The organism is Micromonospora sp. NPDC003241 (assembly GCF_053589795.1).
The window spans coordinates 1-55,969 of sequence record NZ_JBSFSO010000016.1; the positions used below are offsets into that span (position 1 = coordinate 1).

Here is a 55,969-nt window from a genome sequence, read left to right on the forward strand (position 1 = left end):
ATCGGACCACCGATCTCAAACCGGCCCGTCGGATTCACCAACAACCGATACCCCTCGACATCCAACCCCAGACTCTCCAACTCCGGCCCGATCACATGCTCCCGCACATCCGGAGTGAGCAACGACTCCAACGAGATGTCGGCAGCGTGCTGACTCGACACCACCACCGTGTTCAACCGCACCGGACGCAGACCCTCGTACTCGATGGTGACCTGCGTCTTACCGTCCGGACGCAGATACGGCACCGTCCCGTCCTTACGCACCGCCGACAACCGACGCGCCAACCGATGCGCCAACGCGATCGGCAACGGCATCAACTCCGGCGTCTCCGAACACGCAAAACCAAACATCATCCCCTGATCACCGGCACCCTGCGCATCCAACGCGGACTCCGACGAACCCGTCCGCAACTCGAAGGCGTTATCCACACCCTGCGCGATATCCGGCGACTGCGCCCCAATCGACACACTCACCCCACACGACGCCCCGTCGAAGCCCTTCTTCGACGAGTCGTAGCCGATCCCCAGAATCGTCTCGCGGACGATCGACGGAATGTCGGCGTACGCCTTCGTCGTCACCTCACCCGCCACGTGCACCTGACCAGTCGTGATCAGGGTCTCCACCGCCACACGACTGTGCGGATCCTGAGTGAGCAGGGCATCGAGAATGCCGTCACTGATCTGGTCAGCGATCTTGTCCGGGTGGCCTTCCGTGACCGATTCGGACGTAAAGAGGCGGCGTGACACGCTTGTCCTTCCCAGAGCGAGACGGGGTCAGTGGATAGGGCGTTCCGTGGAATCACCCCTTCATGGCAGCCTGCCATGCGGCAACCGTTGGCGGCGAGTCCATGTGTTCGGGAACGCGGCTGCGGACACCACGAGGGAGTGTGGCAGTCGGCCGACCCCCTTGACGAAAGGTCGAGGTCGTTCTAAGCCTCGGCGGCGGTGCGCGGGATCGGCCCGTCGCCTACCGGTCCGTCGCGGCCAGGTCCAGCAGCGTACGCACGACGGCGTTGCGGGCCAGCGGCACCTTGAAGGCGTTCTCCGGCAGCGGTCGCGCGTCGGCGAGCTCGGCCTCCGCGGCTCGGCGCAGTCTGTCCTGGGTGGGCGGTCCGCCGCGCAGCAGGTCCTCGGCGCGGGTGGCCCGCCACGGCCGGTGCGCGACGCCGCCCAGCGCGATCCGGACGTCGCGGATGCGTCCGTCGGACAGGTCGAGTGCGGCGGCGACGGAGACCAGGGCGAACGCGTACGAGGCCCGGTCGCGGATCTTGCGGTAGTAGGAGCGGGCGGCGAAGGGCAGCGGAGGCAGGTCGACGGCGGTGATCAGTTCCCCGTGGGCCAGCACCGTGTCCGTCTGGGGCGTCGATCCGGGCAGTCGGTGCAGCTCGGTCAGCGGGATGGTGCGGCTGCCGTCCGGCCCGGTGGTCTGCACCAGGGCGTCCATCGCGGCCAGCGCCACGGCCAGGTCCGACGGGTGGGTGGCGATGCACTCCGGGGAGACGCCCAGGATCGCCAGGTCGCGGTGGTGTCCCTCGACAGCGGAGCAGCCGGTGCCCGGGGTGCGCTTGTTGCACGCCGTGGTGACGTCCTGGAAGTAGGGGCAGCGGGTGCGTTGCAACAGGTTCCCGCCCACCGTGGCGAGGTTGCGCAACTGGGTCGAGGCGCCGTTGAGCAGCGCCTGCGCGACGACCGGGTAGCGACGCCGGATCAGCGGGTCGGCGGCCAGGTCGCTGTTGGAGACGCCGGCACCGATGCGGACGCCGCCGTCGGGCAGCTCCGTGACGCTCCGGGAGGTGACGTCCCGCAGGTCGACCAGGAGATCGGGGCGGGCCACGTCGAGCTTCATCAGGTCCACCAGGTTGGTGCCGCCGCCGAGGAAGGCCGCCTGTGGTGAGCGGGCCAGCAGGGCGACCGCGCCGGCCAGGTCGGTGGCGCGCGCGTACCGGAAGGGCCTCATGACCGGGCCACCTCCTGGATCGCCGGGATCATGTTCGCGTACGCGGCGCAGCGGCAGAGGTTGCCGCTCATCCGTTCCCGGATCTCGTCGGGGTCGGCGGTGAGGTCGACCGGTCCGTGCGCGGCCGGGTCGGTGCGGTCCGGGTCGCGTACGGTGACCGCGCTGGGCCACCCGGATGCCGCCTCGGCGAGCATGGCGACCGCCGAGACGATCTGTCCCGGGGTGCAGTAGCCGCACTGGAAGGCGTCATGGTCGATGAAGCTCTGCTGCACGGGGTGCAGTCGACCGTCGCGGGCGAGTCCGGCGGCGGTGGTCACCTCGGCGCCGTCGTGGGCCACCGCCAGCGCGAGGCAGCTGTTGGCGCGTCGGCCGTCGAGCAGCACGGTGCAGGCGCCGCACTGGCCGTGGTCGCAGCCCTTCTTGGGGCTGGTGTTGCCGAGTCGTTCGCGCAGCGCGTCGAGCAGGGTGGTGCGGGTGTCGACGGTGAGCCGATGGTCGGCGCCGTCCACGCGGAGTGTGATCTCGGTGTCCATGCGGTCGTTCCCCGGAGGATCGTGGGCCGGCGAGTTAACGCTATTAAACGGATCCGTAACGTCCAAAGTCGTTGAAAGCGATAAAAAGGTACGCAACGACGTCTGGGAGGTGTCGGCGGATGTTGGCGGAGGTGTGGCCGTTCGTCGAGCGGCGGTACGCGGCCGGGCAGCGGGTCGTGCTGGCCCGGCTGGTACGGCGGACCGGCCCCGGCTCCCGGCCGCTGGGCGCCACCATGGCGGTCGCCGCCGACGGCGGTTGGGCCGGCTCGGTCTCCGGTGGCTGCGTGGAGGGGGCCCTGCTGGCGGAGGCCCGCGCGGTGCTCGACGGTGCCCGCCCCCGCCTGGCGGCGGTCACCCCCGGCGCGGAGTTGATGCCCTGGGAGGCCGCGCCCGCCTGCGTCGCCGAGTTGGGGGTGCTGATCGCGCCGGCGCCCTCCGGCGCGGTGTACGCGACCATCGGTGCCGCGTTGGCCGCGCGCCGTCCGCTGGCGGTGGCCGTCGCGTTGCGGGAGCCGTTCGACTGGTCGGTCGCGGCGAGCCGGGACGGGCTGCCCGCCGACGAGGAGTACTTCGTCGAGCAGTGGCGTCCCGGCCCGCTCCTGGTGCTGGTCGGTGCGACGGATCTGGCCGCCGCGGTGGCCGCGCTGGCCGTACCGATGGGCTACCGGGTGACGGTGGTCGACCCGCGACCCGCGTACGCCCATCGGGAGCGGGTGCCGGCGGCCGACGACGTGGTCTGCGACTGGCCCGACCGGTGGCTGTCCGCTACCCCGGTCGGGCCTCGCGACGCGGTGCTGGTGCTGACCCACGACCCGCGCATCGACGACCGCGCAATCCGGGCCGCGTTGTCCGGCCGGGCCGGTCACGTGGGGGTGCTGGGGAGCCGGGAGACGCATGCCCGACGGTTGGCCCGGTTGGGTGGTCTCGCCGGTCTCGACCGGCTCGCCGGGCCGGCGGGCCTGGATCTCGGCGGGGACTCGCTGGCCCAGACCGCGCTGTCCATGCTGGCCGAGGTGGTGGCGGTGGTCAACCGGCGTACGGGCGGCCGGTTGCGGGACGCGTACGGTCCCATCCGCGTCGGTGGCGCGTTGCCGGTGCCTGGCTGAGCCGGTCCGTCAGGGGCTCGGGCCGACGGATGCGGCATACGTCCGACGCGCACCGAAGGATGAGCGTGTTACCTAATTTATCCGATTTGCCCCGCCACTCTCCTCCGTCCGTGGTCGTTGCAAACGATGTGCGTCGGACGGGACGGACAGCGCCACGGTGCTCACCCGGTCCCACACTGGAGGGAGCGCGGTTCTGAACCGGATCGCAGGAATGATCATCGCGGCGGGAGGTGGCCGCCGCATCGGTGGCCCCGAAGCCCTGCTGCACCAGGGCGACAAACCTCTGGTCGACCAGATGATCGACACGCTGACGGAGGCGGGCTGCGGACAGATCGTCGTCGTCCTCGGGGCCGCCGCCGACCAGGTCCGCGACACCGCGCACCTGGACCATGCCACGGTGGTGGTCAACCGGGCGTGGGGCACCGGTGTCGGCTCGTCCATCCGCGCCGGCCTGGCCGGCATCGACGACGACCGGGTGGAGGCGGCGGTGGTGGTCCCGGTCGACATGCCCGGCCTGACCGCCGAGGCGATCCGCCGGGTCACCGCGCTGCCCTTCCCCGACGTGCTCGTCTGCGCCACCTACAACGGGTTGCGCGGCTACCCGATGCTGTTCGGCCGCCGGCACTGGCCGGGCATCGCCACCCTGGCCAGTGCCGACGTCGGTGCCCGGCCCTACCTGCTGGCGCACAAGGACCAGATCGTCGACATCGCCTGCGACTCGGTGGCCGACGGCAGTCGGGTGGACACCCCCGAGCTGATGGCGCTGTACGGCCTGACCGTGCCCGAGCAGCGCGTCGGCGTCTGATCGGCCCGTTGGCTGTGTCGGCCGGGACAGGTTACCGCTGGTACGGGTCGACGATCTCCTTGGGGCGTAGTGCCGGTGCGGCCAAGTCCCGGAGCGTCGTCGAGGCGACGTAGTGCCTCCCACGCGTCTGGCCACGCTGTTCGAGTAGACCCACCTTGACCAGCGCCCGAAGGTCACGGATGGCCTGGTCGTCCGTGAGACCCTCGTCGTGTTGGTACACCGTTCGGCGGACCCGGCCGCCGGTCGCCGCCAGTTGCAGGGCGCTGACGACCCGCTCGGGCAGCGCGTGTCGACCGACCCAGCCGTCGAGCAGATCCCACAGGCGGGCGGCCTGGTCGATTCGTTGCCGAACCAGTTGGGCCTGCTGATGGTGGGCGCTGAGGCAGAACCGGATCCACGGCCCGGTGTCGGTGTCCGGCTGCCAGGTCGCGCCGCCGATCTCGGCGAGTACATCGTAGTAGGCGTAGGTGTTCCGCCCGGCGCCCAGCCACTCCTCGATCGAGGAGAACTCCGGCGCCAGCACGCCGTCCCTGGCGAGGACCAGGGTGTGCAGGCACCGTGACATCCGTCCGTTTCCGTCCCGCCACGGATGGATCTTCACCAGGTTGAGGTGGGCCATCGATGCGCGCACGAGCAGCGGGACCTCCGGCTCCCCGTTCGCCAGCCAAGCCATCAACTCGGAGATCAGGGCGGGAACGTGGTCCGGGTCAGGGCCGGTGTAGACCCGCCGGCCGGTGTGGGCCTCATCGACGTAGATGTCGCCGGGCCGGTACCGGCCCGGCCATTTGGTGAGGTCGTGCCGCATCATCATGAAGTGCAGCGCGTCGAGAAGCATGTGTTGCCAGGCGAACTCCCGGGAGCGTCCGAGCTGCTGCACGTAGGTGAGGGCGTCCCGGTATCCGGTGATCACGTCCCACGTGTTCGGACTCGTGTCCATCGGTTCCTCGCCCGCGACGGCCGCCACCGCGTCGTCGAGGCCGACCTGATACCCCTCGATCGAGTTCGACCCCTGGATGGCGTGGGCGATCAGGGTCCTGCGGAGCTGGCCGCTCCACCCCCTCGGCTCGGCGACCTGGTAACGAAGAGCCTCACGCATCGTCTCCAGCTCGCCGAGAACGCGTTTGTCGTCCTGGGTCAGTTCCGGCGTCGGGTACAGCATGACGCAATCATAGGATAATCCCCAGCCAATGCCGAAATGATTTGAGCATTTAGGGGTTTTGGTCCAGCCGGTCCGTCGCCGCCAGCCGCTGGTACCAGTGGGCGCTGTCCTTCCAGAGGCGCTCCTGGGTGTCGTAGTCGACGCGGATGATCCCGAACCGGCGGTCGTAGCCGTACGCCCACTCGAAGTTGTCCAGCAGCGACCAGACGAAGTAGCCCCGCACGTCCGCGCCCGCCGCCATCGCGTCGTGGGTGGCGGCGATGTGCCGGCGCAGGTAGTCGACGCGGCGGTCGTCGTGCACCGCGCCGTCGGGCGAGACCACGTCGTCGAAGGCGGCGCCGTTCTCGGTGATCATCAGCGGCAGGTCGGGGTACTCGCGGTGCAGCCGCAGCAGCAACTCGGTCAGGCCGGCCGGCTCGATGTTCCAGCCCATCGCCGTGTACGGGCCCGGCTGGGGCAGGAAGTCGACCCGGTCGGCGCCGACCCAGGCGGAGTGCGCCGACCGGCCGTGCCCGTCGGCGCTCGACCGGGCCGAGACCCCGTCCCAGGCGCGGACCAGGGTGGTCGAGTAGTAGTTGACGCCGAGCACGTCGAGCGGGACGGCCGCGGTGCGCTCGTCGCCGTCGCGCACGAACGACCAGTCGGTGACCGCCGTCGTGTCGGCGAGCAGGTCGGCCGGGTACGTGCCGTCGAGCATCGGGCCGAGGAAGGCCCGGTTGGCCAGCGCGTCGGTGCGGCGTACCGCGTCGACGTCGGCCGCCGAGTCCGAGGCCGGGCGGATCACGTGCAGGTTCAGCGTGACCGACAGCCGCGCCGCCGGGGCCAGGTCGCGGATCACCCGGCCGGCCAGGCCGTGCGCCAGGTTCAGGTGGTGTACGGCGCGCAGCGCCGCCTCCGGTTCGGTGCGTCCCGGCGCGTGCACGCCGGAGGCGTACCCGAGGTACGCCGAGCACCACGGCTCGTTGAACGTGGTCCAGGTGTGCACCCGGTCGCCGAGCGCCCCGACGATCGCCGAGGCGTAGTCGGCGAAGCGCAGCGCGGTGTCGCGCTCCGGCCAGCCGCCGGCGTCCTCCAACTCCTGCGGCAGGTCCCAGTGGTAGAGCGTGGCGACCGGCTGGACACCGCGCTCCAGCAGCCCGTCCACCAGGCGGGAGTAGAAGTCCACGCCGGCCTGGTTGACCGGGCCGGAACCGCCGGGCTGCACCCGGGGCCAGGCGATGGAGAAGCGGTACGCGTCCAGCCCGAGTGCGGCGATGTGGTCCAGGTCGGACTCCCACCGGTGGTAGTGGTCGGCGGCGACGTCACCGGTGTCCCCGTTCAGGGTGCGTCCCGGGGTGTGGCTGTAGGTGTCCCAGATCGACGGTCCACGGCCGTCGAGCCGGGCCGCGCCCTCGATCTGGTACGCCGCCGTGGCCGACCCCCAGACAAAGCCCTCGGGGAACACGACATCACTCACTTCGCCACCTCCGTGACCTCGCAGCGGTACCCCGACGAGTCGCCCGCCACCACCTCGGCGGTGGCCGTCCCGTCGCGGTGGTGCACCTCGAACTCCGTACCGGACCCGCCGTCGGGCGCCGGCACCCGCACCCGCACCCGCTGGCCCGGTGCCGGAGCGTACAGACGCAGGGTGACGTCGTCCGCCCAGCGGTAGTCGGGCCGGTCGGTGACCGTCCCGAACGGGATGACCGATCCGGGCCGGGCCAGCACCGGGACGCTGTCGAAGCCGTGCTTCTCGGTGACCCAGCCCGGGCCGGTGACCTGCGCGTCGCTGGTCAGATGGGTCCAGGTGCCGGCCGGTACGTAGTAGGTGACCTGCCCGTCGGCGCTCATCACCGGGGCGACCAGCAGGTCCGGGCCGAGCATGTACTGCCGGTCCAGGTATGCGGCGGTCGGGTCGTCCGGGAACTCCAGGATCATCGGCCGCATCACCGGTACGCCCTCGCGGTGCGCCTCGTCGGCCGCCGCCGCCAGGTATGGCATCAGCGACATCTTGAGCCGCGTGAACCGGCGCAGCACGTCGACGGCCTCGGCGTCGTACGCCCACGGCACCCGGTACGAGCCGGAGCCGTGCAGCCGCGAGTGCGAGGAGAGCAGCCCGAAGGCGATCCACCGCTTGAACACCGCCGGGTCGGGCGTGCCCTCGAAGCCGCCGATGTCGTGGCTCCAGTAGCCGAAGCCCGAGGCGGCCAGCGACAGGCCGCCGCGCAGCGACTCGGCCATCGCCACGAAGGTGGACTCGCAGTCGCCACCCCAGTGCACCGGGAACTGCTGGCCCCCGGCGGTGGCGGAGCGGGCGAAGACGACCGCCTCGCCCTCGCCGCGTTCGGCGGTCAACAGCTCGAAGACGGTCTTGTTGTAGAGGTGGGAGTAGTAGTTGTGCATCCGCTGCGGGTCGGCCCCGTCGTGCCAGACCACGTCGGTCGGGATGCGCTCGCCGAAGTCGGTCTTGAAGCAGTCGACACCCATGTCCAGCAGCACCTTGAGCTTGTCGGCGTACCAGCGGGCCGCGTCCGGGTTGGTGAAGTCGACCAGCGCCATCCCGGCCTGCCACTTGTCCCACTGCCAGACCGACCCGTCCGGGTTGCGGACCAGGTAGCCGGCCTGCCGGCCCTCCTCGAACAGGTAGGACCGCTGGGCGATGTACGGGTTGATCCAGACGCACACCTTCAGGCCGCGTTCGTGCAGTCGGCGCAGCATCCCCTCGGGGTCGGGGAAGGTCGCCGGGTCCCAGATGAAGTCGACCCAGTGGAACTGCCGCATCCAGAAGCAGTCGAAGTGGAACACCGACAGCGGCAGGTCCCGCTCGGCCATCCCGTCGATGAACTCGGTGACCGTCTTCTCGTCGTACGAGGTGGTGAACGAGGTGGACAGCCACAGCCCGTACGACCAGGCCGGCACCCGGGCCGGGCGGCCGGTCAGCGCGGTGTAGCGGCGCAGCACGTCCTTCGGGGTGGGGCCGTCGATCACGTGGTATGTCAGCGACTGCCCCGGCACGCTGAACTGGGTCTGCGACACCACCTCGGAGCCCACCTCGAACGACACGTGCTCGGGGTGGTCCACGAACACGCCGTACCCGGCACTGCTGAGATAGAACGGCACGTTCTTGTACGCCTGCTCGCTGGCGGTGCCGCCGTCGGCGTTCCAGATGTCGACGGTCTGACCGTTCTTGACGTACGCGCCGAAGCGCTCGCCCAGGCCGTAGATCGTCTCGCCGACGCCGAGCGAGAGCCGGTCGTGGACGTACTTGTGGCCCTCGGCGTCGGTGACGACGCCGATGCTGCGTTCGGTGGACGAGGTGACCAGCTTGTCGCCGCGCAGGAAGTCGACCTTCCACGGGCCGGTCAGCGCCACCCGCACGGTCAGCTCGCCGGTGGTCAGCCGCGCGCTGAGCCCGGTGACCTCCACCTGCACCGGGTGCGAGGCGCTGTCGGCGAGGGCGAAGCGGGGCTGTTTGGGCAGCCCGCCGGAGTGGTGCCCGACGGTCACCCCGACCACGCCGGGGGCGGGGGAGAAGAAGCGTACGGTGACCACCGGGCGGTTCAGGGTGTCGCCGCGTCCGGTGATCCTGCCGATCGGGGCGAAGACGGTGAAGGACCGCTCGTCCGGCTCCACCGACTCGACCGTGCCGGGGCGCAGCACGCTCACCCCGGGACGCAGTTGCCAGTATCCGTCGGTGAACTTCACTTGTCGGCTCCTGCCGTGATGCCGCGCGCGAGGGTGCGCTGGAAGACGAGGAAGAACAGGATCGCCGGGAGGAGACTGAGCAGCGCGCCGGCGTTGGTGGTGGGAGCGTCCATCAGCCGGTCACCCTGCAACGAGGCGAGCGCGACCGGGATGGTCTGGGTCTGGTTGTCGATCAGCATCACCAGGGGGATGAGGAACTCGTTCCAGGTCCAGATGAAGAAGAAGACCAGCAGCACCGAGATGGTGGGCCGGACGTTGGGCAGCACCACGCGCCACAGGATCCGCCACTTGCCGGCCCCGTCGAGCGCGGCGGCCTCCAGCAGCGGGCGCGGGAAGGTGCTGAGCACGGAGGCGAGCAGGTACGTGCCGAAGGCGGCCTGGATGACGGTGAAGATGATGATCACCGCCAGGCGGGTGTTGTAGAGCCCGGCCTCCTTGGCGAAGTGGTAGAGCGGGTAGATCAGGGCCTCCTGCGGCAGCATGTTGGCCAGTAGGAACAGCCCGATGATCCAGAGCCGGCCGCGGACCCGGCCGATGCCGAGCGCGTACGCGCTGAGCAGGGAGACGACCACGGCGAGGACCGCGACCGATCCCGAGATGAGGATCGAGTTCCACAGCTTGACCGGGAAGTCGACCTGCTCCCAGTAGGTGCGCAGCCCGGTGGTGTAGAACTCGGTCGGCCAGCTCAGCGGCCCGTTGGTCGAGTAGTCGCCGGGCGACTTGAACGCGTTGAGCAGCATGAACGCGAACGGCACCAGCATGACCAGCGCGGCGACGGTGACCAGGGCCAGCACGATCCAGCGGGTGACGCCCCGGTGGTGCCGGTCGGGCACCCGGCGGGTACGGCCGCCTGCGCGGGGTGGGGTGAGCGTGACGGCCATCAGAGCCCTCCGTCGCGGCGTTCGGCGCGGTTCTGTGCCCGGATGAACAGCACCGCCACCACGACGATGATCAGTGTCAGCACCATCGAGATCGCCGAGCCGTAGCCGACGTTGAGCCGCTTGAAGAAGGTGAAGTAGGCGAAGTAGGAGGGCACGTTGGTGGCGTTCTCGGGCCCGCCCCGGGTCAGCGCATAGATCGGGCCGAACACCTTCATCGCGGCGATGGTGCAGGTCAGGCCGACCACGAAGGTCTCCGGCCGGATCTGCGGGAGGGTGATCGCGCGGAACCGTCGCCACCAGCCGGCGCCGTCGATCTCCGCCGCCTCGTACAGTTCGGGGTTGACCCGTTCCAGCGCCGCCATGAAGACGACCACCGGGTAGCCGAGCTGCACCCAGATCATCACGGCCATGACCATCGGCAGGGCGGTGTCCGGGTCGCCGAGCCAGTCGTGGCTCAGCGTGCCGAGCCCGATGGCGTCGAGCAGCCCGTTGAGCGCGCCGTCGGGTCGCAGGATCCAGCCCCAGACGATGCCGGCCACCACGACCGGCAGCACCTGCGGCAGATAGAAGGCGGCCCGCAGGGCGGCGGCGGTACGCGGCCGGAACCGGCGTCCGATGGTGTCGAAGAGAACGGCCGCCAGGACCAGGCCGATCAGGGTGGGCAGCACCACCATCGCGACGATCATCGCGATGGTGTTCTTGAACGAGGTCCAGAAGACGTCGTCGGTGAGCAGGGTGCGGTAGTTGTCCAGGCCGATGAAGCTGGGGTCGCCGACGCCGGACCACTTGGTCAGGGAGAGGTAGCCGGTGTAGACCAGCGGGCCGCCGATGACGAGCAGGAACAGCACGGCGCCGGGCAGCAGGTAGAGCCAGTAGCCGACGTCGGGGCGTCGGGGGCGGCGTGGGGTCTTGCCCGTCGGGGGAGACGTGGTCGCCCCCGGGCGGGCGGCGACGGTGTCGGGCACTGCCATGGGAGGTCCTTCCACGGTGGGGCGGGCGTCACCGGGTGACGCCGACGGGTACGCCCGCCCCGGCCGCCGCTCAGTCGCGCGTGATCTCCGCGACGCCGTCCTGGTAGGGCTTGGCGATCGCGTCGAGGACCTGCTCGGGCGACCTGGACTGGTTGATCAGGCCCTGGAAGCCGGAGACCAGCACGTCGTAGTAGCCGGGTACCGGCCAGTCCGGATAGAAGGACAGGCCGTCCTGGCCGCTGATGGTGTTGAAGTTCTCGATCAGCTTGCGGTCCTTCTCGTCGCTGATCGCGGCCGGGTCACCGGCCACGGGCACGCCGCCGTTGTTGCCGATCAGCGCCTGGATCTCCGGGCGCATGGTGATGTCGATGAAGTCGTACGCCAGATTCTTGGCCTTGCTGGTCTCCGGGACCACCCAGAGGTTGCCGGAGGAGCCGGCGTGCATCGTGTTGCCGGGGAAGAGGAAGCTGTCCCAGTCGTAGGAGATCTCGCTCTTGAAGCGGCCGTACCACCAGCTGCCGGAGACGATCATCGGGACCTTGCCGGAGATGAACGAGGTGCCCATGTCCTCGGCCTTGAGGCTGGCGGAGTCCTTGGCGATGTAGCCCTTGCGGACCCACTCGGCGAAGGTCTCCGCGCCGTACCTGAGCGGGTCGGCCTTGAAGTCCACCGGGTTGGCGTAGAGCTGGTAGTTGTTCACGAAGTTACGGTCCGCGCGGGAGAGCGCGAGCTGGTAGAAGAGCTGACCGGCCGGGTACTCGGCGCCGGACATGCCCAGCGGCGTGACGCCCTTGGCGACGAAGGTGTCCATCGCGGCGGTCATCTCGGCCAGCGTCGTCGGCACGGTGACGCCGTGCTCGGTGAAGAGTTCCTTGTTGTAGTAGACCATCACGTATTCGCCGTAATTGGGCACGCCATACCAGTTGCCCGAGCCCATCACGCCCTTGTCGTACCGGGCGGTGGTCTGCAGGCTGGGGCTCAGCGCCTTGTCCCAGCCGCGCTCGGTGGCCTCGGCGGTCAGGTCGCTGAGCAGGCCCTGCGAGGAGAGCAGCCCGGCGGTGGCGTTGCCCTTGTTGTACTCCATGATGTCGGGGCCCTCGGCCGAGTTGATGATCATGCCGGCGTTCTGCTGGATCTGCTCGAACGCCTTGCGCTCGAAGCGCACCTCGACCCCGGGGTGTTCGTCCTTGAAGATCTCGATCGCCCGGTCCCAGGCGATGCCCATCGCGCTGTTGGCGCTCTCGTAGTGCCAGAGCTTGAGGACGTTCGCCCCGCTGTCGTCCCCGTCGCCGCCGCAGGCGGCCAGGCTCGTCGCCGTGAGCGCGGCCACCGTGGCCGCCACGGCTACGCTGCGGAATCGTCGCATTGCTAGTCTCCCTGTTGAGTATCGAGCCGGTACTCCTCAAGCCCGTCGTCGCGTGGCAGCGCGACGGCGGGCTGCTTCGTTGCCCGGAGCCGGCTGGTCGCCGCCGGCCCCCGTGTCACTCGTGTCGGCCGTGCGCGGCGGAGCGCTGGAACCCCGGACCTCCAGCGCGCACGGCAACAGTTGCTGGTGGATCTCGCCTCGACCGCCGTCGACGTGGCGCAGCAGCGTCTCGATGGCGATCCGGCCCACCGCGGAGCCGGGCGAGCTCATCGCGGTCAGCGCGGGCGTCGCCAGCTCGGCGACCTGAGGTGAGGTGACCATCGAGACGACCGAGACGTCGTCGGGGACCGAGTGGCCCCGGGTGGCCAGCTCGCCGAGCAGGCCGAACACGGCGTTCTCGTTCATGGCCAGGATCGCGGTCAGGTCGGGTGCCTGTCGCAGCGCGGTGTCCAGTGCGGCCCGGCCCCCGGCGGCGCTGTCCTCGGCGGGGATCATCAGTGGTTCCAGGCCGTGTCCGGTCATCGCGGCGGTGAACGCGTCCCGGGTCCGCAGCGCCGGACCGTAGCCCTCGGCGAGGGTGTCGGCGGAGTGGTTGACGTAGACGATCCGGCGGTGCCCGAGGTCGACCAGGTGAGCGACGGCGTCCTGGACGGTCTGCTCGAAGTCGATGTCCACGTAGGACAGGCCGGTGGTGTCCGCGGTGCGGCCGATGAGCACCAGCGGTACGCCGACCTCCCGCAGCACGTCCACCCGGGGGTCGTGCAGCTGCACCTCCATCAGCAGCGCGCCGTCGAGCATCCGCTGGCTGGCCAGCCGACGCAGCTCGTCGAGGTCGCCGACGCCGATGGGGGAGAGCACCAGGTGGTAGCCGGCCGCACCGGCGGCGGCCGCCGCGCCGGTGACGAAGGCGGTCTCGGTGGCGCCCAGACCGCGCTCGTCCATCGGCAGCAGCAGGCCGAGGATCCGGCTGCGTCGGCTGGCCAGCCCGCGGGCCATCGCGTTGGGCTGGTAGTCGAGCGTGGCCATCGCCGCGAGGACCTTGTCCCGGGTGGCCTGGGAGATCGGGCGGGTGCCGGTGAGCACGTACGACACGGTGCTGACCGAGACCCGGGCGAGGCGCGCCACGTCCTGCATGGTGGCCACGGGCACCTCCCTCGCGGGCTCGTCGAAACGCTTCGACTAAGCGGTTCGACAGAAGGTAGGTCACGTGTTACAGCCACGTCAATAGCCAATGACGAACCGGCGTCCAGGCCCCGAGTGGACCCTTCGGGCCCAGGCGGTCAGATGTCGAGGTGGAACTTCTCCAGCACCGACGGGGCGACCAGGCCCAGCGCGGCCAGTGTCGAGACGACCATGAGTCCGGTGCGTACGAAGACGGTCTCGGTCCGTCCGCCGGCCCGCATCGCGATCTTGTCGGGCAGGCTGATCGGTGTCCACATCCGCCGTTTGATCGGAATCGGCCACAGGATCGGTACGCCGGCTCGGGTGATCATGTCGCCGAGGATGTGCACGAACGAGCCCACCCCGACCGCCAGCCCGATCATCGGATAGCCGCGGTCACCGGGCAGGTTGACGGCGGTGAACACGGCGGCGCCGGCCGAGACCAGCGTGACGATGACCCAGCCGGCGCGTGCGGCCCACTTGTCGAACAGGCCGCGCAGCGCCAGACCGATCATGAAGAACAGGATGCCGATGACCGCCCACTTGCCGTACTGGACGCACAACGTGGTGGTGCCCCATCCGACCAGCACCGTGAACGGGATGGTGTGGGTCAGCGTCCGGTGGCCGTTGTTGCGCTTCGGGTCCCGGCTGAGTTTGGTGGCGTAGTAGACGCCCAGCGAGATCTTCTCCACCACCTCGGCGACGAACAGCGAGAAGACACCGAAGGTGCGGGCCACGGTCGCGCCGCCCCGGTTGCGGGTCACCTTGCCGGACAGGTCGATGTCCGGCAGCAGCGCGGCACCGGCGCAGACGGCGGTACCGACGGCCAACGCCAGCGGCGACTGCTCGTAGTCGTAGAAGTGCTGGAGCGCCCAGGACCCGCTCAGCCATACCGCCGCGCCCGACAGCGCGTGCGACGGACCCATCATCTCGGCTCGCCCTCCCCAGGGATCTTGAGCGCCAAAACTACGTCACTGTAGTTCTCCGCCACGCCGCAGGGGGACCGCCGTTGGCCTCCACAAGGGACAGCGCCGTGGCGCTGCCCGGGGAACGGCCCGACCACCAGGGAGTATGGCAGCGCCGAAGGGCTCACCGAACCGCTTGTGTCGGCCATGGGACGCGGCGTACCGCCGACCTGTCGTAGCCCGGCGGTACGGTCTCCGGGACGTCGTCGCCGCACATCGGCGCTTCCGGATGGGGTGCCCGCATGCCCACAGAGATCACTTTCGACAGGATCGCCCCGGTGGTGCCGGTGCGTGACCTGGACGCCGCGCTGGACCGCTACCGGCGGCTCGGCTTCACCGTGCGTGCCCACACCGGGCCCGAGCGGTACGGATTCGTCGAGCGGGACTCGGTCTCGTGGCACCTGACCGAGTGGGCCGAACACGACCCGACCCGCACGGCGTCGGCGCTCTACCTGTACGTCTCCGATGCCGACGCGCTGCATGCCGCCTGGGCCGCCTCGGGTGTCGACGGCCGGTTGGGCGAGCCTCACGACACCCCGTACGGGCTGCGCGAGTTCGCCTATGTCGACCCGGACGGCACGCTGCACCGCATCGGCTCACCCGTTCCCGCGCTGGGTTGACCGGACGGGCGGGCCAGCCACCGTCGCACGCCGCGCCGCGCCGAGCCGGCTACGCCCGGTGCGTCGGTGTCACGTGGGCGTGCTCTCCCTGCGGACCGAAGAGCGTGAGCAGTTCCGCGGGCCGCTCGTCGGCGCTGCCGATCCAGTGCGGGATGCGGGTGTCGAACTCGGCCGCCTCGCCGACGCCGAGCCGGAACTCCTGATCGCCGAGGACGAACCGGACGGTGCCGTTGAGCACGTAGAACCACTCGTATCCCTCGTGGGTCTGCGGTTTCGTCGTCGGCGACCGCCCCGCCGGCGGATAGATCACCTTGTACGCCTGGACGCCGCCGGCCCGCCGGGTCAGCGGCACCAGCACCAACCCGGCGCGCCGGATCGGCCGGAGGTGGATGCGCGGATCGCCGGTGGGCGGCGCCGCGACCAGATCATCCAGCGGTACGCCGTACGCCCGCGCCAGCGGCAGCAGTTGCTCCAGTGTCGGGCGCAGCTTGCCGTTCTCGAGGCGGGACAGGGTGCTCGCCGTCAGGCCGGTCTCGCTCGCCAGCGCCGCCAGCGTGGTCTGACGCGCTCGGCGCAGCGCCCGCAGTCGCGGCCCGACACCGGCCAACACGTCCCCGGCAGAGTCGTCCATGCCCCGATGATTGCGGATCCGCAAGAGAAATTGCTACCGGGCAAAGGTGCTGGTGATGCTGGCGGCACCGCAGCGCGCGATCGGCCTGCCGGACGCCGGTGCGCCGACCTGACGAAAGGGCACCAATGGACGCCACCGGAGCACGCACCGCTCACGAAGCATCGGACCCGAACGGGCCGGACGACGCCGTTCGGTTCTGGGAGCGGCACTACCGCTCCCGGCGTACCTGGGGCGGACGGGCCAACCCGCTGCTCGCCGAGACCGCCACGCCACTGCATTGCGGCGACGCCCTCGACTTGGGCTGCGGTGCCGGCGGCGACACCCTGTGGCTGGCTCGCCACGGGTGGCACGTCACCGCCGTGGACATCTCCGCCACCGCCGTCGACCGGGTCCGGGCCCGCGCCCGCGAGCTCGGCCTCGGCGACCGGGTCGTCACCGAACGGCACGACCTGACCAGCGGCTTCCCGGCCGGCCGGTTCGACCTCGTCTCCGCCCAGTACCTCCACACGCCGTTCGCGATGCTGCGCAGCCGGATCCTGCGTACCGCCGCACGGGCCCTGCGCCCCGGTGGACACCTGCTGATCGTCGACCACGGCTCCACCGCCCCCTGGTCCTGGAACCAGGACCCCGACGTCCACCACGCGACCCCGCACGAGGTCGCCGCCGACCTCGAACTGGACCCCGCGCACTGGACGGTGCTGCGCGCCGATACGCCCCATCGTCGCGCGACCGGACCGGCCGGTCAGGTCGCGACCGTCATCGACCACGTCCTGCTCATCCGACGTGCCACCGGAACGGAGTGACGACGTGCCGACCGACCGCCCACGACGAACCCGCACCCGGGACACCGGACCGGCCTGGACCGGCGCCGACGAGAAGGCCACCCTGCGAGGATTCCTCGACTACCTGCGTACCTCGATAGCGGACAAGGTCGCCGGCGTCGACGAACCGCAGGTCCGTACGGCCGGGGTGCCCTCGGGGACCAACCTCCTCGGGTTGATCACGCATCTCACGCACGTCGAACGCTTCTACTTCCTCGGCGAGACCGTCGACAACTGGCGGGCGACCATGCGGCCGTCCGCCGACGACACCGTCGAGGGCGTACTCGCCGAATACCGGGCCACCGTCGAGCGGGCCAACCAGGTCATCGACGCCTGCTCGGACCTGTCCCATCCCGCCCCGCGACCGCCTCGACGCGGACCGGCGCCGTCGATGCGGTGGGTGCTGGTGCACATGATCGAGGAGACCGGCCGGCACGCCGGCCACGCCGACATCCTCCGCGAACGGATCGACGGATCCACCGGCCGCTGACCGACCCGTCACCATCGACCCCAACCATCGGTGTGCCCTCTGACGTTCTAGAGCGGTGAGGGGGTGGGCATGGTCCAGTCGTTCCACGAGTTCGTGGTGCATCGTTCGCCGGGGTTGTCGCGGACGGCGTATCTGCTGACCGGGGACCACCAACTTGCCGAGGATCTGTTGCAGGTGGCGTTGGCGCGGACGTATCGGCATTGGCGGCGGGTTGCCGATGGTGACCCGGAGGCGTACGTGCGTCGGGTGATGTATCACCAGCAGGTGTCGTGGTGGCGGCGGCGTCGGTTGGTGGAGCGGTTGGAGGCGCAGCCGCCGGAGCGGTCGGCCGGTGACGCTGCTGAGGCCAGCGCGCTGCGTATCACTCTCGCCGCTGCGTTGCGGCGGCTGACTCCGCGTCAGCGGGTGGTGATCGTGTTGCGGTTCTACGAGGACCTGACGGAGGCGCGGGTCGCCGAGGTGTTGGGTTGCTCGGTCGGCACGGTCAAACGCCACGGGCATGACGCGTTGCGGCGGCTGCGGGAGATCGCCCCCGACCTGGTCGACGACACGGCCGAGAGGAGTGCACGGTGACCAGCCGACTGCGCGAGGCGTTGCGGGACACGGCGGAGGACGCGCCGGTCTACCCGGTGTACGAGCGGGCGCTGGCCACCGCACGACGCACCCGACGCCGGAACCGGGGCGCGGCAGCGCTGGTCCTGGCCCTGGTCGCGCTCGCCGTGACAGTGGCGCCGGTGGGGCGCGCCCCGAGCGTGGACCCGGCCGACGGGGTCGCCGGTACGCTGCCCGACCGGATCGGCCTCCCGCCGATCGGTGCGCTGCACGTCACCGACCGACCGCGCCTCGGCCCAGCCGCCGTCCTGTTCAGTGGGCACCGGAGTGACGAGGACGAGACCATCGGCGTGGTCGGTGCCGACTCCGATCGCTATCGGATCCTGCGGATGGGAGCCGATTCGCCGGTCGGCGAGACGGTGCTGCTGTCCCCGGACGGCCGGTACATCGCCCGGTCCGCCGACGATCCGGAGCGGCCGGGTGTCGACGTCATCGACCTGGTCACCGGTCGCACCCGGCACGTGGAGAGCACCTCGGAGCACGTGACGTTCGCGTACCCGGCGGGGTGGGCACCGGACGGCCGGCACATCGCCGTGGTGGACCTCGTGTTCGTCGACGCGCAACGGTCGAGCCTGCGGTCGGTGCTCAGCATCGTCTCGGTCGACGGGCGCCAGCGGACCCGAGTGCAGGAGGCAGCCCAACAACCGATCTTCGCTCACCCGGTCGCGTTCACGCCGGCCGGCGACCGGCTCGCCTACCAGGTCGGCAACACGGTCTGGGTGGCCGCGCGGGACGGTACGCGGTTGTCGTCGTTCGCACTGCCCTACGAATCCACGTTGGCCGGCAAGGGAGCGTGGACGCCGGACGGTCGGTGGCTGACCCTGGCCACCCGTCGCGTGGACAGCACTGAATGGCACCTGCGGCGGGTGGACCCGCTGACCGGCCGCGACGCCGCAGCGCTGGACCTGCCGGCCGTCTCCGACGTGACCACCATCCGCCTGCTCGGCTGGGGACCGGACGGGTCCGCGCTGGTCGTGGGCTTTACCCCGCACCCGCTGTCCGAGGACCGGTTCGACCAGCCGTTGGAGATCGATCAGCGCACCTCGTACGGGAGTGTGAGGGGCGTGCGGGTGCTCGCGCTGACGCCGGGTGCTGCCGAGCCGCGTACCGTGCTGACCGCTCCGGATCAGATTCTCGCGATCGACGTGGCCGACGGTGTGATCGAGAGCGGTCGGGTGCGGCAGGCGAGTCCGCCCGGTGGGGTGGGCGGCCGGTTCTGGTGGTGGACGGGGCTGATCATCCTGGTCTGGGGCGGGATCGCCGCCTATCGGGGCCGGGTCGGGCTGGCGCTCTGGTTCGATGACCGGCGGGTCCGGCGGGCTCGTGCCGCAGCGGGCGAGGAGTGATCAGCTCCACCAGCGTTTGCGGGGCGCCCGGACGGTCACGTCGCCGAAGATCGCCCGGCAGGTCACCTCGATCACCGGGGAACCGGGGGTGACCGGCCCGGTCAGCTTCGACTTCTTGTCGCCGAAGACCGCGCTGCCGGTGAGCCGTACGTCGGTGCCCTCCGGCACGACGATGACGACGCTGCCGAAGATCGCGTCCGCGTCGATCCTGGTCACCCGGGCGGAGAGCTGGGCCTCGTGCAGCTCGATCCGGCAGTCACCGAAGACGGCCCGTGCTTCGATCAGTTCCGGTGCCGCCCAGGCGCCCTTGCGGACCTCGCTGCCGAAGACCGCCAGGAGCTTCTCCGGGGTCGGGGCGTGCCCGCCCAGGGGCTGCACGCTCCGGCCGGGGTGGTCCGGCAGGTCCGTGGTCAGCCGGGCCAACTCACCGCGCGTCTGGGAGGCGTGTGCGGCACCGGCCCGCTCGGTGTACTCGTCGAGGGTGATCCGGCCCTCGGTCACCGCTTTGCCGAGCACCTCCACGACCTCCTCCCGTTCCCGGTCGGAGACTCGCAGCCGGTCAGTGTCGTCGTGCCGTTCCCGTTCCACGCCCCCGAGCCTAGCGGCGTGCCGCACCGACCCACCCCACCCGGCCTCCGTCGATCCTCCAGCACAGCCGGTGATTCAGGCGCCGAGGAGTCAGCGGCGGGGGCGGAAGCCGGAGCGGATGGTGGCGAACTGGGCGGTCGAGGGCTCCCAGTCGTACTCGTGGGTGATCCAGCCGAGCGTCCAGGCGCGGTCCCGGGTCTGCCCGTCCGGCACGATCTGCGTGGCGCGGAGCCGGTCGCCGTGCGGGGTCAGCCAGCCGAACTCCCACGCCGTGGCGTCGCCCACCCGGCCGAGCCGGAACTCCTGATAGCCGGGAAGGGTGCCGGCGGCAAGCTCGCGGTCCCGGACCGCGCGCAGCCGCGCCACCGGCCCGAGGCTGGTGTCGGTGGTCCGGGCGACGGTGAGCGCGCGTCCGGTCGCCGGATCCTGGAAGCAGGCCACGTCGTCGTCGCGGGAGTGCCGCCACTGCTCCGGTACGGCCACCCGGAAGCCGCTGCGATCGGTGTGCCAGGCCCAGCCGGTCGGCGGCCGGAATGTCTCGTCGTCGGTCTCGGGGGTGGTCGTCTCGATCGGCCCGCCGTCGACCCAGGGCCGCACGCAGGGCAGCGGCGGGGGTACCAACCCGCCCGGTGGCGGTGGGGGCGGACGTCTTCCGTCGCGCGGACCCGGGCCGCCCGGTCCCGGGTCCGGGCCGCCGGCCTCGTAGGGGGCCGTCCCGGGCCACGATTCGGTGGCCCCGTGGGGTGCGTCCGGGTGGTCGTCGCCGGTGCCCACCACGGTCAGCGCGGTGCCGATGCCGGCGGCCATCGCCACCAGGACGGCGACGGCGGCGAGCGCCCAGGGCCGCGCCCCCGCACCCCGTTCACGATCCGGGTCGCCCGCGCGGGTCGGTAGTTCGAGTGGGGCGGGTTCGTCGGGCAGGTCGTCAGGGGCGGCGTCCCGCTTCTCGGTCGTGCGAGCGGCCCGGTCACCGTCCGCCGGATCGTCGGACCGGCGTCCGGATGCGGGGTCGTGCGAGGGGGGTTCGGGAGAGTCCGGTTCGGTGGGCAGGGGAGCGGTCTCGTCACCGGTCTGCGGTGGGGTCTCGTCGGGGCCGGCGGCGGCGAGCAGTCGGCGGCGGGTCTCGGGGTGGTCGGCGCGGTGCGCGGGGTCGCGGCGCAGCAGCCCGGCCAGGGCCGCCGAGAGCGGTCCGGCGTGCCGGGCCGGGTCCGGTGGCGCGGAGGCCAGCGCGCTGAGGGTGGCCATGGCGGTGCTGCGGGCGTACGGTGAGCGGCCCTCGACGGCCGCGTAGAGGGTGGCGCCCAACGACCAGAGGTCGGCCGGCGCGCTGGACACGCCCTCGGCGGCGCGTTCGGGGGCGACGTACTGCGGTGAGCCGAGGATGGTGCCGGCACCGGTCATCGCCCCGTCGCCGTCGAAGACCGCCAGCCCGAAGTCGGTCAGCAGGACCCGGCCGTCGTGGGCGAGGAGCACGTTGGCGGGCTTGACGTCGCGGTGCAGGACGCCGGCCTCGTGGGCGGCCCGTAGCGCGTCCAGCAGGGCGAGGCCGATGCGGGCGGCGCGCTGCGGGGGCAGTGGTCCGTCGGTGTCGAGGACGTCCTGGAGGGTGCGTGAGGGCACGTACTCCATGACGATCCACGGTGTCCCGCCGTCGGAGACCACGTCGTAGACGCGGACCACGTTGGGGTGGTTGAGCCGGGCGGCGGTGCGGGCCTCGCGCAGCGTACGGGCGCGCAGGTGGTCGAGTTCGTCACCGCCGAGCCGGGCGGGCAGGATGACCTGCTTGACGGCGACCTGCCGGTGCAGCAGTTCGTCGTCGGCCCGCCACACGGTGCCCATCCCGCCGCGCCCGACCAGGTCGAGCAGTCGGTACCGGCCGGCGATCAACGCTCGCACGTGTCCCCCATCCACCGTCCGGCGTACACATTAGCCAGCGGATCGGGGATCACCTATTTCGCGCGCGCGTGTCTCGACGGTCGGCAGGCGGCCCCTCACACGGCCAGCAGGTTGCCGTCGGGAATGGTGATGGTGCGGCGGCGCGGCGACGGGTCGACGGCGGGGTGCCGGGAGTGCGTGGGCCCGTGTTCGCGGCGGGCGACGGCGTAGGTCTCGGCGGTGCGGGCGGCGATGGTGGCCCAACCGTACCGCCGGCCGACCATGGTGCGGGCCGCTCGGGCGACCCGGCGGGCGAAGACCTCGTCGCCGAGGAGGTGGCCGACCGCGCCGGCCAGTGCCGACGGGTCGCTGTGCGGGAAGGTCACACCGGTGACGCCGGGCTCGACGATCTCGGCCAGGCCGCCGGTGCGGGCCACCGCCAGGGGCGCGCCGGCCGCTGCGGCTTCCAACGCGACCATGCCGAAGGGTTCGTAGAGGCTGGGGACGACGGTGGCGTCGGTGGCGCCGAGCACCGCCGGGAGCTGGGTGTTGTCCAGGAAGCCGGCGAAGCGGACGCTGCCGCCGAGCCCGAGCTGCCCGATGCGCTCCTCCAACTCGCCCCGGTACGGGCCGTCTCCGGCGATCAGCACCCGCAGCCCGGGGTGCCGTTCCCGCAGTTCGGGTACGGCGTCGACCAGGTGCTGCACGCCCTTCTCGTAGACCAGCCGGCCGGCGTACCCGACGAGTGGGCCGTCTCCGGCGAAGCGGGCGCGGGCGGTGGCGACCGCGCGGGGGCGGGCCCGCCAGGCCCGGTCGTCGACGCCGTTGGGGACCACGTCGACGTGGCCGGTGGGGACGTCGAACAGCGTGGTGATCTGCTCGCGCATGTAGCCGGAGCAGGCGATCAGCCGGGTGGAGGCGTTGCTGAGCCAGTGCTCGACGCCGTGGATGGTCCGGTTCATCTCCTCGGGCAGCCAGCCCTGGTGCCGGCCCGCCTCGGTGGCGTGGATGGTGGTGACCAGCGGCAGGTCCAGGTGTTCGGCGACGGTGATCGCGGTGTGCGCGACCAGCCAGTCGTGGGCGTGGACGACGTCGTAGTCGTCGGTGTCGGCGGCGCGCAGGGCGGCGCGGGTGAGGGTGTGGTTGAACGCCATCGTCCAGGCCAGCAGGGAGCCGGTGGCCAGGGGGAAGGTGACCGGGTCCTCGGCGGCGCGCACGACGCGTACGCCGTCGACGTGTTCCTCCAGCGGCGCGCCGTCGGCGTGGCGGGTGACGACGGTGACCTGGTGGCCGGCGGCGGCCAGGGCGACGGAGAGGGCGTGTACGTGGCGGCCGAGCCCGCCGACGAGGACGGGTGGGTACTCCCAGGACAGGATCAGCACCCGCTGCGAGCGTGCGGCGTTGATGTCGATCACGTCGGCGTTCGGTGACATACGCGCCCCCTTGGAGTTGTCCCCGCGCGGCCGGCATCAGGCCCCCCGGCGGGCCTGTCGGTGTCGCGGCTGGATCGGGACCAATCCTGGTCGGGGCTGGATAACCAGCGGAGACGTAGCCGTTGCGGTGGTGTAAAGGGCTGCCGGCGGGTGCGCGGCGGCCGGGCCGCCCGGGTGCGGTGGGGTCGCGCCCCGCGCTTCTGCGACATTCGTAGGAGTCGATCGTCGGTATGTCCCACAGGTGTCGGATGACCTGCCACGTCCGGCTTCGTAGGTTCTATTCGGACGGTGTACCGACGGGCCCTGGGTCCGCCCGCCAGCTCCGGTGTGCGGCGGTCGACGTCGGGTGCCGGGAAGGAGAAGCAGGATGCGAACCACGAGGCGATGGTGGGTTCCGGCGGTGGCGGTCGCGGTGATCGCGGCCGTCCTGCCGGTGACCCCGGCGACGGCGCAGCCGGTGTCCGCCGGTACGGGACCGGTCGTCGCGGACGGCGTCACCCAGCCGGTGTTCGGGTACGCCGACGCGATCCGCGAACGGATCTTCGTGACCTCCGACGTCGACACCGACGCCGACGGCGCGCTCGACGTCGTGGCGATGGACATCATCCGGCCCCGGGCCAGTGGGCAGGGCCTGCGGGTGCCGGTGGTGATGGATGCCAGCCCGTACTTCTCGACGGTCTGCCGGGGCAACGACAGCGAGTGCAAGGCGGACCTGGACGGCGACGGCCTCAACGACCGCTGGCCGCTGTTCTACGACAACTACTTCGTGCCGCGCGGCTACGCGGTGATCCTGCTGGACATGATCGGCACCAACAACTCGACCGGCTGCCCGGTGACCGGCGGGCGGGCGGACAACATCAGCGCGCCGACCGGCATCGACTGGCTCAACGGCCGCCGCAAGGGCGTCGACGCCGAGGGCAACGAGGTCGTCGCCGACTGGCACAACGGCCGGACCGGCATGATCGGCAAGTCGTACGACGGGACGCTGGCCAACGCGGCCGCCGCGACCGGCGTCGACGGGCTGACCACCATCGTGCCCATCTCGGCGATCTCCAACTGGTACGACTACTCGCGCAGCAACGGGCTGGTGACCCGGGCCAACAACTACTCGGGCAGCCTGGCCAACACCGTCACCAACCCGGATCGGCGGCAGTACTGCGCCCCGGTGCGGACCCAGCTCGGCCAGGGCGGCGACGACGCCACCGGCGACTACAACGACTTCTGGGCGGAACGGGACTACCTGCCGCACGCGGGCCAGGTCAAGGCCAGTGTCTTCGTGGTGCACGGCATCAACGACGACAACGTCCGGGCGGACCACTTCAGCAAGTGGTGGTACGCGCTGGCCGAGCAGAACGTGCCGCGCAAGCTCTGGCTGACCGGCACCGGGCACATCGACCCGTTCGACTTCCGCCGCGCCGAGTGGGTGCGGACCCTGCACCGCTGGTTCGACTTCTGGTTGCACGGCATCGACAACGGGATCATGCGGGAGCCGGCGGTCGACGTCGAGCGGCTGCCGGACGTCTGGGAGACGCACGCCGACTGGCCGCTGCCGGCCAGCCGACCCACCCAGGTGTTCCTGCGACCCGGCACCGACGGTGGCCCTGGTGGGCTGTCGGTGCGCTCGGGCCCCGGCAACCGTTCGGCGACGTTCCGGGACACCCCGACGATGAGTCAGGCCACCGCGATCCGGCACCCGTCGGACTCGTCGGCCAACACCGAGAACCGGCTGGTGTTCCTCTCCGCGCCGCTGACGGCGCCGCTGCACGTCTCCGGTACGCCGATCGTGCGGATCAAGGCGTCGGTCGACGGTACGGACACCAGCTTCGCCGGGTTGCTGGTCGACTACGGCACCCGGGAGCGGTTCAGCACCAGCGGTGACGGCATCCAGACCCGCAGCACCGAGGACTGCTGGGGCGAGGCGGCCACCTTCGGCGGGTACGCGGAGGAGGGCTGCTACCGGCAGACCGTCAAGACCGTGGCGAGCAACCCGCAGGAGTTGGTGACCAAGGGCGTCGTGGACGGTCTGAACCTCGACTCGCTGTACGTGTCGACGCCGCTGGTGCCGGGCGCGAAGTACGGCGTGGACGTGCCGCTGATGCCGGAGGACTACGTCTTCGAGACCGGCCACCAGATCGGGGTGGTGCTGCTCGGCTCGTACTCCGGGTACAGCAGCCGGGCCAAGCAGACCCGGGCGCAGATCACCGTGCACTTCGACAGCACCCGGATCACCCTGCCGGTGGTCGGTGGCCGCCAGGCCGCCGTGGCGGCGGGCCTGGGCTGAGCCGGTGTGCCTGGGCTGACCGGTGTTCCTGGGCTGACCTGGTGGGCCTGGGCTGACGTGGTGGGGCGCCCGTGCGGGTGCCCCACCACCCGGGTCACCGGCGGGCGCGCAGCAGTTCCGCGACCGACCATGCCTGGAACGGGCAGCCGGTGGCGATGTGCGGGGCCCGGCCGTCGGCGGTCTCGCTGACCGACCCGAGGCCGTACTCGGTCAGGTGCGCCTCCAACCCGCTGAACAGCGTGTCGACGGGCAGACCGGCGCGTCGGCTGGCGTCGGCGTACGGGCCGATCAGCCACGGCCAGACGGTGCCCTGGTGGTAGGCGCTGTCCCGCTCGGCCGGTCCGCCCCGGTGCCGGCCGATGAAGCCGGGGCAGTCGGGGGAGAGGCTGCGCGGGCCGAGCGGGGTGAGCAGCCCGGCACCGACCAGGCCCACCGCGCGCGGGTCCGCCTCCAGCGGCGCGAACGGCAACGACCAGGCCAGGAGCTGGTTGGGTCGGAGCAGGTCGTCGTCGTGGAAGGCCGCGCCACCGAGCGGGTACGCCGGGGCGGGGGCGTCGGCCACGTCGTGCAGCCAGCCGGACGGTGCGGGGAAGCGGTCCCGGAACGCCTTGGCGGCCCGTTCGTGCAGTCGGTGCAGCCCGTCGGAGTCCTGCCCGGCCAGGTCGGCCAGCTCGGCGACGCCGGCTACCCCGTTGATCCACAGCGCGTTGACCTCGACCGGCTTGCCGTGGCGCGGGGTGACCGGTACCCCGTACACGCGGGCGTCCATCCAGGTCAGCGCGGCACCGGGGGCGCCGGAGGTGAGCAGCCCGTCGGTGGGGTCGACGGCGATGCCGTAGCGGGTGCCGGCCAGGTGGGCGTCGACGATGCCACGCAGCGCCGGCAGCAGTTCGTCGCCGAGGTCGGTGTCGCCGGTGACGGTGACGTGTCGGCTGACCGCGTGCAGGAACCACAGCGTGCCGTCGACGGTGTTGTACTCGACCCGGCCGGTGTCGGCGGTGTTGGCCAGCATCCCCTCGGAGAGCGTCGCCGCGTACGCGCGCAGCAGCTCACGCCCGCGATCGGCCCAGCCGGTCCGCAGGAACAGGCCCTCGTAGGAGATCATCGTGTCCCGCGACCAGGCGCCGAACCACGGGTAGCCGGCGACCACGTCCACGGGCGTGTCGGTGGTGCGCACGATGAACGCGTCGGCGGCCAGCGCCAGGGTGGCCTCGACGTCGTCGGCGGGCTTGGTCGACGCGACGACCTCCCGGTTGCGGCGGCGGGCCGCCGCGACCACCTCGGTGGCCGGTGGCGGTGCCGGAGTCGCGTCCTGCGCCCAGGCCAGCACCGACACGGTGTCGCCGGGGTGGCGCAGGGTGTCGCGGAACTGGCCCGCGTACCAGAGGTCCTCCTCCGGGTGCAGGCCGCGCGTGGCCTCCTCACGGTGGTAGACGCCCCGCCACCAGTGGCCCTGCGGTGACCAGCCGGGCCCGGACAGCCGGTACGCGCCCTCGATGACCGCTCCACCGTCGACCGGGTCCATCCGCAGCGGCGGACCGTCGGCGCGCCGCTCGCCGTGGGCGTCGCGCCAGGTGCAGGCCGCCGCCAGCTCCAGCTCGACCGGGCCGCTGCTGATCAACCGGTGCACCACCGCGACGCAGGAGCGGCCGTGCAGCATGGCCAGCTCCCGCTCGATCACCACGTCACCGATGCGCCACCGCCACCGGGGCAGCCCGTCGGTCAGGTCGAAGCGCTCCAGCAGCTCGAAGCCGCGCGGGTCGACGTCGCCGGAGACCCACTCGTGCGCGCCGAGGCGGACCCGGGCGCCGGAGGGCAGCAGCACCGCCGGGTCGAGGCTGACCAGCCCCACCTTGCGGGCGGCCGGGGTGTCGCCGGGCGTCACCAGCAGCCCGTGGTACCGGCGCGTACGCAGCCCGCCGACGGTGCCCATGGCGTACCCGCCGAGGCCGTCGGGCACCAACCACTCGCGGCCGGCGGCGCTGGTCAGCTCTCCGCAGACCTGCGAGCCGAAGCGAATCTCGATCAACTTTCCTCCACCGGCGGCGAGGTGTAACACGACACGACGACAATTGCCGCTGTGGTGAAGTACCCCAGCGGCGTCGAAGATGTAAAGGTGATCACTGACGGTTCGTCCTCCGCCCCGGCCCCCGACGCGGAACGGGTCCGGCTCGCCCAGGCCGATGCCGGCGAGCAGGACTGGCGTGCATGGGGTCCCTATCTGTCCGAACGGGCGTGGGGGACGGTACGGGAGGACTACAGCGAGCACGGCACAGCCTGGGACTACTTCCCCCATGACCACGCGCGGTCCCGAGCCTACCGGTGGTCCGAGGACGGCATGGCGGGCGTGTGCGACGACCGACAGACCTTCTGTTTCGCCCTCGCGCTGTGGAACGAGCGGGATCCGATCCTCAAGGAACGGATGTTCGGTCTCGGCGGGGACGGCGGCAACCACGGCGAGGACGTCAAGGACTACTGGTGGTACGAGGACTCCACGCCCACCCATTCGTGGATGCGCTGGCGCTACCACTACCCGCAGGCCGCCTTCCCGTACGACGAGCTGGTCGCGGTCAACGGGCTGCGCGGACGGGACGACACCGAGTACGAGCTGGTCGACACCGGCATCTTCGACGACGACCGGTACTGGGCGGTGACCGTCGACTTCGCCAAGGCCACCCCGACGGACCTGTGCATGGTGGTGACCGTGGTCAACCGGGGGGACCGGGCCGAGCGGCTGCACGTGCTGCCGCACCTGTGGTTCCGTAACACCTGGGCCTGGGGGCTGCCCGGCGGTGACCGGGTGCCGCAGATCGTCGGAGAGGGTGCCCGGCTGGTCGGTGAGCACTGGGTGCTCGGCCAGGTCCGGCTCGAAGGCGACGGCGACCCGACCCCGCTGCTCTGCGACAACGACACCAACGCCGAGCGGCTGTGGGGGCTGGCGAGCCGGACGCCGTACCCGAAGGACGGCATCAACGACCACGTGGTCGACGGTGCCGAGACGGTGAACCCGGAGCTGACCGGCACCAAGGGCGCGCTGCACTACGTGCTGGACGTGCCGGCGGGTGGGCAGCGCCAGATCCGGCTGCGGCTGACGCGTACGGCTCCGCCGCCCGGTGCCGTCGACCCGCCTCCGGCGGACCTGGGCGACGGCTTCGAGGCCGTGGTGTGGGCGCGGCGGGCGGAGGCGAACCGGTTCTTCGACGGGGTGATCCCGGCCAAGGCCAGCGCCGACGAGGCGTTGATCGCCCGGCAGGCCATCGCCGGGCTGATGTGGGGCAAGCAGTTCTACCACTTCGACGTCAAACGGTGGCTCGACGGCGATCCGGGATCGTCGCCGCCGGCCGGGCGTCGACACGGCCGTAACAGTGCCTGGTGGCACATGACCAGCTTCGACGTGATCTCCATGCCGGACCCGTGGGAGTACCCCTGGTACGCCGCGTGGGACCTGGCCTTCCACTGCGTGAGCATCGCGCGGGTGGATCCCGGCTTCGCCAAGGACCAGCTGCTGCTCCTGCTGCGCGAGTGGTATCTGCACCCCAACGGGCAGATCCCGGCGTACGAGTGGGCGTTCGGCGACGTCAACCCGCCGGTGCACGCCTGGGCGGCGTTGAAGGTGTTCGAGATCGACGGCAGCCGGGACCACGACTTCCTGGCCCGGATGATGCACAAGCTGCTGATGAACTTCACCTGGTGGGTCAACCGCAAGGACACCGGCGGCAACAACGTCTTCGAGGGCGGTTTCCTCGGGTTGGACAACGTCGGCCCGTTCGACCGGTCGGCGGCGTTGCCGGTGGCCGGGGTGCTGGAGCAGTCCGACGGCACCGGCTGGATGGCGATGTACGCGCTCAACCTGCTGGACATCGCCATCGTGCTGGCCGAGCACGACCGCACCTGGGTGGACACCGCGACGAAGTTCTTCGAGCACTTCACCTACATCGCCGCGGCCGCGTACGACCAGGGGCTCTGGGACGACGAGGACGCGTTCTTCTACGACGTGCTGCGGCTGGCCGACGGGACGAAGGTGCCGTTGAAGGTGCGTTCGGTGGTGGGATTGCTGCCGCTGGCTGCGGTCACCCGGCTGCCCGCGCGGACCCTGCACCGGCTGCCGGAGCTGGGTGCCCGGTTGCGCTGGTTCCTGACCAACCGCCCCGAGTACGCCTCGGTGGTCGGCGCCCGACGCATCGGCCCGGACGGGCGCCAGCAGCGGCTGCTGTCCATGTGTGGTCCGGAGCAGGTGGTCCGGGTGCTCGCCCGGATGCTGGACACCGACGAGTTCCTCTCCGAGTACGGCCTGCGGACGTTGTCGCGCGCGCATCTGGACAAGCCGTTCGCGGTGACCCTGGGCGGGCAGGAGTTCTGCGTCGGTTACGAGCCGGCCGAGTCGACCAGTGGGCTGTTCGGTGGTAACTCCAACTGGCGTGGCCCGATCTGGATGCCGACGAACTTCCTGCTGATCAGCGCGCTGCGCGACTACGCGGCGTTCTTCGGTGAGGACCTCCAGGTGGAGTACCCGACGCGCTCCGGGGTGAAGAAGACCCTGGACGAGATCGCCGATGATCTGTCCGCCCGGCTGATCGCGTTGTTCACCCGCGACGACTGGGGGCGGCGGCCGATCTACGGCGCGGCGCAGTTGTTCCAGACCCATCCGGACTGGCGGGACCTGATCGCCTTCCCGGAGTACTTCCACGGCGACAACGGCGCCGGGCTCGGTGCCTGGCACCAGACCGGCTGGTCGGCGCTGGTCGCCGACCTCATCCTCACGCTGCGGCGCTGACCGGCCGGGTCAGAGTCGCCATTCCGTCGCGAGGGGTCCACCGGGCGGCACCGCGACTACCCTCGGCGGGGTGTCCGGAGCAGAGCACGGAGACGGTGAGCCGGGCGGCGACGCGATCGTCGCCACCGCCTGGCGGTTGGCCGAGGCCGAGGGCTGGGCGGGGGTGACCGCCCGCCGGTTGGCCGAGCGCGCCGACGTCGACCTCGGGGCCCTCTACGAACGCTTCGCCGACCGGGATGCGGTGGTCGCCGCCGTCGCGGTGCGGGGCTTCGCCGACCTGTCCGCCGCGCTGACCGCTGCCCGTACGGCGGTCGACTGCCCGGCCGAGGTGTGGCCGGCGGTGATGGCGGCCTATCTCGATTTCGCCTACGCGCATCCGGAGATCTACGACGCGATGTTCGCGCACACTCCGGACCTCACCCTCGGGGCCGAGGAGGTGCCGGAGACCGTCGCGGCGGCCTTCGGTGAGCTGCGGGCGGCGCTGACCGCGTCCGCCGTCGCGCAGGACGACGACACGCTCGCCGAACTCGGCTGGAGCCTGTTGCACGGCATGGTGATGCTCACCCGGGGTGGTCGGTTGCGTCCGGAGGCCCAGGACCAACGCGAACAACTCGTCGGCAACCACCTCTTCGGCCTCCGCGACCGCTGACGCTGGCGGACCTCGCCCTGCCGGTCCCTTCCCGACAAGGGCCGAGAGCGCGTCTGGGCGTTTCCGCCCGCCTACTGGCGTCGGCAGCCGGAGGTACGCGCCGTGGTCGCGGCTCCGATGGCGGCGGCCCGGCTCCCCGGCCTGGTCGAGCAGGGGGAACGGCTTCGGTGCTCGTGGACGGGCGGACCGCTGCCGGCACGCGTCGGCCGGTCTGGCGGCACCGGTGGGTCGGGCCTGTTTCCCCATGATCGCCTATCTCGGCGTGCGGGAGGAGTCGGCGCGAGCCGACCTGCTGGCCCACGCCGTCGGCACGCTGCACACCGGGGGAGCCCACGAGGTGATCGCCGACGTGGATGCGCACCGGGTGGCCGTAGTGGCGGACCTGGAGCGAACCGGGTTCCGCCGGATCCGGGCCCGGGTGACGTTCGCACCAGCCGAGGCGTGCCTGCTGCCGCCCTCGAGGGCAAGGTAATCGGGTGGCCGAGGGGGGTCGGGTTGCCTAGGGTCGCGGCGTGACGCATGACGGGTTGATCGAGCCGGGCCGGGTGCTCGTCTTCGACGCGGACGACACGCTCTGGGAGAACAACGTCGTCTTCGAGCGGGTGATCGACGACTTCCTCACCTGGGTGGACCATCCGACGCTCGACCGGACGCAGTTGCGGGCGGTGCTCGACGACATCGAGCGGGCCAACGCCGTCGCGCACGGGTACGGCAGCAAGGTCTTCCTACGCAGCCTGCGGGAGTGCCTGGAGCGGCTGCGGGAACGACCGGCCACCGAGGCGGAGCGCCGCGAGATCGACGAGTTGGCGGTGGCGCTGGTGAACCACCAGGTCGAGCTGATGCCGGGGGTGGCCGACGCGCTGGACGAGTTGGCCGGGCGGCACGAGTTGCTGCTGTTGACCAAGGGGGAGCGCGAGGAGCAGCAGCGCAAGCTGGACGCGTGTGGGTTGCTGCACCACTTCGCGGCGGCGCACATCGTGCCGGAGAAGAACGTGGCGACCTATCACCGGCTGAGCCGGGAGCACGGCGTCGACCCGACCCGGGCGTGGATGATCGGCAACTCGCCGCGCTCGGACATCCTGCCGGCGCGGGCGGCCGGCTGGCGGGCGGTGTTCATCCCGAACGCCAACACCTGGGTGCTGGAACACGACGAGCTGGACCCGAGCGACGAGGGCGTACTGCATCTGCGGGCTTTTCCCGACCTGCTCACGCACTTCTGAAGCGGCCGGCCGGTGGCCGGGTGGGCTGGTCGGCAGGTCCGATCGAGTCAGCGCTCGGCGTCGGCCGGGTGTTACAGGCTCCTGCCGCTTTTCCCGCTGCTGGCAATAGTCCATACCGGCCCGGGCGGGCTCGGCCCCGACCCGCCTAGCCTCGGCCCCAGGTACCGCGACTCGCCGGGGTGGGTCGCGGTACCGGGTCCGGTCGTGGGGCACCGTGGAGCTGAGTGCTGGCGGGCCGGCTGCCGTGCTGGGGCTTGCTGACACGCGCGCCGGCATGCGGCTGGTGCGCTGCCCACGCCGGACGGGTCAGGGCCGGAGCGTGCGGGTCCGGTCCTGACCCGTGTCGTCGTCGAGCCCGGCTCAGGTGGTCTCGCCGCGCACGATGGCGACGGCGACCCGGCAGAACTCGTCCATGTCGGGTTGGAAGGCAGCGGCGATGTCCGGGTGCAGACCGGCGCGGGTCTCGTCGAGCAACTGCTGACACACCTGCTCCACCGGCTCGCCGGTGTAGGAGTCCCGGATCCGGTCGGCGGCCACCTGGAGCGCCGATGTCAGCTGCTGCTCCAAGGGCCCGCGCAGTTTCTCCTGGACCGGGTCACGAGGTTCCAGCGTGACATGTGGCTCCGACATCGGTGCTCCCTTCGTCGGCGGCAGCGGTACCCGACCACCACCGTCCGTCAAACCACGTTCGGTACCGCCGCGACGCGGATCTGGTACGAGAAGTCCTCGCCCGGCTCCTCCACGTACGACAACCGGCGGATCTGCTTGTCGTCGTCGTAGAGGGCGACGTCGACCAGGACACCGAGGTGGGCGAGGCCGATGCTGGTCACCCGCTTCTTGTCCTGCAGCACCGCACACACCCCGCCCAGCAGGGTGCTGGCGTCGGAGGTGCGGTGCCCGGGCGGGCAACGCAGCGTCAGGTCCACCTCGATCGGGCCGGACAGCGGGGTCCAGCCGGTCTTCTGTGCCGCCTCGCAGGCGGCCTGGAGCAGGGCGCGGACCCTCGTCGCCTGCCGGTGGCCGGCGGCGAAGATGGACAGCGCCTCGGTCTTGACCGGTGGCAGGCCGCTCACCTCGAACGTCAGGGCGAGAGCGCGGGTGTCCTGCACCACGACGGCACCTCCTCGTTGGGGACGATCCTGCCCAACCGGTGGACCGGTGACGGGGTGTTCCCGCGAGAACCCACCGATCGGCGGATCGGGGTGGGCCGGTGGCGTAACGGCGGCGACGGCGTACGCGCTGACGGCACGGCAGGTGTCACGCTAGTCGACCCGACGGCCGCCCGGTATCACTCAAGTGGTGGGATGCGGCGCGAACGCACAGAATTCGTTGCCCTCCGGGTCGGCCAGCACCCACCAGCTGACCGTGTCGTCCGGCTCCCGCAGCAGGCTCGCTCCGGCGGCGATCAGCGCGGTCGGCTCGGGGTCGACGAGATCGACGTCCCAGTGCATGCGGTTCTTGACCGTCTTGCCTTCCGGCACGGTGTCGAAGATCCAGAAGTCCCACGGGAAACCGCTCGCGCCGACGATCTTGGCGTACCCCTCGTCGCTGGGGCGGACCTCGCCGCCGACGACGCCGGACCACCAGGCGGCCTGCGCGGCCGCGTCGGCGGAGTCGACCACCAGCTCGAAGGGCCCGGGAGCAGCATCCGCGCCGGGCGGGACGGCACAGAACAGGTTGCCCTCCGGGTCGGCCAGCACCCACCAGTCGATCTCCGAGTCGGGCTCGCGGACGATCCGCGCCCCGGCCGCCAGCAGCGCCGTCGGCTGCGGCTCGGCCAGCCACAGATCAAGGTGTACGCGGGTCTTGACGCTTCGTGGCTCCGGCACCCGGTTGATCCAGATCGCCTCGGCCGAGGACCGCCCGGCCGGCGGGTCGACCCTGCCGTCCCCGTCCCCGGTGTCGACCAGGCTTCCGCCGAGGATGCCGGCCCAGAACCCGCCCAGGGCACGGGTGTCGGCGGCGTCGAGACAGAGGTCCTTGAAACGCGCGAGCATGCCGCCGATCCTGCCCCCAACCCCGCGCCACCGCACCCCGACCCACCGCACCCCGACCCACCGTGTCCGCCGCTGCCTGCCCTGGCCCGCCGATCATGGAGTTGAGGTCGCCGTCGATGCGGAGTGTCCGGACATCTCGGGTGCCACAAGGCCATGATCGACGTGGCGGGAGCGACCAGCGCGGGGTGGGCAGGTTCCGCACAGTGGCCGCGCCGCCCGGGGTGACCGAGCGGCGCGGGGCGGCGAGGAGGGTGTGCGGCGGGGGAGAGGTCAGCGGCGGCCGCGCTTGACCTCGTGGAAGGCCGACATGCGGAACAGGGGGAGCAGGCTGTCCCAGAGCAGCAGGGTGTCGTCGAGGTCGGGTACCTCGGTGAGGATCGGGCCGTGCAGACCCCGGTCGGCGCCGGGGACCATCAGCACCGGCGAGCCGATGTCCGGCCCGGCCGAGCCGAACGCCAGCGCGTGCGAGGTGTGTACCTCGGCGTCCCAGCGGTCGTCGTCCAGCGCCGCGGCCATGTCGTCGAGACCGGCCGCCGTCACGGCCTCCGCGACCAGCTTGTCGCCGGGCGGGTTACCGGCGTCGTGGGTACGGGTGCCCAACTCGGTGTAGAACCGGCCGGCGTCCTCGTGGCGGCCCTCCGCGCGCAGCGCCTCCACCAGCCGCAGCGCCCTGCTCGACGCCGCCATCGCCTCGGCGTACTCCGGTGGGGCCTGACCCCCGCTGAGGATGCTCAGGCTGAACGCCCGCCACTCGATGCGCAGGTCACGGGCTTCGGCGGCGGCGACCAGCCAGCGCGACGTGCGCCAGGTCCACGGGCAGGCGGGATCGAAGAAGAAGGTGGCGTCCACCGCCCGAGACTAACGCCCACCGTCCGGGTCGGCCTCCGGTGTGACCTGGACCACGCAAAGTGACGTTTAAGTCTTGTCACGCGGTGGGTTTCGCGACTTCCCAGCTCGGGCAGTGTTGCAGCCACGAGGCGCCAGGGCGGCGAACCGGCAGGTCAGAAGCCCTGGCCGCGTCGTCGTGCGCCGGGGCACGAGACCTCTTTCCCGGGTTGTTGGTCGAGACCGAGGGAGGGGTCATGGATCAGCCGTACAGCAGGCCCGGCGCCGTGGTGCCGGACGGCGCCCCGGAGCGCGGCGGAGTACCGGTATGAGCAGACGCCGACCTCGGGCACGTGTCGCGGCGGCGGCCGCTGCGCTGACGTTGCTGGCACCGATGGCCGCCTGTGCCTCTGGCGGCGACGGCGGGGTGCCCACGATCAACCTCTACTACCCGCCGGAGGAGAACTTCCAGCAGGTCGTCGACCAGTGCAACACGCAGGCCGGTGGGCGCTACCGGATCGACTACCGGGTGCTGCCCCGTGAGGCCGACGAGCAGCGGGTGCAGATGGTGCGCCGGCTCGCGGCCGACGACGACGGCATGGACGTGCTCGGCCTCGACGTGACCTGGACGCAGGAGTTCGCCGGCGCGAAGTGGGTCCTGGAATGGACCGGGCAGGATCGGGCCGAGGTCGAGGACGGCACCCTGGAGGGGCCGCTTGCGACCGCCCGGTACGAGGACAAGCTCTACGGCGCGCCGAAGAACACCAACGTCCAGCTCCTCTGGTATCGCAAGGACCTGGTGCCCGAGCCGCCGACCACCTGGAGCGAGATGATCCAGATGGCGCAGCGGCTCAAGGAGCAGGGCCAGCCGCACCAGGTGCTGACCATGGGCGCCCAGTACGAGGGCCTGGTGGTGCTCTACAACACCCTGGTGGCCAGTGCCGGCGGCAACATCCTCAACGCCGAGGGCACCGAGGCCGCGATGGACGAGGGTGCGGTGCGGGCGCTGGAGCAGCTCCGCGACTTCGCCACGTCCGGCGTGACCTCGCCGTCGTTCAGCAACGCCATGGAGGACCCGGTCCGGCTGGAGTTCCAGGCCGGTAACGGCGCCTTCCAGATCAACTGGCCGTTCGTCTATCCGGCGATGCAGGAGGCCAACCCGCAGTTGGCCGAGCAGGTCGCCTGGGCGCGGGTGCCCGGCATCGACGAGGGTACGCCCGGTCGGGTCACCATCGGCGGGATCAACCTCGCGGTCAGCTCGCACTCGAAGCACCCGGCGGAGTCCTTCGAGGCCGCCAAGTGCCTGCGCAACGCGGAGAACCAGAAGTTCTCGGCGATCAACGACGGTGTGCCGCCGACCATCGAGAGCGTGTACGACGACCCGGAGATGGACGAGGCGTACCCGATGAAGGAGACCATCCTCGAACAGCTGCGGGACCCGGCGGTCCGGCCGCTGACCCCGGCGTACCAGAGCATCTCGACGGTGATGTCGGCGATCCTGTCGCCGCCGTCGGCGATCGACCCGCCCGCGACCGCGGACGAGCTGCGCGACGCCGTCGCGGACGCGCTGGAGTCGAGGGGAGTGCTGCCGTGACCGAGCGAAGCACGACGAGCGACACGGACACGGTCGACGAGACGACCGACGGTCCTCGGCACGCGACGGTGCCCGCGCAGCGGTCCAACCGTCGCCGCAAGGCCCCGCTGAGCGAGAACAAGCGGGCCGAACGGAGACTGGGCTGGCTGCTGTGCGCGCCGGCCGCGCTGGTCATGGTCGCGGTGACCGGCTATCCGATCCTCTACTCGGTGTGGCTGTCGTTGCAGCGCTTCGACCTGCGCTTCCCCGACGAGCGGGAGTTCGTCGGCCTGGACAACTACGTCACCGTGCTGACCAACGACTTCTGGTGGACAGCATTCGGCGTGACGATGCTGATCACGGTGGTCACCGTCGCCGTGGAACTGGTGCTCGGCATGGGGCTCGCGCTGGTCATGCACCGGACGCTGGTCGGCCGGGGCATCGTGCGCACGGCGGCGCTGATCCCGTACGGCATCGTCACGGTCGTCGCCGCCTTCTCCTGGCGGTACGCGTGGACCCCCGGCACCGGTTATCTGGCCAACCTCTTCTCCGACGGCGCACCGCTGACCGAACGGGCCAGCTCGCTGGCGATCATCATGCTGGCGGAGATCTGGAAGACCACGCCGTTCATGGCGCTGCTGCTGATGGCGGGTCTGGCGCTGGTGCCGGAGGACCTGCTCAAGGCGGCCTCCACGGACGGGGCCACCGCGTGGCAGCGGTTCACCAAGGTGATGCTGCCGGTGATGAAGCCGGCGATCCTGGTCGCCCTGCTGTTCCGCACCCTCGACGCGTTCCGGGTCTTCGACAACATCTACGTGCTGACCAACGGGGCTAACCAGACCTCGTCGGTGTCGATGATCGCCTACAACAACCTGATCCGGGGCCTGAACCTCGGCATCGGGTCGACCATGTCGGTGCTGATCTTCATCGCCGTGGCGATCATCGCATTCATCTTCGTGAAGCTGTTCGGTACCGCTGCCCCCGGCAGTGACGACGGGGAGAGGCGCTGAGATGGCGGACACCACCAAGGTCAAGCTCCAGTGGGGCGTGATGAACACGATCGTGGTCGTCTTCGCCCTGATCCCGGTGCTGTGGATCATGTCGTTGTCGTTTAAGACGCCGGCCACGCTGACCGACGGCAACTTCATCCCGCGCGAGTGGACGCTGGAGAACTACCGCAACATCTTCGCCACCGACCAGTTCGTCCGAGCGCTGGTCAACTCCATCGGCATCGCGCTGATCGCCACCACGATCGCCGTGGTGCTCGGCACCATGGCCGCGTACGCGATCGCCCGGCTGGACTTCCCCGGCAAGCGTCTGCTCGTCGGCGTCGCCCTGCTGATCGCGATGTTCCCGCAGGTGTCGCTGGTCTCGCCGCTGTTCGAGATCGAACGGCAGCTGGGGCTCTTCGACACCTGGCCGGGTCTGATCCTGCCGTACATCACCTTCGCGCTGCCGCTGGCGATCTATACGCTGTCCGCGTTCTTCAAGCAGGTCCCGTGGGATCTGGAGAAGGCCGCGAAGATGGACGGCGCCACCCAGGGCCAGGCGTTCCGGCGGGTCATCGCCCCGCTTGCCGCACCGGGGGTCTTCACCACGGCGATCCTGGTCTTCATCTTCTGCTGGAACGACTTCCTGTTCGCCATCTCGCTGACCTCCACCGAACGCTCGCGCACGGTGCCGGTGGCGTTGTCGTTCTTCACCGGCGAGTCGCAGTTCGAGGACCCCACCGGAGCGATCTGCGCCGCCGCCGTGGTGATCACCGTACCGATCATCCTGTTCGTCCTCTTCTTCCAACGCCGCATCGTCTCCGGCCTGACCTCCGGCGCCGTCAAGGGATAGGTGATAACTCGTGGCTGACATCGTGCTCGACAAGGTGAGCAAGAAATTCCCGGACGGCACCACGGCGGTGCGGGACGTCGACCTGGAGATCGCCGACGGCGAGTTCGTGATCCTGGTCGGTCCCTCCGGCTGCGGCAAGTCCACCACCCTCAACATGATCGCCGGGCTGGAGGACATCAGCTCCGGTGACCTGCGCATCGGCGGCGAACGGGTCAACGACAAGGCCCCCCGGGACCGGGACATCGCGATGGTCTTCCAGTCCTACGCGCTGTACCCGAACATGACCGTCCGGGAGAACATGGCGTTCCCACTGCGGCTGGCCAAGCTGGACAAGGAGACGATCAACCGCAAGGTCGACGAGGCGGCCAAGGTCCTCGAACTGACGTCGCTGCTGGACCGCAGGCCGGCCAACCTCTCCGGCGGGCAGCGGCAGCGGGTCGCGATGGGCCGGGCGATCGTCCGTCAGCCCAAGGCGTTCCTGATGGACGAGCCGCTGTCCAACCTGGACGCCAAGCTGCGGGTGCAGATGCGGACCGTGGTGTCCCGCCTGCAGAAGAAGCTCGGCACCACCACCGTCTACGTCACCCACGACCAGACCGAGGCGATGACCCTCGGCGACCGCGTGGTGATCATGCGAGGTGGGGCGGTCCAGCAGGTCGGCCCGCCGCAGGAGCTGTACGAGAACCCGAACAACCTCTTCGTGGCCGGGTTCATCGGCTCCCCGTCGATGAACTTCCTACCCGCCACCCTCGAACAGGGCACCCTGCGTACCGCCCTGGGTGACGTGCCGATCGGCGACCGGACCCGCCGCGAACTGGAGGCCGCCGACGCCTCCCGCGACCTGATCCTCGGCATCCGGCCCGAGCACTTCGAGGACGCCGAACTGATCGACGAGGAGACCCGCCGCCGGGGCATGGAGTTCGAGGCGCCGGTGGACATCGTCGAGTCGATGGGCTCGGACAAGTACGTCTACCTGACCGTCGAGGGGGAGCGGGCCACCGCCGCCGAGCTGGAGGAGTTGGCCGCCGACACCGGTGCCGCCGACTTCGCCGGTGGCGGATCGAACCTGGTCACCCGGCTGTCGGCCGAGTCGACGGTGAGCGAGGGCGAGAACCGGCGGGTCTGGTTCAACCTGGAGAAGATCCACCTGTTCGACCCGGCCAACGGCCGCAACCTCACCCTCCACGAGGGCCGTGCGGGCGGCACCCTGGACGCCTGACCGCCTACGACCGGCGCCCTTCGACCTTCCACGGTCGAGGGGCGCCGGTCTTGTCTCACCTGGGCGCTACGGTGCGCGGGCAGAGAGGGAGGACCGGAGTGTTCGTCGAGATCGTTTTTTCAGGCCTGCCGATCGACCGGGACGACCTGGAAGACGCGCTGAACGAGGAGTTCAAACTGGACGGCGAGGTCACCGGCGCGGGTACCGGGGTGCACGGGAGCAATCTCGACCTGGAGATCGCGGAGAGCGCGGACCGCACGGCGGCCCTGGCGCGAATGCAGAAGGTGTTCGTGGAACTCGGGATCGAGAACCACGTACGCCCGATCGTCCGCGACTGACCAGACGACCCGATCGCCTTCAGCCGGCCCCGCGTCCGCTCGGACCGCGCGAAATAGCTAGCGCAGAGACCGGCGGAGCAGGTCGATCAGGTATTCGGCGGCCTGTGCGGTGTCGAAGTCCGGGGCGGTCAGGTTCTTCGAGACGATCGCGTCCAGCGCGCCGTTCATGATCAACGCGGTGGCGTCCGGGTCGATGTCGGGCCGGTAGTCGCCGGCGTCGCGGGCGGCGGCGATCAACGCCGCCACGGACTGCTGTCGGCTGGGGGCGTTCGGTAGGTCGTCGACGGTCGGCGCGCTGCCGATGGCCTCAACGATCATGCGAGTGTGCGTCGGGTGCTCGGTCAGGTATCCGGTGATGGACCGGATGTACGCCTCCACGGCAGCCGCGCCGGAGGCCGCCTCGACTGCTGCTGCGACGTGGGTGGTCAGATCCTCGAGCACCGAGTCGTAGGCGGCCCGCACGACCGCGTCTTTCGACGGGTAGTGATAGAGGACTGCGGCCTTGGAGATGCCGGCGCCCTCAGCAATCCGGATCAGTGACGTGCCGGTGTAGCCATGTCGAGCGATCAGGTCGATGGTCACGCCGATGAGCTGGGCACGGCGGGCTTGCTCGGTGATGGTCAGCGGCTTTCCGGGCACCCCTACACCGTAGAAGACAACCGTGCGGTTGAAAAATCTACCAAGCGGTCAGTAATCTGACCGTATGGTTAGAACGACGACACGGAAGATCGGAACCTGGCTACGCCGACGCCGCCGTTCGCTCCTCTGGGCGGGAACCGCGGTGGCGGTCCTCGTGGCCGGCGGTACCTGTGCACTGCGCGAATCCTCGCCGGTCGGCTACTTCACGTCAGCCGAGGCCCATGACCGGTTCATCGCCTCCTACCAGAGGGCGATGGCGCAACTGCCCGCTCCCGACCGCGCGCTCGACGTCCGCACCGGCTATGGCGTCGTGCGCGTCTACCACTTCGAAGGCGACGGCGTGCCCGATGCCGCGCCTCTGTTGCTGCTGCCCGGGCGATCCTCGGCGTCACCGGTATGGGCAGACAACCTGCCGTCACTGCTCACGCTGCGCGACGTGTACACGGTCGACCTGCTCGGTGAGCCAGGGCTCAGCGTGCAGCAGCGCCCGATCGTCACCGATGCGGATCATGCGCAGTGGCTGCACGAGGTGCTGCAAGCCCTGCCGGAACCGCGTATCCACCTGTTCGGTCTGTCGATCGGCGGGTGGACGGCGATGAACCTGGCTCTGCACCGGCCGGAGAAGGTGGCCGGGGTCATCCTGCTCGATCCGGTGCTCACCTTCGCCAACCTGTCGACCGGTGTGGTGCTGCGGTCGATCCCGGTGAGTGTCCGTTGGGCGCCCAAATCGTGGCGGGACAGCTTCACCAGCTGGACCGCGAACGGCGCACCGGTCGAGGACGTACCGGTGGCCGACATGATCGAGCAAGGGCTGCAGTCGTACGCGATGAAGTTGTCCGCCCCGGCCCGGCCGGGCGAGGACCAGCTCGCCCAGCTCGGCGTGCCCGTCCTGGTCCTGTTGGCCGGTGAGTCGCGGATGCATGACGCCGCTGAGGCCGCCGAGTACGCCCGGCGGGTGCTGCCCGAAGCGACCGTCAAGACCTATCCCCACGCCTCCCACGCCATCAACGGCGAGCACCCGGACGAGATCGCCGCTGACGTCGCGACCTTCCTCGGCGCAGGAGGCCGCTGACGCCGGCCTCTACTGGTGGACGCCCTCGAAGATGCGGGCACTAGGTATGCCTAGGTGGCCCGTGTACGCCGCTAAACCCCGGTGAGCAGTGAAGATAGGTAAGCGTTGCCCGATGTGGCAGCACCCTTGTCAACCGACGATTGATCCATCAGCGGTTGACAAGGAGACAAGCCATGTTGATGGACCCGGGCACCATGCTGGCGCTGGCGAACGATCGTCGCCGCGAGTTGATCGCCGAGGCCGACAGCGAGCGCCTACTCACCAACGCCCGGCGGGCTCGCCGGGCCCGCCGAGCCCGTAACACGCTGGCCGTCCGTGGACAGCCCGACGGTAACCTCTCGTCGTGCGAACCATCCGCGGCGGTGCCAGCCCAGTGATGATCGGGCGGGAAAGCGAGCTGCGCCGGTTGGCGCAGCTCGCTTCGGCACGTGAGCCGGCGGTGGCGCTCATCGCGGGTGAGCCGGGCATCGGGAAGACCCGGCTGGTGCACGAGCTGTTGACAACCGTGTCGGCGGAGACCGTGGTGCTGGTCGGCCAGGCGGAACCCGGCTCGCTGTCCCGGCCGTACGAGGTGCTCCTGGGCGCCATCGACGGCCGTCCAGGCAGCGACGAGGAGCAGCTTGCGGCCCTCGCGGACCCGCGGCGCAGCCCGGTCGAGCGCCTGCACACCGGCCTCGCCATCCTGGCCGACCTGATCGGCGACTCCCCTGCGGTCATCGTCTTCGAGGACCTGCATTGGGCCGACTCGGAGAGCGCGGCGCTGTTCGAGCGGATCGCCGACCAGCGCGGGCCGCGGCTGCTCATCGGAACGTACCGGCCGGACGAGGTGACCCGCCGCCAACCGGTGGCTGGCCTGCTGGCCCGGATGGAACGCCGGCACACCGTCACCCACGTACGTCTGGATCGCCTCACCCCCGCACAGACCGCAACGTTGCTGGCGGCGGCCACCGGCGCTCCGGCGCCGCTGCGCGCCGTGGCGGCACTGCACCACCGCACCGGTGGCAACCCGTTCTTCCTGGAGGAGTTGCTGCGTGCGCTGCCCGGGTACGACGTGGAGGCGCTGGTCGAGCAACCGCTGCCGTGGAGTCTCGCCGAGGTGTTACGCCGACAGGTCGACGACCTCGACCCGGTCAGCCACCGCGTCGTCGAGGCGGCTACCGTGCTCGGCCACCGCATCCCGTTCGACTTGCTCGCCGACGTGACCGGTCTGGGCGAGGACGAGCTCATCGCCGTGTTGCGAGACCTGGTCACCCAGGGCGTCCTGGTCGAGTCCGGCGACGACGAGTTCGCGTTCCGGCACGCACTGGTGCGCGAGGCGATCGTCGACCAGATGCTCGGCCGGCAGCGCCGCCGGCTTCACGAGAGGGCACTCGACGTACTTCTGAACGGCGGTGTCCCCGACCCGGCCATGGTGGCGCACCACGCGCGCGGCGCGGGCCGGTACGACGACATGATCGCCGCGGCCCGCCGCGGCTCTGAGCTCTACCTCTCCATCGGCTCCGCCTACCAGGCCCTGCAACTGGCAGAGATGGGCCTCGACGAGATGCCCGACGACACCGACCTGCTCGCCTCCGCCGCCCGAGCAGCGTGGTTGGCCGGACTGCTGGATGACGCCCTGCGGTACGGCCGGCGCTGGCGCGACCTCGCCGACACCACGACCGACCGGGCTGAGTCGCTGTACCTCCTGGTCCGCATCGCGTGGGAGTCCCGCGAGAACGACGAGATGCGCGCGTTGACGCACGACATCGGGACCCTGATCGCGCAGCTTCCCCCCGGCGCTGACCAGGCGCGGGCGATGACCGCGATCGCGCAGTCGGCGTACCTGCAAGGCGACTGCGACGCCGTGTTGCTCTGGTCCGACCGCGCGCTGGCGCTGGCGGACGAATTCGACCTGCCATCCGTACGCCTGGCCGCGCTGATCGAGAAGGGTGCGACGCTTGTCGAGCGCCCGCAGACCGCCGCCGACGGCCGCAAGATCCTGTCCGCTCTCGTCGACGAGGCCGAGAAGACGGGCGAGTGGGTGCTGGCTGCCCGTGCCCTCGACTCCCTGGTGCACGGCGAGCCACCCACCTCGCCGATCGAGCACGCCGAGACACTGGAGCGGATGCGGGTTGACGCCGAGCGGGCCGGCTTCGAGTCACTCGCGGTGGCCACGTACTTCCAGGGCCGAGCCCGGCTCGCGGTGCGGGCCGGCGACCTGTGCGCCGCGACCGGGGCGCTGGAGGAGGGGCGCGAGCAGGACCGCAGCTACCGACGCCGGGGCCGCTGGGCCGACTACCACGGCGTCTTCCTCGCCGGGCTCTATCTGGAGGCCGGCGAGCTGGACCACGTCGAGCAGCTCGTCACGGACCTGGCGGCGCTGCCCGACAACTGGCCGGCGACGATTCCCAGCCTCGCGTTCCACCTCGCCTGCCGTCGCGGCGACCTCCCGCGCGCCGAAGCGAGCCTGGAGGAACTCATCGCGGCCCTAGCCGAGCAGCCGTGGCGCAGCAATGAAACGGCCCACGATCTCATCTCCGCCGCGCTTCATATCGGCTTGCCGACGCACCGGCTCGACCAGATGGCCGCCGCGCTACTCGACGCCAGCGTATGGGACGCCTACCGGACCCTCGTCGACGCCCAGCTCGCGGAAGCACGCGGCCAGCACGTCGAGGCGCTGGCCGGCTACCTGTCCGTCGCCGAGGCCCACATCCTGGCGCCGGCGACCCGTGGCACCGTACGCGTCGGCGCCGCCCGTTGTCTGCTCGCGAACGACCAGCGCGAGGAGGCTGCCGCGCAGGTGGAGGCGGCCATACCCCTGCTGGCCGACTGGCGTGGCTGGCGGGTGGCCCAGCTCGCCCACGTCCGCGCCCAGCTGGGCATGGCGCCGGTCGACGCGGCACCCGCGGTCACAGGTCCGACCGCCCTGACCCCCCGCGAGCGGGAGGTGGCAGTGCTGATCAGCGACGGGCTGACGAACGCCGAGCTGGCCCGGCGCCTCTACATCTCACCGAAGACCGCCGCCGTTCACGTCTCGAACATCCTGCGGAAGCTGGGCGTCTCGTCCCGGACCGAGGTGGGTGACCTCATCGGGCGTCATTGACCGCCACCGCCACCGCCACCGCCGCACCAGGCAGCCGTGCTGCAACGGTTCGCAGCGACGATCACCGCCACACCGTACCGCCAGAATGCTCAGGTGAGGACGTCGCGGACTCGGTCGCGTTCCGGCTGGAACAGGTTCCAGAGGTGGTCCTCGTCGGCGTCCGGCAGGTTCTCGACGCGGCCGTAGTCGAAGGGCGGCTGTGGGTCGTACTCCAGAAACGCCTGGCCTCGGCCGGCGGCCCGCTCGCCCCACAGGCGTGCCGCCACCACGAGCGCGGCGTCCATTCCGGCGCTGATGCCGGCGCTGGTGACGATCCGGCCGTCGACGACCCAGCGCCGCCGCTTGAAGCGTGCGCCGGACAGCGGCAGTTCGTCGGCGAACGCCCAGTAGGTGGTCGCCGAGCGGCCCTTCAGGATGCCGGCGGCGGCCAGCAGCAGTACGCCGGTGCAGATCCCGAACGTGACGCGGGTGTGTCGGTGCGCGGTCCGGATGTAGTCCAGGATGGCCGGGTCCTGCATGAGGACGCTGGGCTGGCTCGGTCCGGGGACGACGAGCACGTCGGGTCGGGGGAGGGTGTCGTAGGTGGCGGTCGGTGCCCACCGCAGGCCCGGTCCGCCGGGGATCGGTGCCAGGTCCGAGCCGACGAAGTGCAGCCGGGCCGGTGGTCCGCCAGCGCGTCCGGTGGCGCCGAGGACACCCAGCGGGCCGATCAGGTCGAGCGGGACGAGCCCGTCGAAGACCAGGAAGGCGATGTCGAGGGGTTCCTCGTCGCCCGCCGACGGCGTTCGGCCGGCGGTGGCGGGCCCGGCGGCCGGAGCGGCGGCGGCCGGGGCGGTGCTGCCGACGGTGAGGCCGGTTGCGGCGAGTGCGGCGCCGATGGTCAGGAGTCGGCGTCGGTTGGGGTGGTCAGGCATGGGGCGTACCTTTCTGCGATCGGTGGCGGTAGGTGGTCGGGGCCATTCCGAGGACCCGGTGGAAGGCCTGCCGCATGGTCTCGACGCTGCGAAAGCCACACTGCTTGGCCACCACCTCGACGGTGTCGTCACCGGCTTCGAGGAGCTGCTGGGCGGCCTCGACCCGGATCTGTTGGACGTACTGGCCGGGCGTGGTGCCCAGCACCTCGATGAACAGGCGGGACAGGTGACGCGGGCTCACCGCCGCACGGGCGGCCATCGCCTCCACCGAGTGGTCGGCGTCTGGTTGCGCGACGACCGCGTCGAGGACCGCCCGCAGCGCCGGCTGGCGTGACGGGCGGGTGCGGCCACGGACCGACAGTTGCGACTGTCCGGCCGGTCGTTGCAGGAAGACCACCAGCCACTGGGCGACCTGTCGGGCGAGCGCTGCGCCGTGGTCGCGGTCGAGCAGGGCCAGGGCGAGGTCGATGCCGGCGGTGACCCCGGCGGCGGTGTAGAGGTCGCCGTCGCGCACGTACATGCCGTCGGACTCGACGGTGACCTGCGGGTACCGGTCGGCCAGCTCGCGACAGAAGGCCCAATGGGTGGTCGCGCGCCGGCCGTCGAGCAGGCCGGCCTCGGCGAGTACGAACGCGCCGATGCACACCGAGGCGAGCACCGTGCACGAGTTGTGTACTCGGCGTACCGCCTGGGCCAGCGGCACCAACGTGGTGCCGGTGGGGGCGGGGTCGCAGCCGGCGACCAGCAGGATGTGCACCGGTTCGGTCACCGCGTCCAGGGCGGTGTCGACGCCGAGTCGGACCCCTTCGCGGGTGTGGACCGGATGCCCGTCGGGCGAGGCCAGCCGGACCCGGTAGCCGCCGCCGCACTGCGCCGCGAGCGCGAACACCTGCAACGGCCCGGCGACGTCGAGCAGGACGGCACCGTCCGCCGCCGCGATGATCACGTCCCGAGAGCCGTCAGCGCGTAAGGGCGAAGCTCTCATGTGTCGAGTATTCGAAGTGGGCGTCGACCACGGCAACGACGGCCGTCCCACGGATCCGGCCATGGTGGTCCGGAACCACAGCCTCGCTCCGAACGACCACCCGACCGCCGCCCGAGAGGGCATCGCTCATCCGGCGGCGTCCGGCAGGGCGTCGATCAGCGCGGCTTCCCGGGCGCTGCTCAGCCCGGCGCGGCGATCCCGGTGCAACCCTTCGGCACGTTCCCAGGCGAGGGTGTCGGCCAGCAGGTCGGTCCGGGGGCGGTGGCGGAGGCCGGCGGCCTCGGCCGCCGCGCCGCTGCGGGCCGCCCAGCCGCGTGCGGCCGGGTCCGCGATCCACATCGGCAGCGACTCCGGGCCCATGTACTCGGCGACTCCCTGCGCCACCAGCCACTGTGGGGCGGCGTACACGAGCGGACCGGTGTGGCCGGCCACGGCCCGGGACCGGGCGATCCATTCGGCGAAGGGTACGACAGGGCCGACCGCGTTGTACGTGCCGACCGTGCCGGCCCGTGCGCTGTCGAGCAGCCAGGCGGCCAGGTCGCGGACGTCGACGACCTGGGTCGACAGGTCGGGGGCGTGAGGTACCAGCAGCGGTGTGTCGGGGTCACGGGCGGCGCGGGCGACCCAGTAGCCGGACCGGCCGCTCTGGTCGCCCGGACCTCCGATCAACCCGGCACGCGCCACCAGTGCGCGGTCACCCACCGCGCTCGTGGTGATCTGCTCGCAGGCCACCTTCGCCTCGCCGTACTCCTCGCGGTCGACCGTGTCGCGGCTCGTGGCGGGCAGCGTGGCCGCCGACTCGTCGGCGCCGGGGGTGTCGTGCTCGGCGTAGGCGCTGACCGAGGAGACGTAACTCCAGTGCCGGGCTCGGCCACCCAGGGCGCGCAGCGCCTCCCGCACGAAGCGCGGCTGCCACGACACCTCGACGACGGCGTCCCAGTCGCGGTCGCGCAGCCCGTCGTACGCGGCGGGGTCGCTCCGGTCGGCGGCCACGAGAACCGCGCCGGGCGCTACCGTCCCGCTCTCGCCCCGGGCCAGGCAGGTGACCGCGTACCCCCGGTCGACCGCCTGCCGGGCCACCTCGTGCCCGAGCCACGCCGTCCCGCCCAACACCAGCATCTCCATGTCCGTGAGCCAAGCAGCGAGGTACGCGGCACGCCAAGGTTCTTCGCCGACGGCAGAAGCCTGCGGGCGTACGCCACCGGTCTAGGCTGGATGTCATGTTCCGCGACGAGGATCTCGCCCTGCTCGCCCGGCCGCTGCACGCCTTCCTCACCGTGGCGCCCCGGGGCGACCGCTGGCCGGCACCGCGCCCGGTCTGGTTCGAGGTCACCGACGACGGGGACCTGCAGATGTTCTCGCTGCCGGACGCGCCGAAGCTGGACCGTATCCGGGAACGGCCACGGGCCTCCGTGGTCGTGGCGGCGCCGACCGGTGAGCCCGAGCACTGGGTGTCGGTGGAGGGCCCGGTCACGCTGCACGACGACGGCGGCGTGGAGTTGGCGACCCGGCTCGCCGAGCGGTACTACGACATGAGCGACCCGACGCGTCAGAGCCTGGTCGACGAGTGGCGCAGCGGGGGAGTGGTGCGGATCGTGCTGCGTCCCGAGCGGGTGAACCGCTTCTCGATGTGACGGTCCGCGCCGCCGAATTCGGTGGCTCGCGCTCGGGTCGGTCGGCGACGATCGGCGGATGTCCGTACCCCTGCGTCAGATCCGCGCCCGATACTCGGCCGACACCATCACCGTCTACCAGGCGTACTCGCCGCAGATCGCGGAGCCGGCGGTGGCGGCGGGCCGCTTCGTGGCCCCGTTCAAACGGGAACGGATGACGTGGATCAAGCCGTCGTTTCTGTGGATGATGTACCGCTGTGGCTGGGCCACCAAGGAGGGCCAGGAGCGGGTGCTCGCCGTGGACCTGCGCCGGGAGGGCTTCGAGTGGGAGCTGGAGCGGGCCTGCCTGAGTCACTACGTCCCGGAGCTGCACGCCGACCGGGACACCTGGTCGCGACAGCTCAAGTCCAGTCCGGTACGGGTGCAGTGGGATCCGGAACGGTCCCTGCGCCTGGCGGAGCTGCCGTACCGGTCGTTGCAGGTGGGGCTCTCCGGCCCGGCCGTCGCCGGGTACGTCGACGAGTGGGTGGTGGCCATCCGCGACGTCACCGCCGACGTGCGGCAGATCCGGGACTTGGTGCGCCGCGGCGACGACCGGGCCGCCGCCGCCCGGTTGCCGGTCGAGCAGGTGTATCCGTTGCCCGCGCCGATCGCCGCCGTCGTCAACGCCACCGGCTAGCCGGATCCGCTGTTGACTCTCAGGCGGCTTGAGACGCCAGGCTGGTGGCCATGGACGAGTGGTTGTCGATCGGGGATGTGGCCCGCCGTACGGGTCTGAGTGTCAGCGCCATCCGGTTCTATGCCGACGAGGGCATCGTCGCGCCGGTCGGGTACACCGGTGCCGGCTACCGGTGCTACGACGCGCGGGGCGTGGCGGCCCTCGAACTGGTGCGTACGCTGCGGGACCTGGGTGCGGGGCTGGACGAGATCCGTCGGTTGCTGGCCGACGAGATCACGGTGCGGGATCTCGCGACCGCCCATCTGGCGCTCGTCGAGCGGCAGATGGGTCAGCTGCGTACCCGGCGGGCGGTGCTGCGGGCGGTCGTGCGGCAGGACAGTGAGGCCGGGCAGGTGAGTCTCGTGCACCGGTTGGCGTCGATGTCCGACGACGACCGTGAGCAACTCGTGGAGGAGTTCTGGACCGAGGTCACCGCCGGCCTCGACCTGCGGGAGTTCGTCGACTATCTGCGCCCGTGGCGGCCCCGGCTGCCGGAGGACCCCACCGGCGAGCAGCTCGACGCGTGGATCGAGTTGGCCGACATGGTGCGCGACGCCGGGTTCCGGGACGCGGTCCGGCAGTACTTCGGGGCGACCTTCGCCGGCGCGGCGGATCGCGAGCGGGAGGACCCGGCGACGGAGGCGGAGGTCGCGGAACAGGTCGAGATCCTCGCGCAGGCCAGGGCCGCGTCCGAGGCCGGCGTACCGGTCGACTCCCGCGAGGCCCGGCGGTTGGCGACGCGGTGGGTGGCGCTGGCCGCGAGTCGCGGCGGTGAGCGGGATCTGGCCGAGGTACGGCGGCAGATCGCCGCCGCCGACCCCGGGCCGCAGGTGAGCCGACATGTCGCGCTGCTCGGCAGGTACCACTCGCTGACCGCCACCATCAACGGCACGCCGCAACCCGTCGGGCACGCCCCGGCGTCGACCTGGCTGCACGCCGTCGTGGCCGCCCTGAGCTGATCGGGCGCTCGGGCCCGCGCAGCGGTCGTCGTGCAGCCTGTCTCGGTTGGTCGCCGCGACACCGTCGACACGACCAGCGGCGACGCGTCGGAATCAGCTCCAGGGCAGTCCGACGTAGTTCTCGGCGAGGCTGGTCGCCGCGGCGGGTGAGGAGACGACGTACTCCAACTGCGCGCGCTGCAACTGTTGCCCGAAGGCGTCGTGCTCTGGGAAGCGGTGCAGCATCGACGTCATCCACCAGGAGAAGTGCTGTACCCGCCAGACCCGGTTCAGGCAGGTGGTCGAGTACTCGTCGAGCCCGGTCTCGCTGCCGGTGGCGTACCAGTGCGACAGCGCGGCAGCCAGCACGTGCACGTCGTGGACCGCGAGGTTCAGGCCCTTGGCCCCGGTCGGCGGCACGATGTGCGCGGCGTCCCCCGCGAGGAACAGCCGCCCGTGTCGCATCGGTTCGCACACGAAACTGCGCATCGGGACGATCGACTTCTCCAGGATCGGTCCCTCGTTGACACTCCGGCCGTCGTGCCCGATCCGGGTGCCGAGTTCGTCCCAGATGCGCTGGTCCGGCCACTCGGCGAGATCCTCGGTCGGATCGACCTGGAGATAGAGCCGGCTGATCGTGGGTGACCGGAGGCTGGCCAGCGCGAAGCCCCGCTCGTGGTAGGCGTAGATGAGCTCGTCGTGGACGGGTGGAGCGGCGGCAAGGACACCGAGCCAGCCGAAGGGGTACTCGCGTTCCAGGATTCGTGCCGACGCGGGCAGCAGACCACGCGTGACGCCGTGGAAGCCGTCGCAACCGGCGACGACGTCGCACTCCAGTTCTGTCGACCGCCCCTCGACGGTGAACCGCACCCGTGGCGTCGGGCCCGTCACGTCCAGTACGGTCACGTCGTCTGCCTCGAAGTACACCTGGCCGCCGGTGGCGAGCCGCGCCTCGGTCAGATCCCGGACGACGTGCTGCTGCCCGTACACGGTGATGGCCCGTCCACCGGTCAGGTCGCTCATCGGGATGCGATGCGAGACGCCGTCGAAGAGCAGTGCGATGCCGTGATGCGGCAGGCCCTCGCGGTCGAGCCGGTCGGCCAGCCCGATCTCGCGCAGGAGGTCGACGGTGCTCTGCTCCAGCACGCCGGCGCGGACCCGCTGCTCGACGTACTCGCGGCTGCGGCGCTCCACCACCACCGAGTCGATGCCCTGACGATGCAGCAGGTGGGACAGCAAGAGTCCAGCGGGGCCCGCCCCCACGATCGCGACCTGGGTACGCACCTGTTCTCCCCTTTCCGAAACCGACGTCCTGACATGTCGTCGCACCGGGCGTCGGGCCCGTGCGACCTTGGTCCTGCCGGGCTAGCCGGTGCCGGCCTCCTCACGCAGCACCCGCGCGGCGACGCCGAACGCCGCGTTCGCGGCCGGTACACCGCAGTAGACGGCGCACTGCAGCAACACCTCCTTGATCTCCTCGGGGGTGAGGCCGTTGCGCAGCGCCGCCCGGACGTGCATCGCCAACTCGCCGAGATGACCGTGGGCGACCAGTGCGGTGAGCGTGATGCAGCTACGGGTACGGCGGTCCAGGCCGGGTCGGGTCCAGATCTCGCCCCAGGCATACCGGGTGATCAGGTCCTGAAAGTCGGCGGTGAACCCGTCGGTGTCGGCGACGGCCCGGTCCACGTGTGCGTCGCCGAGCACCTGCCGCCGGACCGCCATCCCCTGCACGCGGCGTTCGTCCATCACTCCTCCAGAAAGTGTTCGGCCAGCAGGTCGGTCACCCGCACGGGCTGCTCCAGGTTGGCCAGGTGCGCCGCGCGGTCCAGGACCGCCAGCCGTGCTCCGGGCACGGCGTCGGCGATGACGTGGGCGTCGCGGGGCGGGGTGGCCGGGTCGTCCGCACCGGCGAGCACCAGAGTGGGAGCGGTGATCGTCGGCAGCAGCGGGCGCAGGTCCATCGCGGCGATGGCTTCGCAGCAGGCCGCGTACCCCTCGCTGTCACCGGCGGTCAGGTCCGCGACGAGTGGTGCCACCACCTCGGGATGACGGTCGGCGAAGCCGGCGGTGAACCACCGGCCGAGCAGGACGTCGGTCAGGCTCGCGGTGCCGTGCGCCCGGACCTGGGCGGCCCGGGCCAGCCAGGCGTCGGCGGGCGGCAGATGGGCGGCCGTGCAGAGCAGGGCGAGCCGGTCGACCCGCGCCGGGCGGTGCGCGGCCAGCCACATGCCGACCATGCCGCCGAGCGAGAGACCCGCGTAGTGCACACGGCCCAGGTCGAGGTGGTCGAGCAGGTCGACCACGTCGGCGCCCAGGTCGGCGAGGCCGGTCGGCCCGATGGCGGTGGGCGACCGTCCGTGCCCACGGTGATCGAAGGTCACCACCCGCATCCGCTGGGACAACGCGGCGACCTGGGGACGCCACATCGCTCGGGTGGTGCCGAGCGAGCCGCCCAGGACGAGCACGGGAGCGTCGGCCGGCCCGGTGACCTCATGGGCGAGCGGCACGGTACGCCTCCAACGCGTGGTCGATGAGCTGCCCGGCTGCCGGCGGTACGCCGGGCGGGTCGGTGGCCGCCGTACCGCCGGCCTGTTCGGCCACCGTGGCGTGCATCCGCGCGGCGTCGACCCGCAGCGAGTCGACGGCGGTCCGCGCGTGCCGAGCCGCCGCCGCGGTCAGCCGCAGCAGCGAGGTGACGGCCGGCCACTCGGCCTGCCAGCGCCCGGCGGAGCGTTGCAACTCGACCGGTTGGCTCGCCAGGATGGTGGCGACCATGCCCGGCGCCTGGTGCGCGCAGGCGATGACCAGCGTGCTGAGGGCGGGGTTGCGTTTGTGTGGCATCGCCGAGGAACCGCCGGGCGAGCCCTCGGTCACCTCGGCCACCTCGTTCTGCGCGAGCAGGACGACGGCGGTGGCGATGGTGGCGAGCGCCCCGCAGACCGCGCCCAGCGCGGTAGCGAGGTCGACCACGGGACCGCGTCGGGTGTGCCACGGCAGGGCCGGCACAGGCAGCTCCAGGATCTCGCCGAGCGCGGTGGCCATCCGGGGGCCGTGCGCACCGAGCGCGTCGTGGGCACCGACCGCACCGCCGTATTGCAGGGGCAGTCGGTCGTGTGCCCGGGCGAGGCCGCTGGCGGCCTCCGTCACCCCGGCCAGCCAGCCCGCGCAGACCAGGCCGAAGCTGGTCGGCACGGCCTGTTGGAGCAGCGTTCGTCCGATCTGGACGGTGTCGCGGTGGTGGTCGGCGAGTGCGGCGAGCCGGTCACCGAGCGCCCACAGGTCGTCCAGGAGCGGACCGAGGCAGCGGCGGGCGACCAGCACCAAGGTGGTGTCCATGACGTCCTGGCTGGTCGCGCCGAGGTGCACCAGAGGGCGAGTGGTTTCCGGCACCCGGGCCCGCAACTGCGCCACCAGGGGTACGACCGGCGAGGCCGAGGCGACCGCCAGCCGGCTCAGGTCGGCGACGTCGTACCGCTCCGGTTGGCAGGCGGCCGTGATCTCGGCGGCGCGATCGGGCGGTATCAGCCCGATGGCCGCCCCGGCCATAGCCAGGGCGGCCTCGACGCGGAGCATCTCTTGCAGCCACGCCGGGGAGTCGGTGGCCGAGACCGCCTCCGGTGTGGAGAACAGGGCGTCAAACATCGAAGAAGACGGTCTCGGGTTCGCCCCGGAGCCGGATGTCGAAGACGTATCCGTCGGCGGCGGTGGCCGCGATCAGGGTGGCCCGGCGGGCCGGGTCGGGCAGTGCGGTGAGCACCGGATCGGTGGCGTTGGCCGGCTCGTCGGGGAAGTACAGCCGGGTGACGAGACGGTCGAGCAGACCTCGGCCGAAGATGGAGACGTTGATGTGTGGCGCCTCGGTGCCACCGTCCGGAGTCGGCAGCGGACCCGGCTTGACCGTACGGATCCGGTAGACACCGTTGTCGTCGGTGGGGCAGCGGCCGAACCCTCGGAAGCCGTACACCGGGCCGCGCGGATCGTCCGGATGCGCGAACCTGCCGTCGGAGTCCGCCTGCCACGTCTCGACCAGGGCGTCCGGCACCGGCGCGCCGTCACCGTCGACGATCCGTCCGCTGATCACGATCGCTCCGGTCGCCGTCGCCGGCACCACGTCCGGCCCGTCGGGCCAGGGCAGACCGATGTGCAGGAACGGACCGACCGTCTGCGACGCGGTCAGCTCAGTCCTCATGTGGTTCCTCCATCGGGGTCGCCGAGCGGCCACGCAGCACGACGTCGAACTCGTACGCGAGGGCCCAGTGGGGCACGGTGGCGTCCAGGTCGAACCGGGATATCAACCGCTGCCGCGCCTTCTCGTCGGGGATCGAGTTGGCGATCGGGTCGAGCGGGATGAGTGGGTCGTCCGGGAAGTACATCTGGGTGACGAGCCGCTGGGTGAACGCCCGGCCGAACAGCGAGAGGTGGATGTGCGCGGGCCGCCACGCGTTGTGGTGGTTGCCCCAGGGGTAGGCACCTGGCCGGATGGTGACGAAACGGTAGCGGCCCGCCTCGTCGGTGAGCGTCCGCCCCACTCCGGTGAAGTGCGGATCCAGCGGCGCCGCCCAGTTGTCCCGGGCGTGGCGATAGCGCCCGGCCGCGTTCGCCTGCCAGATCTCCACGAGCGTGTGCGGCACCGGACGGCCGTCGCCGTCGAGCACCCGGCCCTGCACGATGATCCGCTGACCCTGCGGCTCTCCTCCGGCGGCGAGGGTGAGATCGGCGTCGGCCTCGCTCACCCGTCCCTCGCCCAGCAACGGGCCGGTCACCTCGGTCAGGTGGTGCGGGAGCGGCACCAGTGGCTGGGTCGGTGCCCGCAACAGGGTGGAGCCGTAACCGGGACTGGCCAGCGGTGGGTGCAGACCGCGGGGACGCTCGTAGGAGGGCAGCTCCAAAGAACTCATCAGCCGATTCCTTCCAGGACGACGGCGAGACCCTGACCGACACCGACGCGGATGGCTGCTGGTGCTTTATCCGCACGATCGTTCTCAAGGGGAACGTACGAGTCTTCTCATGTTTGGTCAATGACTGACGCCCTTCGGCGGTGGTGCTTTGCCCTGCTGGCGTGCTCAATCGCAAGCACGCAGGTTTGACGGTCGCTGTTGGTGAGTCGTACGGTAGACGCAGAGCGAACCAATGTTCATATAGCGCACAGGGGGCTTGGGTGGGGGAGATCGCGAGTCTGCGCGATGCTGTCGCGGCCTTGGTTCACGACGGCGACATCGTGGCGTTGGAAGGGTTCACCCATCTCATCCCGGTGGCCGCCGGTCACGAGATCATCCGCCAGCGCCGCCGCGACCTCACCCTGGTGCGGATGACGCCGGACATCGTCTACGACCAGATGATCGGCGCCGGTTGTGCCCGCAAGCTGATCTTCTCCTGGGCGGGAAACCCCGGGGTGGGATCGCTGCACCGGTTCCGTGACGCGGTGCAGAGCGGCTGGCCCGCACCGTTGGAGATCGAGGAGCACAGCCACGCCGGCATGGCGAATCGCTACGTGGCCGGGGCGTCCGGGCTTCCGTTCGCGGTACTGCGGGGCTACTCGGGCACCGATCTCGTCGGACTCACCGACACGATCAAGCCGATCACCTGCCCGTTCACCGGGGAGACCCTGACCGCCGTGCCGGCGCTGAACCCGGACGTCGGGATCGTGCATGCGCAACGGGCGGACCGCTCCGGCAATGTCCAGTTCTGGGGCATCACCGGAGTGCACAAGGAGGTTGTCCTCGCCTCCACCCGTGCACTGGTCACCGTGGAGAAGATCGTCTACCGGCTCGAGGACCGCCCGGGCGCGGTCGTCCTCCCGCACTGGGCGGTCACCATGGTGGCCGAGGTGCCGGGTGGTGCGCACCCCTCCTACGCCCACGGCCACAGCGACCGGGACAACGACTTCTACGTCGCCTGGGACGCCGTCAGCCGCAACCGCGAGACCTTCCAGAGTTGGCTCGACGACACCATGTACGGGACGACCAGCATGGACGGAGGTCTGCCGAGATGACCCTGGAAGCTGCCGCACAGCCCTCGTCGACGCCCCTCGCCTGGACCGGCGAGGAGATGATGATCGTCGCCGCGGCCCGGGCGCTTCACGACGGCGCCCGCTGCTTCGTCGGCATCGGCCGCCCCAGCGTCGCGGCCAACCTGGCACGCCGCGTACACGCCCCTGACCTGGTGTTGGTCTACGAATCCGGCACCATCGGTGCGAAGCCCACCCACCTGCCGCTGTCGATCGGCGACGGCGTGCTGGCCGAGACCGCGGACACGGTGGTCTCGGTGCCGGAGATGTTCAACTACTG

The 55,969-nt window shown here is 71.1% G+C and carries 55 protein-coding genes (1 of these 55 cut by a window edge); 25 read left to right on the forward strand and 30 right to left on the reverse strand.

The features are described 5' to 3' along the window. The 3 genes from ACWDVW_RS15240 to ACWDVW_RS15250 all read right to left on the reverse strand — a co-directional run. Nucleotides 1–746: methionine adenosyltransferase (locus ACWDVW_RS15240; RefSeq protein ID WP_449948694.1), on the reverse strand; the 746-nt coding region annotated here is incomplete at its 3' end. Nucleotides 747–966: 220 nt separating this feature from the next. After that, complete coding sequence (locus ACWDVW_RS15245; protein WP_449948697.1) at nt 967–1,956, reverse strand: FAD binding domain-containing protein; 990 nt, start codon at nt 1,954–1,956, stop codon at nt 967–969. Beyond that, nucleotides 1,953–2,489, reverse strand: a complete 537-nt coding sequence (locus tag ACWDVW_RS15250; RefSeq protein WP_449948700.1) for a (2Fe-2S)-binding protein — start codon at nt 2,487–2,489, stop codon at nt 1,953–1,955. The genes ACWDVW_RS15245 and ACWDVW_RS15250 overlap by 4 nt, the downstream gene beginning before the upstream one ends. Nucleotides 2,490–2,608: 119 nt before the next feature. On the opposite strand from ACWDVW_RS15250, the gene ACWDVW_RS15255 reads away from it, so the two are divergent. Continuing rightward, complete coding sequence (locus tag ACWDVW_RS15255) at nt 2,609–3,595, forward strand: XdhC family protein (protein ID WP_449948702.1); 987 nt, start codon at nt 2,609–2,611, stop codon at nt 3,593–3,595. A 211-nt stretch (nt 3,596–3,806) separates the two neighbouring features. Further along, on the forward strand, nt 3,807–4,400 hold the full coding sequence (locus tag ACWDVW_RS15260) for a nucleotidyltransferase family protein (protein WP_131053206.1): 594 nt from the start codon (nt 3,807–3,809) through the stop codon (nt 4,398–4,400). A 31-nt stretch (nt 4,401–4,431) separates the two neighbouring features. Here ACWDVW_RS15260 and ACWDVW_RS15265 read toward each other — a convergent pair whose 3' ends face one another. The 8 genes from ACWDVW_RS15265 to ACWDVW_RS15300 all read right to left on the reverse strand — a co-directional run bounded on the left by ACWDVW_RS15265 (nt 4,432) and on the right by ACWDVW_RS15300 (nt 14,551). Continuing rightward, nucleotides 4,432–5,559 carry a Fic family protein gene (locus ACWDVW_RS15265; protein ID WP_449948705.1) on the reverse strand — a complete coding sequence of 376 codons (1,128 nt, stop codon included), beginning with the start codon at nt 5,557–5,559 and terminating at the stop codon, nt 4,432–4,434. Nucleotides 5,560–5,608: 49 nt separating this feature from the next. Next, nucleotides 5,609–7,015 (reverse strand): GH1 family beta-glucosidase, encoded by a 1,407-nt coding sequence (locus ACWDVW_RS15270; protein WP_449948707.1) that lies wholly within the window; start codon nt 7,013–7,015, stop codon nt 5,609–5,611. After that, nucleotides 7,012–9,243, reverse strand: coding sequence for an alpha-xylosidase (gene yicI, locus ACWDVW_RS15275; protein ID WP_449948709.1), 2,232 nt, complete (start codon nt 9,241–9,243; stop codon nt 7,012–7,014). The genes ACWDVW_RS15270 and yicI overlap by 4 nt, the downstream gene beginning before the upstream one ends. Further along, the gene (locus tag ACWDVW_RS15280; RefSeq protein ID WP_449948712.1) at nt 9,240–10,124 is read right to left on the reverse strand and encodes a carbohydrate ABC transporter permease; all 885 of its coding nucleotides are present in this window, start codon (nt 10,122–10,124) and stop codon (nt 9,240–9,242) included. Before ACWDVW_RS15280 ends, yicI begins: the two co-directional genes overlap by 4 nt. Beyond that, nucleotides 10,124–11,095, reverse strand: a complete 972-nt coding sequence (locus tag ACWDVW_RS15285) for a carbohydrate ABC transporter permease (protein WP_449948714.1) — start codon at nt 11,093–11,095, stop codon at nt 10,124–10,126. Before ACWDVW_RS15285 ends, ACWDVW_RS15280 begins: the two co-directional genes overlap by 1 nt. A gap of 70 nt (nt 11,096–11,165) precedes the next feature. Then, complete coding sequence (locus ACWDVW_RS15290) at nt 11,166–12,461, reverse strand: extracellular solute-binding protein (RefSeq protein ID WP_449948718.1); 1,296 nt, start codon at nt 12,459–12,461, stop codon at nt 11,166–11,168. A 36-nt stretch (nt 12,462–12,497) separates the two neighbouring features. Then, nucleotides 12,498–13,595, reverse strand: a complete 1,098-nt coding sequence (locus ACWDVW_RS15295; protein WP_449948992.1) for a LacI family DNA-binding transcriptional regulator — start codon at nt 13,593–13,595, stop codon at nt 12,498–12,500. A gap of 146 nt (nt 13,596–13,741) precedes the next feature. Then, complete coding sequence (locus ACWDVW_RS15300; RefSeq protein WP_131053199.1) at nt 13,742–14,551, reverse strand: metal-dependent hydrolase; 810 nt, start codon at nt 14,549–14,551, stop codon at nt 13,742–13,744. 278 nt (nt 14,552–14,829) lie between these two features. Between ACWDVW_RS15300 and ACWDVW_RS15305 the strand changes: the two genes are divergently transcribed. Beyond that, nucleotides 14,830–15,207 (forward strand): bleomycin resistance protein, encoded by a 378-nt coding sequence (locus ACWDVW_RS15305; RefSeq protein ID WP_449948721.1) that lies wholly within the window; start codon nt 14,830–14,832, stop codon nt 15,205–15,207. A 49-nt stretch (nt 15,208–15,256) separates the two neighbouring features. Here ACWDVW_RS15305 and ACWDVW_RS15310 read toward each other — a convergent pair whose 3' ends face one another. After that, on the reverse strand, nt 15,257–15,838 hold the full coding sequence (locus ACWDVW_RS15310; RefSeq protein ID WP_449948724.1) for a helix-turn-helix domain-containing protein: 582 nt from the start codon (nt 15,836–15,838) through the stop codon (nt 15,257–15,259). A gap of 125 nt (nt 15,839–15,963) precedes the next feature. Between ACWDVW_RS15310 and ACWDVW_RS15315 the strand changes: the two genes are divergently transcribed. The 4 genes from ACWDVW_RS15315 to ACWDVW_RS15330 all read left to right on the forward strand — a co-directional run bounded on the left by ACWDVW_RS15315 (nt 15,964) and on the right by ACWDVW_RS15330 (nt 19,107). After that, entirely contained in the window at nt 15,964–16,641 is a 678-nt protein-coding gene (locus tag ACWDVW_RS15315; RefSeq protein ID WP_449948727.1) for an SAM-dependent methyltransferase, read from the forward strand. Between the two features lie 4 nt (nt 16,642–16,645). Next, a complete protein-coding gene (locus ACWDVW_RS15320) occupies nt 16,646–17,149 on the forward strand; it encodes a DinB family protein (RefSeq protein ID WP_449948730.1) in 504 nt (167 codons plus the stop codon). Between the two features lie 69 nt (nt 17,150–17,218). Further along, nucleotides 17,219–17,722 (forward strand): SigE family RNA polymerase sigma factor, encoded by a 504-nt coding sequence (locus ACWDVW_RS15325; protein WP_449948732.1) that lies wholly within the window; start codon nt 17,219–17,221, stop codon nt 17,720–17,722. Then, on the forward strand, nt 17,719–19,107 hold the full coding sequence (locus tag ACWDVW_RS15330; RefSeq protein ID WP_449948734.1) for a TolB family protein: 1,389 nt from the start codon (nt 17,719–17,721) through the stop codon (nt 19,105–19,107). Before ACWDVW_RS15325 ends, ACWDVW_RS15330 begins: the two co-directional genes overlap by 4 nt. Here the strand turns inward: ACWDVW_RS15330 and ACWDVW_RS15335 are convergent, their stop codons facing one another. The 3 genes from ACWDVW_RS15335 to ACWDVW_RS15345 form a co-directional block, all read right to left on the reverse strand. Continuing rightward, entirely contained in the window at nt 19,108–19,695 is a 588-nt protein-coding gene (locus tag ACWDVW_RS15335; protein ID WP_449948736.1) for a DUF1707 SHOCT-like domain-containing protein, read from the reverse strand. A 90-nt stretch (nt 19,696–19,785) separates the two neighbouring features. Next, complete coding sequence (locus tag ACWDVW_RS15340) at nt 19,786–21,591, reverse strand: protein kinase domain-containing protein (RefSeq protein WP_449948738.1); 1,806 nt, start codon at nt 21,589–21,591, stop codon at nt 19,786–19,788. A gap of 95 nt (nt 21,592–21,686) precedes the next feature. Next, nucleotides 21,687–23,003, reverse strand: a complete 1,317-nt coding sequence (locus tag ACWDVW_RS15345) for a glycosyltransferase family 4 protein (RefSeq protein ID WP_449948741.1) — start codon at nt 23,001–23,003, stop codon at nt 21,687–21,689. 367 nt (nt 23,004–23,370) lie between these two features. Between ACWDVW_RS15345 and ACWDVW_RS15350 the strand changes: the two genes are divergently transcribed. Continuing rightward, nucleotides 23,371–25,284 carry a Xaa-Pro dipeptidyl-peptidase gene (locus tag ACWDVW_RS15350; RefSeq protein WP_449948743.1) on the forward strand — a complete coding sequence of 638 codons (1,914 nt, stop codon included), beginning with the start codon at nt 23,371–23,373 and terminating at the stop codon, nt 25,282–25,284. A gap of 94 nt (nt 25,285–25,378) precedes the next feature. Here the strand turns inward: ACWDVW_RS15350 and ACWDVW_RS15355 are convergent, their stop codons facing one another. Next, nucleotides 25,379–27,313 (reverse strand): amylo-alpha-1,6-glucosidase, encoded by a 1,935-nt coding sequence (locus ACWDVW_RS15355; protein ID WP_449948746.1) that lies wholly within the window; start codon nt 27,311–27,313, stop codon nt 25,379–25,381. Between the two features lie 87 nt (nt 27,314–27,400). Between ACWDVW_RS15355 and ACWDVW_RS15360 the strand changes: the two genes are divergently transcribed. The 4 genes from ACWDVW_RS15360 to ACWDVW_RS15375 all read left to right on the forward strand — a co-directional run bounded on the left by ACWDVW_RS15360 (nt 27,401) and on the right by ACWDVW_RS15375 (nt 31,927). After that, nucleotides 27,401–30,058 (forward strand): MGH1-like glycoside hydrolase domain-containing protein, encoded by a 2,658-nt coding sequence (locus ACWDVW_RS15360; protein ID WP_449948749.1) that lies wholly within the window; start codon nt 27,401–27,403, stop codon nt 30,056–30,058. Between the two features lie 70 nt (nt 30,059–30,128). After that, a complete protein-coding gene (locus ACWDVW_RS15365; protein WP_449948751.1) occupies nt 30,129–30,707 on the forward strand; it encodes a TetR/AcrR family transcriptional regulator in 579 nt (192 codons plus the stop codon). Nucleotides 30,708–30,951: 244 nt separating this feature from the next. Continuing rightward, nucleotides 30,952–31,179: a hypothetical protein gene (locus tag ACWDVW_RS15370; protein ID WP_449948754.1), complete on the forward strand. Its 228-nt coding sequence runs from the start codon at nt 30,952–30,954 to the stop codon at nt 31,177–31,179. A gap of 73 nt (nt 31,180–31,252) precedes the next feature. Next, nucleotides 31,253–31,927, forward strand: coding sequence for an HAD family hydrolase (locus ACWDVW_RS15375; RefSeq protein ID WP_449948995.1), 675 nt, complete (start codon nt 31,253–31,255; stop codon nt 31,925–31,927). Nucleotides 31,928–32,287: 360 nt separating this feature from the next. On the opposite strand, the gene ACWDVW_RS15380 is transcribed toward ACWDVW_RS15375, so the two are convergent. The 4 genes from ACWDVW_RS15380 to ACWDVW_RS15395 form a co-directional block, all read right to left on the reverse strand. Continuing rightward, complete coding sequence (locus ACWDVW_RS15380) at nt 32,288–32,557, reverse strand: hypothetical protein (RefSeq protein ID WP_350699500.1); 270 nt, start codon at nt 32,555–32,557, stop codon at nt 32,288–32,290. 47 nt (nt 32,558–32,604) lie between these two features. After that, nucleotides 32,605–33,036 carry a hypothetical protein gene (locus tag ACWDVW_RS15385; protein ID WP_449948997.1) on the reverse strand — a complete coding sequence of 144 codons (432 nt, stop codon included), beginning with the start codon at nt 33,034–33,036 and terminating at the stop codon, nt 32,605–32,607. Nucleotides 33,037–33,219: 183 nt separating this feature from the next. Further along, the gene (locus ACWDVW_RS15390; RefSeq protein ID WP_449948756.1) at nt 33,220–33,924 is read right to left on the reverse strand and encodes a VOC family protein; all 705 of its coding nucleotides are present in this window, start codon (nt 33,922–33,924) and stop codon (nt 33,220–33,222) included. Between the two features lie 270 nt (nt 33,925–34,194). Beyond that, entirely contained in the window at nt 34,195–34,773 is a 579-nt protein-coding gene (locus tag ACWDVW_RS15395) for a DsbA family protein (RefSeq protein WP_449948758.1), read from the reverse strand. Nucleotides 34,774–35,077: 304 nt separating this feature from the next. On the opposite strand from ACWDVW_RS15395, the gene ACWDVW_RS15400 reads away from it, so the two are divergent. The 5 genes from ACWDVW_RS15400 to ACWDVW_RS15420 all read left to right on the forward strand — a co-directional run bounded on the left by ACWDVW_RS15400 (nt 35,078) and on the right by ACWDVW_RS15420 (nt 39,721). After that, nucleotides 35,078–36,343 carry an ABC transporter substrate-binding protein gene (locus ACWDVW_RS15400; RefSeq protein WP_449948761.1) on the forward strand — a complete coding sequence of 422 codons (1,266 nt, stop codon included), beginning with the start codon at nt 35,078–35,080 and terminating at the stop codon, nt 36,341–36,343. Then, nucleotides 36,340–37,332, forward strand: a complete 993-nt coding sequence (locus tag ACWDVW_RS15405; protein ID WP_449948763.1) for a carbohydrate ABC transporter permease — start codon at nt 36,340–36,342, stop codon at nt 37,330–37,332. The genes ACWDVW_RS15400 and ACWDVW_RS15405 overlap by 4 nt, the downstream gene beginning before the upstream one ends. Before the next feature lies 1 nt (nt 37,333). After that, complete coding sequence (locus ACWDVW_RS15410) at nt 37,334–38,164, forward strand: carbohydrate ABC transporter permease (RefSeq protein ID WP_396749651.1); 831 nt, start codon at nt 37,334–37,336, stop codon at nt 38,162–38,164. A 10-nt stretch (nt 38,165–38,174) separates the two neighbouring features. Continuing rightward, entirely contained in the window at nt 38,175–39,383 is a 1,209-nt protein-coding gene (locus ACWDVW_RS15415) for an ABC transporter ATP-binding protein (protein WP_449948764.1), read from the forward strand. A gap of 98 nt (nt 39,384–39,481) precedes the next feature. Then, complete coding sequence (locus ACWDVW_RS15420; RefSeq protein ID WP_449948766.1) at nt 39,482–39,721, forward strand: hypothetical protein; 240 nt, start codon at nt 39,482–39,484, stop codon at nt 39,719–39,721. Nucleotides 39,722–39,778: 57 nt separating this feature from the next. Here the strand turns inward: ACWDVW_RS15420 and ACWDVW_RS15425 are convergent, their stop codons facing one another. Next, nucleotides 39,779–40,360: a TetR/AcrR family transcriptional regulator gene (locus ACWDVW_RS15425; RefSeq protein WP_449948768.1), complete on the reverse strand. Its 582-nt coding sequence runs from the start codon at nt 40,358–40,360 to the stop codon at nt 39,779–39,781. A gap of 142 nt (nt 40,361–40,502) precedes the next feature. On the opposite strand from ACWDVW_RS15425, the gene ACWDVW_RS15430 reads away from it, so the two are divergent. The 3 genes from ACWDVW_RS15430 to ACWDVW_RS15440 all read left to right on the forward strand — a co-directional run bounded on the left by ACWDVW_RS15430 (nt 40,503) and on the right by ACWDVW_RS15440 (nt 44,514). Then, nucleotides 40,503–41,432 carry an alpha/beta fold hydrolase gene (locus tag ACWDVW_RS15430; RefSeq protein ID WP_449948770.1) on the forward strand — a complete coding sequence of 310 codons (930 nt, stop codon included), beginning with the start codon at nt 40,503–40,505 and terminating at the stop codon, nt 41,430–41,432. A gap of 173 nt (nt 41,433–41,605) precedes the next feature. Next, nucleotides 41,606–41,809, forward strand: coding sequence for a hypothetical protein (locus tag ACWDVW_RS15435; RefSeq protein ID WP_449948773.1), 204 nt, complete (start codon nt 41,606–41,608; stop codon nt 41,807–41,809). Next, nucleotides 41,776–44,514 (forward strand): helix-turn-helix transcriptional regulator, encoded by a 2,739-nt coding sequence (locus ACWDVW_RS15440; RefSeq protein ID WP_449948776.1) that lies wholly within the window; start codon nt 41,776–41,778, stop codon nt 44,512–44,514. Before ACWDVW_RS15435 ends, ACWDVW_RS15440 begins: the two co-directional genes overlap by 34 nt. An 89-nt stretch (nt 44,515–44,603) precedes the next feature. On the opposite strand, the gene ACWDVW_RS15445 is transcribed toward ACWDVW_RS15440, so the two are convergent. The 3 genes from ACWDVW_RS15445 to ACWDVW_RS15455 form a co-directional block, all read right to left on the reverse strand. Beyond that, nucleotides 44,604–45,428: a DJ-1/PfpI family protein gene (locus ACWDVW_RS15445; RefSeq protein WP_449948778.1), complete on the reverse strand. Its 825-nt coding sequence runs from the start codon at nt 45,426–45,428 to the stop codon at nt 44,604–44,606. Next, entirely contained in the window at nt 45,421–46,413 is a 993-nt protein-coding gene (locus tag ACWDVW_RS15450) for a GlxA family transcriptional regulator (protein WP_449948780.1), read from the reverse strand. The genes ACWDVW_RS15445 and ACWDVW_RS15450 overlap by 8 nt, the downstream gene beginning before the upstream one ends. 126 nt (nt 46,414–46,539) lie before the next feature. Then, the gene (locus ACWDVW_RS15455) at nt 46,540–47,538 is read right to left on the reverse strand and encodes an NAD-dependent epimerase/dehydratase family protein (RefSeq protein WP_449948782.1); all 999 of its coding nucleotides are present in this window, start codon (nt 47,536–47,538) and stop codon (nt 46,540–46,542) included. Between the two features lie 95 nt (nt 47,539–47,633). Here ACWDVW_RS15455 and ACWDVW_RS15460 point away from each other — a divergent pair, with 95 nt between their 5' ends. From ACWDVW_RS15460 to ACWDVW_RS15470, 3 genes are read left to right on the forward strand one after another with little or no spacing between them, the layout of a single operon-like run. Next, nucleotides 47,634–48,047: a pyridoxamine 5'-phosphate oxidase family protein gene (locus tag ACWDVW_RS15460; protein WP_396749632.1), complete on the forward strand. Its 414-nt coding sequence runs from the start codon at nt 47,634–47,636 to the stop codon at nt 48,045–48,047. Between the two features lie 58 nt (nt 48,048–48,105). Then, nucleotides 48,106–48,705, forward strand: a complete 600-nt coding sequence (locus tag ACWDVW_RS15465; protein ID WP_449948786.1) for a DUF4291 domain-containing protein — start codon at nt 48,106–48,108, stop codon at nt 48,703–48,705. Nucleotides 48,706–48,755: 50 nt separating this feature from the next. Beyond that, complete coding sequence (locus ACWDVW_RS15470) at nt 48,756–49,703, forward strand: helix-turn-helix domain-containing protein (RefSeq protein ID WP_449948789.1); 948 nt, start codon at nt 48,756–48,758, stop codon at nt 49,701–49,703. 93 nt (nt 49,704–49,796) lie between these two features. Here the strand turns inward: ACWDVW_RS15470 and pobA are convergent, their stop codons facing one another. The 6 genes from pobA to pcaH all read right to left on the reverse strand — a co-directional run bounded on the left by pobA (nt 49,797) and on the right by pcaH (nt 54,580). After that, nucleotides 49,797–50,966 (reverse strand): 4-hydroxybenzoate 3-monooxygenase, encoded by a 1,170-nt coding sequence (pobA, locus tag ACWDVW_RS15475; RefSeq protein ID WP_449948792.1) that lies wholly within the window; start codon nt 50,964–50,966, stop codon nt 49,797–49,799. A gap of 81 nt (nt 50,967–51,047) precedes the next feature. After that, nucleotides 51,048–51,428: a 4-carboxymuconolactone decarboxylase gene (gene pcaC, locus ACWDVW_RS15480; protein WP_449948794.1), complete on the reverse strand. Its 381-nt coding sequence runs from the start codon at nt 51,426–51,428 to the stop codon at nt 51,048–51,050. After that, nucleotides 51,428–52,189, reverse strand: a complete 762-nt coding sequence (pcaD, locus tag ACWDVW_RS15485) for a 3-oxoadipate enol-lactonase (protein ID WP_449948797.1) — start codon at nt 52,187–52,189, stop codon at nt 51,428–51,430. Before pcaD ends, pcaC begins: the two co-directional genes overlap by 1 nt. Next, complete coding sequence (locus ACWDVW_RS15490; RefSeq protein ID WP_449948800.1) at nt 52,173–53,324, reverse strand: lyase family protein; 1,152 nt, start codon at nt 53,322–53,324, stop codon at nt 52,173–52,175. The genes pcaD and ACWDVW_RS15490 overlap by 17 nt, the downstream gene beginning before the upstream one ends. After that, nucleotides 53,317–53,871 (reverse strand): protocatechuate 3,4-dioxygenase subunit alpha, encoded by a 555-nt coding sequence (pcaG, locus tag ACWDVW_RS15495; protein ID WP_449948802.1) that lies wholly within the window; start codon nt 53,869–53,871, stop codon nt 53,317–53,319. Before pcaG ends, ACWDVW_RS15490 begins: the two co-directional genes overlap by 8 nt. After that, nucleotides 53,861–54,580 (reverse strand): protocatechuate 3,4-dioxygenase subunit beta, encoded by a 720-nt coding sequence (pcaH, locus tag ACWDVW_RS15500; protein WP_449948804.1) that lies wholly within the window; start codon nt 54,578–54,580, stop codon nt 53,861–53,863. Before pcaH ends, pcaG begins: the two co-directional genes overlap by 11 nt. A gap of 260 nt (nt 54,581–54,840) precedes the next feature. On the opposite strand from pcaH, the gene ACWDVW_RS15505 reads away from it, so the two are divergent. Together ACWDVW_RS15505 and ACWDVW_RS15510 are read left to right on the forward strand one after the other, a co-directional pair. After that, nucleotides 54,841–55,674: a CoA transferase subunit A gene (locus ACWDVW_RS15505; protein ID WP_449948807.1), complete on the forward strand. Its 834-nt coding sequence runs from the start codon at nt 54,841–54,843 to the stop codon at nt 55,672–55,674. Further along, a protein-coding gene (locus tag ACWDVW_RS15510; protein ID WP_449948808.1) for a CoA-transferase subunit beta crosses the window boundary here: on the forward strand, nt 55,671–55,969 show its 5' end (the start). The gene runs 511 nt beyond the window's last position; only the first 299 of its 810 coding nucleotides appear in the window; its start codon is at nt 55,671–55,673; the stop codon falls past the right edge of the window. Before ACWDVW_RS15505 ends, ACWDVW_RS15510 begins: the two co-directional genes overlap by 4 nt.

Excerpts from the sequence above, each read along its gene's own strand:
- ACWDVW_RS15325 (WP_449948732.1), top strand. The coding sequence starts at position 17,219 with ATGGTCCAGTCGTTCCACGAGTTCGTGGTGCATCGTTCGCCGGGGTTG.
- ACWDVW_RS15435 (WP_449948773.1), top strand. The coding sequence starts at position 41,606 with ATGTTGATGGACCCGGGCACCATGCTGGCGCTGGCGAACGATCGTCGC.
- ACWDVW_RS15245 (WP_449948697.1), bottom strand. The coding sequence starts at position 1,956 with ATGAGGCCCTTCCGGTACGCGCGCGCCACCGACCTGGCCGGCGCGGTC.
- ACWDVW_RS15310 (WP_449948724.1), bottom strand. The coding sequence starts at position 15,838 with ATGGACGACTCTGCCGGGGACGTGTTGGCCGGTGTCGGGCCGCGACTG.
- ACWDVW_RS15345 (WP_449948741.1), bottom strand. The coding sequence starts at position 23,003 with ATGTCACCGAACGCCGACGTGATCGACATCAACGCCGCACGCTCGCAG.
- pcaH (WP_449948804.1), bottom strand. The coding sequence starts at position 54,580 with ATGAGTTCTTTGGAGCTGCCCTCCTACGAGCGTCCCCGCGGTCTGCAC.
- ACWDVW_RS15250 (WP_449948700.1), bottom strand. The coding sequence starts at position 2,489 with ATGGACACCGAGATCACACTCCGCGTGGACGGCGCCGACCATCGGCTC.
- ACWDVW_RS15285 (WP_449948714.1), bottom strand. The coding sequence starts at position 11,095 with ATGGCAGTGCCCGACACCGTCGCCGCCCGCCCGGGGGCGACCACGTCT.
- ACWDVW_RS15300 (WP_131053199.1), bottom strand. The coding sequence starts at position 14,551 with ATGATGGGTCCGTCGCACGCGCTGTCGGGCGCGGCGGTATGGCTGAGC.
- ACWDVW_RS15455 (WP_449948782.1), bottom strand. The coding sequence starts at position 47,538 with ATGGAGATGCTGGTGTTGGGCGGGACGGCGTGGCTCGGGCACGAGGTG.
- pcaG (WP_449948802.1), bottom strand. The coding sequence starts at position 53,871 with ATGAGGACTGAGCTGACCGCGTCGCAGACGGTCGGTCCGTTCCTGCAC.
- ACWDVW_RS15400 (WP_449948761.1), top strand. The coding sequence starts at position 35,078 with ATGAGCAGACGCCGACCTCGGGCACGTGTCGCGGCGGCGGCCGCTGCG.
- ACWDVW_RS15295 (WP_449948992.1), bottom strand. The coding sequence starts at position 13,595 with ATGCAGGACGTGGCGCGCCTCGCCCGGGTCTCGGTCAGCACCGTGTCG.
- ACWDVW_RS15290 (WP_449948718.1), bottom strand. The coding sequence starts at position 12,461 with ATGCGACGATTCCGCAGCGTAGCCGTGGCGGCCACGGTGGCCGCGCTC.
- ACWDVW_RS15470 (WP_449948789.1), top strand. The coding sequence starts at position 48,756 with ATGGACGAGTGGTTGTCGATCGGGGATGTGGCCCGCCGTACGGGTCTG.
- ACWDVW_RS15445 (WP_449948778.1), bottom strand. The coding sequence starts at position 45,428 with ATGCCTGACCACCCCAACCGACGCCGACTCCTGACCATCGGCGCCGCA.
- ACWDVW_RS15450 (WP_449948780.1), bottom strand. The coding sequence starts at position 46,413 with ATGAGAGCTTCGCCCTTACGCGCTGACGGCTCTCGGGACGTGATCATC.
- ACWDVW_RS15465 (WP_449948786.1), top strand. The coding sequence starts at position 48,106 with ATGTCCGTACCCCTGCGTCAGATCCGCGCCCGATACTCGGCCGACACC.
- ACWDVW_RS15370 (WP_449948754.1), top strand. The coding sequence starts at position 30,952 with ATGATCGCCTATCTCGGCGTGCGGGAGGAGTCGGCGCGAGCCGACCTG.
- ACWDVW_RS15255 (WP_449948702.1), top strand. The coding sequence starts at position 2,609 with ATGTTGGCGGAGGTGTGGCCGTTCGTCGAGCGGCGGTACGCGGCCGGG.
- pcaC (WP_449948794.1), bottom strand. The coding sequence starts at position 51,428 with ATGGACGAACGCCGCGTGCAGGGGATGGCGGTCCGGCGGCAGGTGCTC.
- ACWDVW_RS15490 (WP_449948800.1), bottom strand. The coding sequence starts at position 53,324 with ATGTTTGACGCCCTGTTCTCCACACCGGAGGCGGTCTCGGCCACCGAC.
- ACWDVW_RS15260 (WP_131053206.1), top strand. The coding sequence starts at position 3,807 with ATGATCATCGCGGCGGGAGGTGGCCGCCGCATCGGTGGCCCCGAAGCC.
- ACWDVW_RS15460 (WP_396749632.1), top strand. The coding sequence starts at position 47,634 with ATGTTCCGCGACGAGGATCTCGCCCTGCTCGCCCGGCCGCTGCACGCC.
- ACWDVW_RS15280 (WP_449948712.1), bottom strand. The coding sequence starts at position 10,124 with ATGGCCGTCACGCTCACCCCACCCCGCGCAGGCGGCCGTACCCGCCGG.
- ACWDVW_RS15380 (WP_350699500.1), bottom strand. The coding sequence starts at position 32,557 with ATGTCGGAGCCACATGTCACGCTGGAACCTCGTGACCCGGTCCAGGAG.
- ACWDVW_RS15315 (WP_449948727.1), top strand. The coding sequence starts at position 15,964 with ATGGACGCCACCGGAGCACGCACCGCTCACGAAGCATCGGACCCGAAC.
- ACWDVW_RS15350 (WP_449948743.1), top strand. The coding sequence starts at position 23,371 with ATGCGAACCACGAGGCGATGGTGGGTTCCGGCGGTGGCGGTCGCGGTG.
- ACWDVW_RS15390 (WP_449948756.1), bottom strand. The coding sequence starts at position 33,924 with ATGCTCGCGCGTTTCAAGGACCTCTGTCTCGACGCCGCCGACACCCGT.
- ACWDVW_RS15410 (WP_396749651.1), top strand. The coding sequence starts at position 37,334 with ATGGCGGACACCACCAAGGTCAAGCTCCAGTGGGGCGTGATGAACACG.
- ACWDVW_RS15265 (WP_449948705.1), bottom strand. The coding sequence starts at position 5,559 with ATGCTGTACCCGACGCCGGAACTGACCCAGGACGACAAACGCGTTCTC.
- ACWDVW_RS15305 (WP_449948721.1), top strand. The coding sequence starts at position 14,830 with ATGCCCACAGAGATCACTTTCGACAGGATCGCCCCGGTGGTGCCGGTG.